This window comes from Streptomyces sp. Ru73 (assembly GCF_002920575.1).
GTDB lineage: Bacteria > Actinomycetota > Actinomycetes > Streptomycetales > Streptomycetaceae > Streptomyces.
Genome location: NZ_PQSQ01000026.1, coordinates 1 through 57,671 on the forward strand (window position 1 = coordinate 1; position 57,671 = coordinate 57,671).

Consider the following 57,671-nt stretch of genomic DNA (forward strand, 5'->3'; position numbering starts at 1 on the left):
GCCACCACCGCGACCGTGCCCGCCGCGGTGAGCGGCACGTAGAACAGCGCGCTGAGGGGCGCGACGCGCAGCGGCCCGGTCGCCGCGTACGCCACGGCGACCGCGGCGATCAGCAGGTAGCCGCCGAGGAAGCGGCCGAGGACGGCGCCCGGGGACGCGGCGCGCGGGCCGTGCGCCCCCTGCCGCGGCACCGGTACGGCGGCCGCGCCCGACAGGGCGTGGTGGGCGCACCGGTACAGCAGCCAGACGGGCACGGCGACGAGGAGGAGCGGGGTGAGGCCGACCGGTACGGCGGCGGCGCCCGCGGTGCGGACGAGGCCGGCGCCGTGCGCGAGCAGCCACAGGTCGGCGGCGATGTGCAGCGCGCCGGCGGGGCTGCCGGCCGGTGCGGGCGCGGCGACCCACAGGAGGAGGACGGAGACGGTGCAGACGCCGAGGCCGAGCCCGGCGGCGACCGTGCCCACGAGGAACGCCCCGGCGCTGGTGGTGACGCGCGGTGCCGCGGCGCCGCCGGACGTGGCCGCCGGCGGGCCGCTGTCGGTCATCTGGCTCACGCCGCCATGCTGCCAACAACACCCGTTTCCACCATGCAGCGGGCGGATACCGGACGTGTCGCCCAATATGCGTTTATGGGATTTACAACCCGGAAGGCGCAGGAGACCAGGAAGGTCAGGAAGAGCCGGCGGCCCCCGCAGCCCGGGTCGGCGCCCGGCCGGCGGAAGGCCCTGCGGCGAGGCCGGACGGACCCGGCACCGGAGACCGGGCGCACCGGGGCGGCGGACGGCGCGCACGCCGGGGCGCCGGCTGCCGCCCATGACGAGGTGCCGGACACCGCGCGCGCCGAGCCACCGGCCACCCCGACTGACGGCCCGTCACCCACGGCGGCCTTCGACGCGCTGTACGACCGGCACGCGCCGACCCTCGCGCGGCAGGCCTTCCTCCTCACCGGGCGCCCGGCGCTCGCGGGCGAGTCGGTCGAGCGGGGGTTCCAGCTGGCCTGGCAGCACTGGCCGGAGGTGGCCAGGGACCACGACCCGGCCGGCTGGGTGCGGGCCGCGACCCATGAGTACGCGCTCTCCCCCTGGCACCGGTTCCGCCCGGTCGGCCTGCGCTCCCCCGTCGGGGCGCCGGAGACCGGCCGGCCCGACCCGCTGCTCGCCGCGCTGCTGCGGCTGCCCGCGCCCTACCGCCGCGCCCTGCTGCTGCACGACGCGGTCGGCCTGGAGCTGCCGGAGACCGCGGCCGAGGTCGAGGCGAGCACGCCGGCGGCGGCAGGACGGCTGGGGCACGCACGCGAGGAGCTGGCCCGGCAGCTGCCGGAGCTGGGTCTTGCGGGCGCGCCGCCGGACCGGCAGCGGGAGATCCTGTGCGAGCGGCTGGCCCGGCTGGCGGCGGCGTATCCGGTACGGACGGCGGCGGCCCGGGCCGTGCGGACGGGCGGCGAGCGCAGCACCCGGCGGACGACGCGGGGCGCGATCGGGCTGACGGGGCTGATCGTGGCCCTGACCGCGGGCGCGCTGTGGGCCTCGGGCGGCGACCGGTACGTCCCGCCGCCCGCTGGGCCCGGCGTGCCGGCGGCCGGTGACACCCGGGCCGAGCACGATCCGCAGCAGCACCCGTGAGGCGGGGCCCGGAAGGACGACGCGGACCCGTACACCCCCCAAGGGAGTACGGGTCCGCGTAGAAGGTACGCGCGCGCCGGGTCAGGGACGCAGCGCCGCGCCGCGCCGGATTCAGCCGGCGAGCAGCTCGCGGGCGAGCTTGGCGGTCTCGGTCGGGGTCTTGCCGACCTTGACACCGGCGGCCTCGAGGGCCTCCTTCTTCGCCTGGGCGGTGCCGGAGGAGCCGGAGACGATGGCGCCGGCGTGGCCCATGGTCTTGCCCTCGGGGGCGGTGAAGCCCGCGACGTAGCCGACGACCGGCTTGGTGACGTTGGCCTTGATGAAGTCGGCCGCGCGCTCCTCGGCGTCGCCGCCGATCTCACCGATCATGACGATCAGGTCGGTGTCGGGGTCGGCCTCGAAGGCCTCCAGCGCGTCGATGTGGGTGGTGCCGATGACCGGGTCGCCACCGATGCCGACGGCCGAGGAGAAGCCGATGTCACGGAGCTCGTACATCATCTGGTAGGTCAGCGTGCCGGACTTGGACACCAGACCGATGCGGCCGGGCTTGGTGATGTCGCCCGGGATGATGCCGGCGTTGGACTGGCCCGGGGTGATGAGGCCGGGGCAGTTCGGGCCGATGATGCGGGTCTTGTTGCCCTTGGCCTTCGCGTACGCCCAGAAGGCGGCGGAGTCGTGGACGGCGATGCCCTCGGTGATCACCACGGCGAGCGGGATCTCGGCGTCGATGGCCTCGACCACGGCGGCCTTGGCGAAGGCCGGCGGCACGAAGAGGACCGAGACGTTGGCGCCGGTCTTCTCCATGGCCTCGGCGACCGTGCCGAAGACGGGGATCTCGGTGCCGTCGATGTCGACGTTGGTGCCGGCCTTGCGGGGGTTCACGCCACCGACGATGTTCGTGCCGTCACCCAGCATGAGCTTGGTGTGCTTCATGCCCGTGGCACCGGTCATGCCCTGGACGATGACCTTGCTGTCCTTGTTGAGGAAGATAGCCATTGTTCTGGAGTCCCTCTTCCCTTACTTCGCAGCCGCGAGCTCGGCGGCCTTGTCGGCCGCGCCGTCCATGGTGTCCACGCGCTGGACCAGCGGGTGGTTCGCGTCCGACAGGATCTTGCGACCCAGCTCCGCGTTGTTGCCGTCCAGGCGGACGACCAGCGGCTTGGTGACGTCCTCGCCCTTGGACTTCAGCAGCTCCAGGGCCTGGACGATGCCGTTGGCGACCTCGTCGCAGGCGGTGATGCCACCGAAGACGTTGACGAACACGGACTTCACGTCCGGGTCGCCGAGGATGATCTCCAGGCCGTTCGCCATGACCTCGGCGGAGGCGCCGCCACCGATGTCGAGGAAGTTGGCGGGCTTGACGTTGCCGTGCTTCTCACCGGCGTACGCGACGACGTCCAGGGTGCTCATGACGAGACCCGCGCCGTTGCCGATGATGCCGACCTCGCCGTCGAGCTTGACGTAGTTCAGACCCTTGGCCTTGGCGGCAGCCTCGAGCGGGTTGGCTGCGGCCTTGTCCTCCAGGGCCTCGTGCTCCGGCTGGCGGAACTCGGCGTTGGCGTCCAGGGACACCTTGCCGTCGAGGGCGATGACGTCACCGGAGGCGACCTTGGCGAGGGGGTTGACCTCGACCAGGAGCGCGTCCTCGGAGACGAAGGTCTCCCAGAGGGTGACCAGGACGTCGGCGACCTTGTCGGCGACCTCGGCCGGGAACTGCGCCGCGGCGACGATCTCCTGGGCCTTCTCCTTGGTGACGCCCTCGTTGGAGTCGACCGGGATCTTGGCGAGCTTCTCGGGGGTGGTCGCCGCGACCTCCTCGATGTCCATGCCGCCCGCGACGGAGGCCATGGCCAGGAAGGTGCGGTTGGTGCGGTCGAGGAGGTACGAGACGTAGTACTCCTCGACGATCTCCGGAGCGGTCTCCGCGATCATCACCTTGTGGACCGTGTGGCCCTTGATGTCCATCCCGAGGATGTCCGTCGCGCGGGCGACAGCCTCGTCCGGGGTCGCGGCGAGCTTCACGCCGCCGGCCTTGCCTCGGCCGCCGACCTTCACCTGGGCCTTGACGACAGACTTGCCGCCCAGCCGCTCGGTCGCCTCGCGGGCCGCCTCAGGCGTGTCAATGACTTCACCGGCCAGCACCGGTACACCGTGCTTGGCGAAGAGGTCCCTCGCCTGGTACTCGAACAGGTCCACGCGCGTCCGTCCCTTTGCTTCTCAAATAGCCACGAGTCGTGGTGATCGCGGTTCGTTGTCTGCGCGGGCGTGCCGCGAAGGGCAGGGTGACAACGCAGTCACAGCAAGGGCGTACATCGTCAGCCGGTACGCGGCATGTCCGTCTCGCAGGTTATCCCCGCAGCACCGGCCCTTCTAAATCGCAGATCACACTGCGGCGGTGATTACTGTCACAGATCACGCGGACGGAGGCGCGCGTCACAGTCCGGCCGGAGTCCGGCTCGATCTCGACGGTGACCGGCACCGGACCCTCACACGGAGTACACCCCTCCGCCGCCGGCCCTCCCCCGGTCCCTCCGGAACGGCGTCCGGTATGCACCCGGGCGAGCGGCTCACGGCGGTACGCGCCGGCCACCCGCCGCACCCGGCCGCCTACCGGTTCGGCACCGTCCACACAACTCCTTCGCAAAAGCTGACCGGAAAGGCTCCTTGACCCTCCAACTGCCCAGCCTGAAGACTGCGTTGAGCACTTACGCATCAGGAGTCACAGGCTCGCCGCCGCGCGCGGCCGCCTGGTCCCGGCCGGCCGACCCCGGCGGGACAGACGGGGGAGAACTGATGAGTAGGCGCGGCCGCGTAGGGGCGCGGTGGCGTCGGCTTGGCCGCCTCCTCTCCCTTCCGCCCTCTTGGTGCCTCCGACTCGGTGCCTGACAGGGATTGGAGGGGGAATGCCGACAAAAGCGACCTATCCCGGCGTCTACGTCGAAGAGCTTCCCAGCAGCGTCCGCAGCATCACCACCGTCACCACCTCGGTGACCGCCTTCGTGGGACACACTCGCCGGGGCCCGCTCAACCATCCGGTGCGCGTCACCAGCTTCGCCGACTTCGAGCGCCGCTTCGGCGGCCTGACCTCGAAGAGCCCGCTGAGCTACGCCGTGCACCAGTTCTTCGGCAACGGCGGCACCGTCGCGGTGATCGTCCGGGCGGTGAAGGCCGGCACCGGCGAGGCGGCCCACGTCACCCTGGAGTCCACCGAGGGCCACAGCGAGTGCCCGGTGCTGGAGGTGCACGCCAAGGAGCCCGGCGTCTGGGGCGACGGCCTGCGCGTCGCCGTCGACCACGACACCAGGGACTGCGAGGAGACGTTCAACCTCCAGGTCCTCGACGCCAGGGGCACGGCCCGGGAGTCGTACGGCAACCTCTCCATGGACCCCGAGAGCGGCCGGTACGCCGAGACCGTGATCAACGCGGGCTCCCAGCTCATCCGCGTGAAGGTGCTCGACGAGGGCCGCCCCGACCCCTCCGGCACGGTCTCCAAGCCCTTCGCGCACGACCTGCCCGAGCTGACCGTCGACCTCACCGTCAAGATCGGCGAGGTCGAGCGCGAGTTCACGCTCTACGACCCCGACCAGGACGGCGAGGCGCCCTGCACCGTCACGGAGCTCGCCCTCCTCCTGGAGCGCAAGCTGCGCGCGCTGCCCGACGCACCGGGCAAGCACGCCTTCGCGGGCGCCCAGGTCACCGCCTTCGGCCGCCGCCTCCAGGTGGTCGCCGGGTCCACGGACCCCGAGGACGTGGTGCGCTTCGTCGGCGAGTGCGCCAATGACCTGGGCCTGGAGGCCTCGGTCAACCCGCCGGTCTTCCCGCTCTGCGGCGGCGTCGACGGCGACGTGCCGGGGCCGCGCGACATCATCGGCAGCGAGGCGCGCAAGACCGGCCTGCAGGCGCTGCGCGACGTCGACGACGTGAACCTGCTGTCGCTGCCCGAGCTGTCCGGGTACGACAACACCGAGGACATGGTCACCGTCCTCGCGGCCGCCGAGCGGCTCTGCCAGGAGCGGCGCATCTTCCACCTGGTGGACGCGCCCTCGGCCTGGGGCTCCGTCGACTCCGCGCGGGCCGGCATCGGTGCCTTCGAGTCCGTCCGCGGCAACCACTCCGGGCTGTACTTCCCGCACCTGCAGCTCACCGACCCGCTCACCGGCCGGCTGCGCACCTTCCCGCCGTCCGGCGCCATCGCGGGCGTGATCGCCCGTACGGACAGCGAGCGCGGCGTGTGGAAGGCACCGGCGGGCACCGAGGCGCGCCTCGCGGGCGTGCACTCGCTGTCGGTGAAGCTCACCGACCGGGAGAACGGCCTGCTGAACCCGCTCGGCATCAACTGCCTGCGGACCTTCCCGATGGTCGGCCCGGTGGTCTGGGGCGCCCGCACGCTGCAGGGCGCGGACGCGCTGGACAGCGAGTGGAAGTACGTACCGGTCCGCCGGCTCGCGCTGCACGTCGAGGAGTCCCTGCTGCGCGGCCTGCAGTGGGTGGTCTTCGAGCCCAACAACGAGCAGCTGTGGCAGCAGATCCGGCTGAACGCCTCGTCGTTCCTGCACGGCCTCTTCCAGCAGGGCGCCTTCAAGGGCGGCACCCCGCGCGAGGCGTACTTCGTGAAGTGCGACAAGGACACCACGACCGCCGAGGACATCGACAACGGCATCGTCAACGTCGTCGTCGGCATCGCGCCGGTCAAGCCGGCGGAGTTCGTGATCGTCAAGATCCAGCAGATGGCCGGGCAGTTCGAGCTCTAGCCACGGGATCCCGAGGGGTCCATCAGCGAAGGAATTCGAGGAACCGAAGGAATCCGATGGCAGAGTTCACGATCAACGCCCATCGCTTCGACCCGTACAAGAACTTCAAGTTCCTGGTCCTGTGGGACGGTCGGACGGTCGCGGGCATCAGCAAGATCTCCCCGCTCAAGCGGACCACCGAGGTGGTCAAGCACCGCAACGGCGGCGACCCCAGCTCGCCGCGCAAGTCGCCGGGCCGCTCGGAGTTCGAGGGCATCACCCTGGAGCGCGGGGTGACCCACGACCCGGAGTTCGACCGCTGGGCCAACAAGGTCTGGCAGGTCGGCGCGGGGCTGGGTTCGGAGGTGTCGCTCGCGGACTTCCGCAAGGACATCGTCATCCAGGTCCTGAACGAGGCCGGCCAGGTCGCCGTCTCGCACAAGATCTACCGGGCCTGGCCGAGCGAGTACCAGGTGCTCGGCGAGATGGACGCCAACGCCAACGCGGTGGCGATCCAGAGCCTGAAGCTGGAGTGCGAGGGCTGGGAGCGGGACTACGAGGTCGAGGAGCCGCAGGAGCCCTCGTTCACGCACCCCGCCTGAACAACGGAGTGAGGAATGGCGGTCACCGGGCCCGCTGAGCTGCTGGCCACCTGGGAGGCCGGGCTGGCCCTGCAGGACAGCGGCCGTGCCCTGCTGCTGCACCGCGCCGCACGCCCCGGAGCCGGCACCGACACGCTGCTGTCGGTGCCGGCGGGCGAGCGCGCCGCCGACCTCTTCGGGCTGCGCCGCGCGCTGTTCGGGGAGCGCATGCAGGTCACGCTGGCGTGTGCGGACCCGGAGTGCGGCGCGGCCATGGAGTTCGAGCTGGACGCGGCCGAGCTGGGCGCCGTCCGGCCCCGGCCGCCCGAGGACGGCCTGCGGGTCGCCGAGGGCGGCTGGTCGGTGACCTTCCGGCTGCCGTCCGTCGCCGACCTCACCGAGGCAGCGGCGGCCGCCACGGACGCGGCGGACGCCCGGCGGCTGCTGGCTGCGCGCTGCGTGCTCACCGCGGTACGGGACGGCCGTGCGGCGACGGAGGCGGAGTACGGGCGGCTGCCGGAGACGGTACTGAAACGGTTCGCCGAGGCGGCCGAGGAGGCCGACCCCGGCGCCGAGGTGACGCTGAACATCGCCTGCCCCGAGTGCGGCGCGGCCACCCCTGCCGAGCTGGACATCGCCGCCTACCTGTGGACCGAACTGGACGCCTGGGCCCGCGACGTGCTCCTGGACGTCCACCTGCTCGCCTCCGCCTACGGCTGGACCGAGCCCGAGATCCTGGCGCTCAGCCCGCTGCGGCGCCGCTACTACCTGGAGCTGTGCGCGGATGTCTGACGACTACTTCGGCCGGCTGCTGGCCCGGCACGCACCGGCACGGCGTCCGCTGCCGGGCGCGCCGGGCGGCCGCGCGGACGCGCCCGGCAGCGGTACGGGCCCGGCCGGGCGCACGCGCGTACAGCCGCGGCTGCCCGGCCCGTTCGAGCGCATCGAGTCACTGGGGGGCGCGCCGGCCGAGCCGGAAGCCCCGGCCGCGCTGTACCCGCGGGCCCCGCTCGCCGCGCCCGCCGACGGCGAACGGCTCCGTCTCGAACGGGAGATCAGGACCACCGAGCGGGAGACGACCGTGCTCAGGGCCGAGGCCGCGCGCACGGACGCCCCGGAGCCCGACGGACAGCCCGTACGGCCGACGGCACCGCTGCTGCGGCCCGCCGTACGCCCGGAGCCGGGGCCGCGGCCCGTCGTCCCCGAGGGGCAGCGGGCCGGAGCGCGGCGCACGGGCGGCCGCGCGGAGGAGCCCGGCCCGGCGCGGCCGACGGCTGCCACGCCCGCGCCCGGGAGCCCGGACGCCGCCCCGCGCGCCGTGGCGCCCGCGCTGCGCCCCCGTACGGAGGTGCCGGCGGCCCGTGACGCTGTCCGCGCCGCCTCGGCGGGCCGGCGCGGACAGCGCCCCGCCGAGCGCGTCGTACACGTACAGATCGGCCGCCTGGAGGTCAGCGCGGCCGGCGCGGAACGCCCGGCGGCGGGCGGCCGCGGCACCGCCCGCCCGGAACGCCGCGGCCCCGCACTGAGCCTCGCGGACTACCTGGCGCGCGGCGAGAGGACGGACCGGCGGTGACGGGCGGACCGACCGTGACGCACGGACCGACGGTGACCGACGGACCGACGGTGACTTCGACGACGGGGCCGGGCCCGCAGGCCCCGGCATCCGGGGGGACGCACTTCATGACCACACGGGGACGGACTTCATGAGCAACGCACTCGCCGTCGCGACGGTCACCCAGGCCCTTGCGCTGCTGATCGAGCACAACCTGCATCCCGAGATCGACATGGCCGTCTCGGTGGAGACCCGCAAGCCGCCGGCCGAGCCGGCCCTGGACCCGACGATCACCGTCTTCTGCTACCAGGTCACGCACAACCCCTCGATGCGGAACAACGACCTCGTGACCCGGGCCGCCGACGGCACGCTCCTGAAGCGGCCGGCCGCCGCGATCGACCTGCACTACCTGATCAGCGCCTACGGCGAGGAGACGGAGCTGGTCGGACAGCGGCTGATCGGCAGCGTCGTGCGCACGCTGCACGAGATACCCGTACTGCCCAAGGAGCTGATCGAGGAGGCGTGCCGGCGGCCGTACCTGGCGGGCAGCGACCTCGCCGAGTCCCTCCAGCGGGTCCGCTTCACGCCGACCCAGATGGACGTCGACGAGACCTCCAAGCTCTGGGGCATGCTCCACAACACCCCGTACTCGCTGTCCGTGGTGTACCAGGCGTCGCTGGTCCTGCTGGACGGCCACGAGAAGCCGGTGCCCGCGAAGCGGGTCGAGCGGCCGGACGTACGGGTGCTGCCGTTCGGTGCACCGGGGGCGCCGGAGCGGCCGGGTGCCGCGGCGGGCGAGCCGGACTCGCCCCGGGGCTCGGCCCCGGAGACGGACCTGGAGACGGAGGCGGTCCCGGAGACGGCCCCGGCGGAAGAGGCGCGGAAGCGGACTGCCGCGAAGAAGGCGGAGCCCAAGTCGCGTACCGCTGCCGTCCGTTCGCGTACGCGCAAGGCGACGGGCGGCACGAACGGGACCAGTGGGTCCGGTAGGGCCGGTGGCTCGGGCGCTGCCGGCCGGGCCAAGGACGCCACCGGCCGTACGGACGACGGCGGGAAGAGCTGAGGCCGGTGCGCGGAACGGGGGCGGAGAAGGACATGGGCAACGGCGACGGGCCGGGCACGGCGGACGGCGCCGCGCTGGCCGCTGCCGTGCGGGCGGTACTGGCACGCGTGGACGCCCATGCGGAGCGGGTCAGGGGTACGGGCGCCACCGAGGCGAGCACGGGCACCGGAACCGGCACCGGCAATGGCACGAGCGCGGACCGGAGTGCCGGCACGTCCGTCGAACCTGCCACCACCGAGCCGCCCGCCACCGAACTCCCCTCGCACTCCCCCACGTTGGCGTCCCTCGACGCGCTCACCGCCTGCTTCGGCCTCAGCACCTTCGAACGCGAAGTCGTCCTGCTGGCGGCCGCCGCCGAGCTCGACCCGACGACCGGCGCGCGCTGCGCCGCCGCGAGCGGCGACCCGGCCCGTACGTACCCCACGTTCTCCCTCGCGCTGGCGGCCCTCGCCGACCCGCACTGGAGCGCCCTCACCCCGGTCGCGCCGCTGCGCCGCTGGCGCCTGGTCGAGCTGGAGGACGAGACCCGGCTGACCGCCGGCCGGCTCCGGCTGGACGAGCGCATCCTGCACTTCCTGGTCGGCACGCCGTACCTGGACGCCCGGCTGCACGGCCTGCTCCGCCGCACCACGGCCCCGGCCTCGCTGACGCCCTCGTACGACGCGGCCGCCGACCGGGTGGCGGCCGGCTGGGCGGGCGGCGGCCCGGACTCGCCGCTCCGCGTCGAGCTGGTCGGCGCCGACCTCCGCTCCCGCGCCGACATCGCCGCCACCGCGGCCGCCCGCTCCGGGCTCGGCCTGTACGCCATGGCCGCCGACGACATCCCCACCGACCCCGCCGAGCGCGACCGGCTGGCCCGGCTCTGGCAGCGCGAGGCGGTCCTGCTGCCCGCTGCGCTGCTCATCGAGATCGGCGAGCTGGACCGCGACCAGGCGGCGGCGACGGACGCGTTCATCGCGGCCGCGGCCGTCCCGCTGGTGGTCGCCGGCCCCGACCCGCGCCGTACGGACCACCCGCGGGGCGAGCGCGTCACCGTCCCCAAGCTCTCCGACGAGGAGCACCTCACCCTCTGGACCGACGCCTTCGCCGAGGTCCCCGAGGTCACCGACCGGCATCTCCGGGCCCTGGTCGCGCAGTTCCAGCTGCCGCCGCACGTCGTACGGTCGGCCGCCGCCGCCGTACGCCGCGACCTGCCGCACTCCGACGCCCACGACGCCGCCGAACTGGCCTGGCAGGCCGGCCTCACCGAGGCCCGCATGGGCCTGGACGAGCTGGGCCGCCGCATCGAACCGCGGGCCGGCTGGGACGACCTGGTACTCGCCGACCGCCAGCTGGCCATCCTCCAGGAGATCGTCGCGCACGTACGCCGCCGCGGCACGGTCTACCAGGACTGGGGCTTCGCGAAGTCGCTGCGCAGCGGTCTCGGCGTGACGGCCCTCTTCGCGGGCGGCTCCGGTACGGGCAAGACGCTCGCCGCCGAGGTGATGGCCAAGGAACTGGGCCTCGACCTCTTCATCATCGATCTGTCCCAGGTGGTCAGCAAGTACATCGGCGAGACGGAGAAGAACCTCAGCCGGGTCTTCGACGCCGCCGAACGCGGCGGCGCCCTCCTGCTCTTCGACGAGGCCGACGCGCTCTTCGGCAAGCGCAGCGAGGTCAAGGACAGCCACGACCGGTACGCCAACCTGGAGGTCAGCTACCTCCTGATGCGCATGGAGGCGTACCGCGGCCTGGCCGTGCTCACCACCAACATGAAGAAGGCACTGGACTCCGCCTTCATGCGCCGCATCCGTTTCGTCGTCGACTTCCCGTTCCCGGGCGAGAAGGAGCGCGCGGAGATCTGGCGCCGTGTCCTGCCCGCCCAGGCGCCGGTCAAGGGCATCGACCCGGACCTGCTGGCGCAGCTGACGGTGGCCGGCGGCTCGATCCGCAACATCGCGCTCTCCGGTGCGTTCCTCGCCGCCGAGGAGGGCGACCACCTGGAGATGCGGCACATGCTGGCCGCGGCCCGTACCGAATACCTGAAGCTGGAACGCTCCTTGACGCCGTCGGAGGTCCACGGATGGGTCTGACCGAGCACCGGAACCCGCGAGAGGGAGCGGCCCCGGCGGCCCCCGCAGCGCCTGCCCCCTCCTCCTTCCGTATCGACATCGGCGAACTGGTCCTGACCGGCTTCGACTCCCGCATCGACCCCGACCGCGTCCAGGCGTCCTTCGAGCGCGAACTGTCCCGCCTGGTACGGGAGCGGGGCGTCCCCCTGGCCGCCGACGGCACCCCGGTCTCCCTGGACGGGCTGGCCGGCCTGCCGCCCCTCCCCCGTACGACGTCCCCGGCGCGCCTGGGCGAGGCCCTGGCCCGTTCGGTCCACGCGGGCCTCACGGGGCGGGGTGAGGCCCGATGAGCACGAGCCAGTCGTCGTCCGCTTCGCAGGACCGGTCCGCCGCCGAGAAACGGCGCAAGCGCCGGGAACGCAGCGCCAAGTCCCGTACCCCGGAGCCGAAGGACATCGTCAGCGGCGCCGGCCAGCCGCTGGACCTGAGCGTCCGCCGCGAACTCGAAGAACAGCTCGGCCACGACTTCAGCCAGGTCCGCCTGCACACGGACCGCGACTCCGCCCGGCTGGCTGACCTGATGGGCGCCGACGCGTTCGCCGTCGGCCAGGACATCTTCTTCCGCGAGGGCACCTACCGCCCCGGCACCGCCGACGGCCGCCGCCTGCTCGCCCACGAACTCCTCCACACGGTCCAGAACCCGCACGGCCTGGGCGCACTGCGGGCTGGCCGCGACCTGGGCGCCGTGTCCCTCCCCCAGGAAGCGATCGAACGCGAGGCGGAGTCGGCCGCGCAGTCCTCCGTACTGGGCGCCCTGCAGGACTCCGTACGCCCGGAGGAACCGGCCACCGCCGAGATCGAGGAAGGCCGGGCCACACCGGGCTGGCTCCGCTACGCAACGGTGGACGCGGACCGGAAGCGCTTCGAGCAGCTCGATCCGGCGACGCTGGTGGACCGGCTGGCGAACGGCATCGTCCGGTCGCTGCGGGGGGATCCGGAGGACCTGTCGAAGCGCACCCGTACGCAATTGGCGCGGCTGCCCGACGAGCTGCTGGACGGCGTGCTCGGACGCCTGGAGCACCGGCTGCTCGGCCCGGAGCAGGACCGGGTCCTCGACCTGGTCGAGGAGATCGACGCGCAGGGCGACCACGGGGCCGACACCGCCGAATGGGCGGCGCAGGACGCCCCGGCGGTGGAGCCCGACATGGCCGACGACCTGCGCATCGAGCGGGAGAGCGAGCAGCGCTCGGCCCAGGAGGAGAAGGCCCGCGAGGAGAAGCCCGCGCCGGCGCCGGGGCCCGAGAAGGACCGCGCCGAGGCGCCGCCCGCGCCCGGGAGCACGCCGCGGAACGGCGGCACGCAGCAGAGCGGCACTACTCCGCAGGGCGGGGGCGCGCCGCATGCCGGGCAGCAGTCCGGTGCGGCCGCGGGCAAGGACGGCGGCTCCGCGTCCGCCGGTAAGGAGCCGTCCGGGCCGGCCGGCAGCCCGGCCGCCGGCGCGGAGAAGGAGTCGTCGTCCGGCACGGCGGGCGAGGGCGGCAAGGAAGCCGGCCGGCAGCAGGCCGAGGACGCCCGGGAGGGCGAGAAGGCCGGCGAGGAGAAGAAGAGCGCGGACGAGAAGGGCGCCGACGGAAAGAAGGCCGGGGGCGACAAGAAGAGCGCGGACGACAAGAAGGGCGCGGCGGGCAAGGAGGCGGCCGCGCAGCGGGACACGGCGGCCGCGAGCAAGGAGGAGTCCGCGGCGAAGAACCGCCCGGGAGCCGCCGAGCAGCACGCCGCGGGGCAGTCGGCCAAGCAGGAGGACAAGGGCGGCAGGAACCGGTTCGAGGGCTCCCCCCACGCGGCGGGCCGGGACACCGAACTGCCCGGCCGGACCAGCAGGCTCGACGGCGTACGCAACCAGGATCTCGACGGCCCCGAAGAGACCGCCGACGACGACCCGTTCGGCTCCGGCAGCGTGTCGGAGGTGGAGGTCGGCGGCGCGGAGAAGAGCGCCTGGGACACCAAGCTCCAGCCGGAGGACTTCCTGCCCGAGCAGGACCTCGACGTATCGGGTGTGCCGACGGCGGAAACGCTCGATCCGGCCGCGCCCCCCGCCCAGGCCGTGCCCGCCTTCCCCGCGCCGCCGGTCACCAAGGCCGACAGGGTGCAGGCCGAACGGGACGCGGAGGACGCCGAGGACGAAGCGGCCGAGGCCGAGCCGGAGGAGACCGAGGCCGCGGAGCCCCTGGAGTCCACGCCGTCCGTGGAGACCGAGGGCGGACCCGACGACGCCTTCGCCGGCGACCCGGACGTGGAGCGCCTGGCCGATTCCCGGCCGGGCGCCGGCGCCCCGTCGAAGGACCCGAAGGCCGGGGACGACCCGAAGGCGGGGCCCGTCGCCGCGCAGAAGGCGGTGCAGGAGTCCCCGGGCAGTACGGAGGGCGGCGGCGAGGCGAAGGAGCCGGCCGCCAAGGAGGAGAAGGGCGCCAGGGCCGGTGGCGACAAGGCCGCGGACGGGGCGGCCGGGGGCGGGCAGGAGAAGGAGTCCCAGAAGGCCGCGGGCGGCAAGGCGGCGGCACCCGAGACGGCCGGCAAGGGCGAGGAGCCGAAGAAGGACGAGCAGAAGAGCGACGGCCAGAAGAAGGCCGAACCGGCCACCGCGGACAAGGGCGACGGCGCTGCGGACAAGGGCGGCGAGCAGGGCCGGGACAGCACGTCCCCGTCGCCCGCGCGGGACACTCATGTCTCCGGCGGCTCGAACGCGGACACGCCGGGCGGGGCGAGCAGCCAGGCGTCCTCGGGGACGGAGAGCGACACCCCGCCCGCGCAGCGGGAGCAGGGCGGGCAGAACGCGTCCCCGGAGGGCACGCACGCGCAGGGGGCGAAGGAACCGGCGGCCGAAGCACCGGCGAAGGCGTCGGCACCCGCGCCGAAGGAAGCACCGCAGCCGTCTCCGGCGAAGAAGGAAGAGCCGGGGGCGAAGGAGGAACCGGGCGCCAAGTCCGCGGCTCCCGAAGCGGCTCCCGCCCCCAAGGCGTCACGTGCCGGCGGTGGGGGCGGCGGAGGCGGAGGCGGCAGGGGTGCCGCACCGGCGAAGGGCAAGAAGAAGGACTCCGGGCCCGCGCCGAACCTCTCCCAGGTCTCCCCCGAGGCGGGCCTCTCCTCGGCCGCCCGGCTCAAGCCGCACAAGGCGCTCGAGGCCATGGGCGGCGTGGGCGGTTCGGTGGACCGTACGGTCGGCGACGAGCACAAGCAGCTCGCCGCGGCCCCGCCGAACATGCAGCGCCCGGCGGGCGCGCCCCAGACCCTGGAGGGCAAGCCCAAGGCGGACGCCCCGGCGCAGTACTCCCAGGACCCGGCCAGGAAGTCCGACGCGCCCAAGGACGAGAAGGCCGAGGTCACGGGCGAGAAGAAGCCCGAGGGTCAGATCGAGGCCGAGAAGGCGGAGGAGCCCGGCGGCTGGGACACCTTCAAGATGGCCCTCGGTTTCGGCGTCGGCTGGGTCGCCGAGAAGCTGGGCTTCAAGGTGGACAAGGAGGAGCTGGCGGCCAAGTTCGCCGGGCTCCCGACGAAGGACGAGGCCCTCAAGCAGGCCCAGGCGGGCAACGCACCGGGCGTGAACATGCAGGGCGCCGCCGATCAGAAGGCCGGTGAGCAGGACCAGGCCGTCGACACCAAGGGCCAGGAGACCGTCACGACGGGCCGGGACGACGCCGGGCGCCCGATGGGTGAGAACCAGGTCTACCCCAACGCCCCCAAGGAGCAGCTGAAGGGCAAGGTCCCCGGCCGCGAGGGCGGCAAGGACGGGGTGCGTACGGGCAGGGCACCGACGGGCGCGGTACCGGCCGAGGCGGCCTCGACCGTGGCGGAGCACGACCGCAAGCCGCAGTTCCAGCAGGCGTTCAGCAAGGGCCAGAAGGACATGTCCGACGGCCGTCAGGCCAAGGACAAGGGCTTCCGCGAGTCGCAGCAGAAGCACAAGCAGCAGGTCGCCGGCGAGGTGGCCAAGAACACCGCTGAGCAGGCGGGCGAACGCGAGAAGGCCCGGTCCGAGGTCACGTCGCAGCGCGCCGACTGGCGCAAGGAACAGGACCAGGAGCTCAAGAAGCTCGGTACGAAGAAGTCGGAGAAGCGCGACAAGGTCCGCAAGGACGTCGAGGACCGGGAGAAGAAGACCGACGACGACACGAAGAAGGAGAAGGAGGACAGCGACAAGAAGATCAAGGACCGGGGCGACAAGGCGGAGACGGACGCCAAGCAGAAGACCGATACCGCGGCCAAGGACTCCGGCAACTGGCTGACGAAGGCGTTCGACTGGATCAAGGAAAAGGTCCTCGAGATCAAGAACGCGATCGTCCGGATCATCCGGGAGGCGCGGGACGCGGTCGTCAACTTCATCAAGAACTTCAAGGAGAACGTCGAGCGCTGGATCAATGAGGCGCGCAAGTGGATCGTCGACACGGTCAAGAACCTGATCAATGACCTGATCGAGTTCGCCAAGAACATGGTCAAGGCGATCATCGAGCTGGCCAATCGCATCAGGAAGTTCATCACGGACCTGATAGCGGCGGCGATTGCCCTCGTCACCAAGCTCGCAGCACTCCTCAAGAAGATCATCACCGATCTCCTCGACCGCATCGCCAAAATCCTCAGCGACCTCCTGAACATCCTGAAGAAAGCGCTGATGGACGTCATCAAGGCGGTCATCGACGCGATCAAGACGGTCCTGGAATACGCGTCCAAACTCCTCGGTGCGCTGGGCGAGTTCATGATGATCGCGATCGACTTCATGGACGACCCGGGCGGCTGGCTGAGCGGCGCGAAGAACTCGGCGGTCGACGGCGCGAAGAACCACCTGTTCCGTGAGGTCAAGAACGCGGTCAAGGAGTGGTTCCAGTCGAAGATCGAAGAGATCATCGGCATCCCGAAGGCGATCATCGACAAGCTCATCAAGGGCGGCTTCACCCTTGAGAAGATCGTGAAGGAGACCTGGGACGCCATCGTCCCCCAGCTCCCCTTCATCATCGGCGAAATCGTCATCACCAAGGTGATTGCGAAGCTCATCCCCGGCGCCGGCTGGGTGATGGCCGTCATCGACGCCATCCGCACGGCGATCGGCGCCCTCAGCGAGATCCTGCGCGCGATGGGCGCGGTCCTGGAGTGGCTGAAGGCGGTACGCCAGGGCGGCGCGGGCCTGCTGTTCGCCAAGGCGGTGGCCGCCGGCATCGTCGCCCTCCTGGAACTGGCCTACGAGGCCCTCCTCAGCGGCATCGGCAAGTACGTCGCCAAGGTCGGCCGCCGCCTGAAGTCGGTGGCCGCGAAGCTCGGCAAGGGAGACCGGGGCGGCAGGGGCGGCCCGTCGAAGGCCGGCGCGGGCGACGACAAGGGCGCCAAGCGGGAACAGCCGAGCTCCGACCGGGACGCCCCCCGCCCCGCCTCCGCCCTCCCGAAGCCCGGCAAGAACACCGGTCCGGACACCCGTCCCAACGCCAAGCCCCACCCCAAGTCCGACCCGAACAAGCCCACGGCAAAGACCCCGGACAAGGACAAGCCCACGGCCCCGGCCAAGCCGAAGGACACGGAACCCGCCCGCCCCAGGACCGACCGCGACACCCCCGGCAAGCCCAAGGCCGACCGCGACACCCCGGCCCGGCCCAAGGACGACCGCGACGCCCCGAGCAGGCCCAAGGACCAGGACGCCCCCGGCAAGCCCAAGGACACCGACAAGCCGTCCCGCCCGAAGAACGACAAGGACGACACCCGCCCGACCCCGTCCCCGAAGCCCAAGCCGGAGCCGGAACCCAGGCCGAAGCCCAAGCCCGACCCGGACGCCAAGCCGAAGCCCAAGGACAAGACGCCCGACAAGCCGAAGGACGACAAGGACGGCCCCGACCCCACCAAGCCCAGGGACGACAAGGACGCCCCGGGCAAGCCCAAGGACGACGCCCCCGCGAAGCCGAAGGGTGACGGCAAGGACAAACCGGCCAAGCCGAAGGACAAGGACGGCGACCACCGGAAGCCGAAGAACGACAAGGACGGCGACGGCAAGCCCCGCCCGAAGCCGGACCGCGACAACCACCGCAAGCCCCGCCCCAAGGACAACAGGAAGGGCCCCGACCGAACCAAGCCCAAGGACGACAAGTCCGGCCCGGGCCGCCCGAAGACCAAGCAGGAAAAGGACAGGCGCAAGAAGAACGAAGACTCGAAGGACTCCAAGGACGAACGTCTCGCCAAGATCGTTGCGCGCATCAAACCCAAGCTCACCAGTTTGCTTCGCCATGGGGTGCGAGGTGCGCCCTTGCGTGCCTCTCTCGCCTCAATGCGTCTCTGGTACCGCTTGACGAAGCTGGATCTCCAAGGCGCGGACAAATTCCTGATTCATGCCCTTCTGAATCCAGGAACGACCGTCGTCGCCGGCGTGACCATCGGTGAAGAGCGTCTCCTGAAGTTCATTCGTGACGTTGCAGACGAGATTCTTTCTGCTCCGAAGACTCAACGTGGTGCTGCCGACATGGACAGACGCACCACAACTGAGACGCACCTGACAAATAAAAGCAAAAACATCTCGTCCAACATGCCCGTGTACAGGCCTCGCCGGGGAACAAGCCTCGCCTCGGTACTGAGTTTCGTCCGCGACAAAATCCCATACAAGCGCGGATCCAACGAAATCATCAGGCTGCCTGGAAACATTGACGTATGGCGTCGCCAGAGCCCGTGGAACTCGATCCCGCAGCTCCCCAAAACCGCGAACAAATTCGTACACCAGATGATCAATGGGGTAAAACAGGGGAAGGCGCCTACCTATGAGGAACTGGCCGCCGCGTTCAAGGAAGACACCCGGGGCGGCAAGTGGCGCGCCAAGCGCCTGGCGAAGCAAGTGCAACGGGTCATGAAGGGTCAGGTTCCGCGCGGCGCAGACAGAGAGTTCGTCGGATTCCTGGGTGTGCTCATGGTCGTGCAGGAGGGCCACCGGGACCCGGGGCGCTCCCCCTTGATCACTTCCGCCATGGCGATGCAGACGATGGCGCGTACGGGCGATGTCGACCAGAGCCTCGGCCTCTTCCCTCCGGACGTCACCGGGTCTCAGCGTGGCATGTACCGACTCTCCGACTACATCGACCGGGTACACACCGGGCAGGCTCGTCTGGGTCCGGATGGAGAGCCGGTCGGACCGGCGGGAGAAGCGGCGGAACTGCGGCAGCTGCAACGGCGGGCAAGAGGCCTGCAGGGGCGCATCGCTGATGAACGGCGTGATCCGCAGAGCCAGTTCGACCCGGCAGATCTGCCGGCGTACGGCCGCAACGCGAAGCAACTCGAGGACGAGTCAAGGAAGCGCGCGGGACAGATGTCGATCGCGCAAACCGTCATGGATCAGGAGATACGCATCATCCAGGCTTGGGCGAGCGCACTCGACTTGAAGACAACGAGCGAAAACGAGGAAGAGAAGGTACAGGAACTTTTCCGAATAATACGGCAGAGGATGCACCACGCGTACGGCGTCCCGACCTCGGAGATACCATAAACACATGACCGATATCTTCTCTTCCCGCACATATCTACTGTCACCTCGTAGCAATGAAGAGGAAGTAGCGACGGTGGCCGAAAAATTGGGATGGCCTCTTATCGGACGACTCCCAGAGGATGTCTCCGCATTGGCCCCTCGGGAGACCTTCTGGGGGAAGAGCCAGGATCTTGTTCTTCATTACCAGGAGGACGTGATCTCCAAGAGTCCGTGCGCCTTCCTGACTGGAGCGAACAAGAAGCAGGTAGAAACAGCCGCTCGACTGCTGGAGGCACAGCTCAAACCTGCAACACTTGAAGAGCTTCTCAAGGCCGCAGAAGCAACGAAGAATCTCCCTGATGATTACGCATTGGCCGTCCTCCGGCTGGGCCTGGGGGCGCCCGAGCATTTCGATGAGAGGTTCTCGGCCAGTATCGCGCGCGCAGTAGCGCACGAAGATGAAGAGGTACGTAAATCTGCGGCGTGGGCGACCTCTTACACGGCTTGGCCGCAGTTCGTTCCATTGCTGACGGAGATGGCTGAGCAGGATCCGTCCGAAAACGTGCGACGAGTGGCACAAAAGATCTTGAATGCATACACGGGGGAAGGGACTCCTGAAGAATGACCACCTACGCCGACATACCCAAGCCCATCCGTTCCGGAATAGTCATCGTTGACCCCGAGCGCGGGACGCCGCAGAGGATCATTGTTCTTCAGTTCAATCCGGACACCTTGGAGCGTTCGGTCTCGCCGCAAGCCGCCGGTGGGGAAGGTGGTGGCGGTGGTGGGGACAGTGGTGGGGATCGGAATGAGGCTTTGCGGCTGAAGGGGCCGGCGCAGGAGACGTGGAAGTTCACTGCGGAGATTGATGCCACGGACCAGTTGGACGTGGCGGCGCCTGATGGGATTCATCCTCAGCTGGCCGTGCTGGAGATGCTCGTGCAGCCGACTACTGCGCAGTTGCGGGCTGCCAGCAAGCTCAGCAAGAAGGGGACCATTGAGATCAGCCCTATTGAGATGCCCCTCACCCTCTTCACCTGGGGGAGCAAGCGGGTGATGCCGGTTCGGCTGACGGAGTTGTCGGTCAATGAGTCGGCGTTTGATGTGAACCTGAATCCCATCAGGGCTTCGCTCAGTATCGGGATGAAGATTCTTACGGTGAGTGATCTGCCGGCCGGGCATCGGGGGGCCGAGCTTTATCTGGCTCACCTTGCGCAGAAGGAGCAGTTGGCGCGTAGGGCGCGGGCCGGGAGCCTGGCGCAGTTGGGGCTCGGGGGAGGGATCTGAGCGTGATCGAGCCGTATGAGAGCGCGTTGGACGATGTGCCGGGGGCGCATCCGTATCCGCGGAGCAGTCGGTATCACGATGTGGAGATCGGCATTCACCGCGATGCTGACGGGCGTGAGGTGAAGTATGCCAAGCGGAGGCTGCTGCCTCCGCTGGAGCAGAGCGAGGACGAGACCGTGCCGCACGTCGTCAGTGACGGGGAGCGGGCCGATCAGCTCGGGCAGCGGTATTTCGGGGAGCCGGGGCAGTGGTGGCGGATTGCCGATGCCAATCCGGTGCTCGATCCGGCGGAGTTGACCGATGAGCCGGGTGAGGTCATAGACGTGCCGTTGCCCGGTGGGTTCCCCGGTGGCATGGGTGGGCCGGGGGTGCGGAATGGCCGATGACCTGCCGGTGGGGGGCGGTCCCGTCCACGCTTCGCTGTACATGGGGCCGAAGTTGGCGCGGCTGGTGCCGCAGGAGGTGACCGAGGCGCTGCTGTCGGCGCAGATCACCAGTACGGCGGGTGAGCGGAGCGGATTCCAGCTCGCGTTCGATCTCACGAAGAAGGGCGCGATCATACAAAGGCTTCTTCCCGAGGGGTTTTTTGATCCGAAGACGCGGGTGATTCTCACCGTCGCAGTCAAGGGAACGCCGGTGGTGCTGCTGGACGGGTTGATCGTGCGGCAGGAGGTGGGGGCCAGTAATCAGCCCGGGCAGACCACGCTCACGGTGACCGGGGAGGACCTGACGCTGCTCATGGACCTGGAGGAGCGGACGGACCGGTACCCGAACCTCGCGCCCTCGCAGCGGGTGGAGCGGATTCTGGGGAAGTACGCGGATTACGGGATCGATGCCCGGATCATTCGGGAACAGGTGCCGCAGCCGCCGCGGGAGCAGGCCCGGGTGGATTACCAGACGGGGACCGACCTGCAGTACGTGACGGAGCTGGCGCGGGCCAATGGCTACACCTTTTATCTGGACCCGGGGCCGGTTCCCGGGCGGTCGACCGCCTTTTGGGGGCCGGAGCAGCGGCTCGGGCAGCGGCAGCATGCGCTGAACGTGAATATGGATGTGCATTCGACGGTTGATCAATTGACGTTCGCGTACGACGGGACGGCGCGGGAGGAGCCGCAGGCGCGGGTGCAGGACCCGGTGACGCGGCAGGCGCCGCTGCTCGCCCAGCCGGACATCAGTCCGCTGCGGCCGCCGCTCGGGCGGCGGGCCTCGCCGGCGCTGAAGCGGAAGACGCTGACCGGTACGGCGAAGAAGGACGAGGCGCTGGCGAAGGCCGAGGCGCTGGGGCGGGCCGCCACCAGTGCCGACGCCATCAGCGGGTCGGGGCAGCTGGACGTCAACCGGCACGGGTACGTCCTGCGGCCGCGGGAGTTGGTGGGGGTGCGGGGCGCGGGCGTCACGTACGACGGCGACTACTACGTCAAGAGCGTCACGCACAATCTCCGGCCCGGTTCCTACCAGCAGAACTTCACCCTGTCGCGGGAGGGACTGATCGCGCGCAGCGACCGCGTCCGGCCCTGAGCCCCGCGTGAAGAGGCCGCCCGGCCACGCCGCCAGGACCACATCCCGGAGGCCCCGGCCTCGCCGCAACGGCCGAGCCTCCGCCGCCCGGCCACCGCAGACCCGCCCCGCCCCCGTACCCACCGCAGCCAGCACACGACCAGGAGCACCCCGTATGGCGCCAGCATCCAACAACCGTTTCCTCGGCAAGTTCCGGGGCCGGGTGGCGAGCAATAACGACCCCTTGCGGATGGGCCGGATCACGGCCCATGTGCCGGACGTGCTCGGCGACGAGCCGTCGACCTGGGCCATGCCCTGCTTCCCCTTCACGGGAGCGCAGGCCGGCCAGTACGTCATCCCGAGCGAGGGCGCGGGCGTGTGGATCGAGTTCGAGCAGGGGGACCCCAGCTTCCCCGTGTGGACGGGGTGTTGGTACGGGTCGGAGGCCGAGATGCCGGTCGACGCGCAGGCCGGGGCGCGGGCCGGGGCCGAGCCCGTGGTCATCGAGACGCAGGGGCATCACAAGATCGTGCTGTCCGACGTGCCGGAGGAAGGGATCCTGCTCCAGGCGCCGACCGGTGCGTACGTACGGATCAATGCCGCGGGAGTGCAGATCAACAACGCGGCCGGTGCCTCGATCTCCCTGGTCGGGGACCAGGTCGACATCAATGAGGGCCGGCTGACCGTGCCCAGGAAGCGCTAGCGGAGACGGGGGAGCGAGACAACGTGAGGACCGGGAATCTCATGCACGGCGGCGTGGCGATCAGCTGCCCGCACGGCGGCCGCGTGGTGTCCACGGCGGCCGCCGGTACGGGCGTACGCATCGACGGCATGCCCGCCGTCACCGCCGCCGACCTCTTCACGGTCAGCGGCTGCCCGCACTCCGTCGGCGGCCACCGGCAGCCGTGCACCACGGTGCGCTGGACGCCGTCCGGCGGCGGTGACGAGGTACGGATCGACGGGGTGCCGGTGCTGCTGGACACCTCGGCGGCGATGTGTTTCAGCGCCGGGCTGGTGCCGCAGGGCCCGCCGGTCGTGGCGCCCGGCCGGCAGGGGGTGGCCAGCCGATGAGGGCTGCGAAGAAGGTACGGAGCGAGATCGCCTTCCCGTTCCGGGTGGACCGGCGGGGGCGGACGGCGCACGCGGATCATGACGCGCATGTGCGGGACCTGATCGAGCAGTTGCTGTTCACCAGTCCCGGTGAGCGGGTCATGCGGCCGGACTTCGGGTGCGGGCTGCTGGACCTGGTCTTCACCCCGAACAGCCCGGAGCTGGCGTCGGCGGTGGAGCTGTCGGTGCAGGCGTCGCTGCAGCGCTGGCTGGGCGACCTGATCGACGTCGAGGCGCTGGACGTGGTGAACGAGGAGAACGTCGTACGGGTCGAGCTGCGCTACGTGGTGCGCGCCACCGGGAGCCGGCGCGACGAGGTGTTCGAGGGGCGGGGCGAGATATGAGTGACCAGCAGCTCACCGGCGGTGGGCTGGAGTGCCGTACCGACCAGCGGCGGGGGCGGATCAGAGCCGCGCGGCTGAACGGCATCGACGGGGTGGAGGTCGCCGACGACGGGGTGACGCTGACCGTCACGTTCCTGGGCAAGGCGCCGCACGGGCTGGGCCCGGAGAACGTCCGCATCGACGGCGGGCGGCGGATCACCGGCATCGAGGCGCTGGAGGTGTCCGTCGAGCGGGAGGAGGACCCCGAGCTCGACGACCGGCTGCACGTCGTGCTGGACCGGGCCGGGGACACCTCGCGGTACCGGCTGTCCATCGTGGAGACCGATCCGTACGGGCGGCCGGGAACGGAGCCGTACGAGGGCTTCGACCAGCGGTACTTCAGCGCCGACTTCCGCTTCCGCACGGACTGCCCGAGCCCCTTCGACTGCGTCGACGAGGAGCCGGACTGCCCGGACACCTTCCGCCCCGCGCCGGTCATCGACTACACCGCGCGGGACTACGAGACACTTCGGCGGCTGGTCCTGGACCGGCTGCGGCTGACCACGCCGGACTGGGCCGAGCGCAACCCCGCCGACCTGGGCACGACGCTGGTCGAGATGCTGGCGTACACCGCCGACCGGATCAGCTACCAGCAGGACGCGGTCGCCACGGAGGCGTACCTGGACACCGCGCGGCGGCGGGTGTCGGTCCGCCGGCACGTGCGGCTGATCGACTACCCGATGCACGACGGGTGCAGCGCACGCGCCTTCGTGTCCGTCGAGGTGGCCGACGACCTCGTGCTGCTCCCCGGCACCTTCCGGTTCGCCGCGGTGGACTTCCGTACGTACGGGCCGCGCGACCGGCCCGAGCCGGGCAGCGTCATCGACGACCGGGACCTGGCCGTGCTGGACGAGCGCGGCTCGGTGGAGGTCTTCGAGCCGGTCGGCGACGCGCCGCTGCGGCTGCGCCCCGCGCACAACGCGATCCGGCTGTGGACCTGGGGCGACGAGGTGTGCGCGCTGCCGAAGGGCGCGACCTCGGCGACGCTGCGGGACGCGTGGACGGACGAGGAGTGCACGGCACGGACGTTGAAGCTCGCCCCCGGTGACCTGCTGCTCTTCGAGGAGGTCAAGGGGCCGCGCACGGGCACGCCCGGTGACCAGGACCCCGCGCACCGGCAGGCCGTACGGCTGACCTCGGTCACCCCGGCCGTCGACCGGCTGGCGGACCAGCCGGTGCTGGAGGTCACCTGGGCGCAGGAGGACGCGCTGACGTTCCCGCTGTGCCTGTCCACGCGGGGCGGCAGCGACTGCGCGCCGGTGGCGGACGTGAGCGTGGCGCGCGGCAACGTCGTCCTCGTCGACCACGGCCGGTCGCTGGCCTTCGGGGCGGACCCGGAGGGCGTGCCGGAGACGGTGACCGTGCCGCCCGTACCGGCCGTGACCGGGTCCTGCGAGCCGCCCGCCTTCGGGTGCGCCGACCACAAGGACAGCGGGAACGCCACGGCGCGCACCATCCAGCACCTGCTGGACAAGACGCAGCACCACCGGGAGCTGACCGCCGACGACATCCGCGAGCTGTTCGAGGTGGTCGGCGAGGAGGCGACCGTACGGGCCGGGCTCGGCCTGGAACTGGCCGGGCAGCGGCGCGAGAAGGTCGTGCCGGGCACGGTGTACGCGCAGGCCGGAGCGTTGCGCACGCTGCTCGCGCAGTCCGTGTACCCGGGCATCGGGCCGCGCTTCCGGCCCCGGCTGCGCCACTCCCCCGTCGCCCGCACCGTGCCGTTCCCCCGCCCCGAGCTGGTGGCGGCCGGGCAGGCGGAGCGGCTGGCCGGGATACGGGAGCGGGTGCGCGAGCGGCTGGTGGAGCTGTGGCGCAGCGCGCGGGACCGGGACGGACTGGCGGAGGCGGAGATCGCCGAGCTGACGGTCCTCTTCGGGCTGCGCACGCTGGAACGGCTGGAGCTGCACCGGCACCCCGTGCGGGCGCTCCGGGAGCTGCTGCACCGCGGCGACCGGCTGCTGGCGGCCAAGCTGCGCCGGCTGGCGGTGCTGACCGCGCGGGCACGGGCCGGCACGGTGCTGGACGGCCGCATCGCCTGGGAGGTCGCGCACAGCTGGGGCCCGGCGTACGCGGCGGGCCTGCATCCGGACGAGCCGGTGCTGCACGGTCCGGCGGCCGATCTCGTGCCGGACCCGCGTGCCGCGCTGCCGGCCGTACGGATCGAGGACGGCGAGCACACCTGGGAGCCGCGCCGCGACCTGCTGGGCAGCGGGCCGCGGGACCGGCACTTCGTGGGCGAACTGGAGGACGACGGGCGGGTCGCGCTGCGGTTCGGCGACGGCCGGTACGGCGCGCGCCCGGAGCCCGGCAGCCGGCTCACGCTGCACTACCGGCTGGGCGGCGGCACGGCGGGCAACGTGGGCGCCGAGGCCATCAACCACCTGGTGCTCAGCCGCCCGGCGGAGGACACGGACGGCGGCGACCCGATGCCGGTGGCGGGCGTGCGCAATCCGCTGCCCGCCGTCGGGGGCGCCGAGCCGGAGCCGGTCGAGCAGGTGCGGCAGCTCGCGCCGCTGGACCTCAAGCGCACCCGCCGGCGGGCCGTCACCGCGGCGGACTACGCCGAGCTGGCGTCGGCGCTGCCCGGCGTGCAGCGCGCCGCGGCGGAGATCCGCTGGACGGGCAGCGTGCAGGAGGCGCACGTCGCGATCGACGCGGCGCGCACCGGCGAGCCCACGCCCGAGCTGCTGGACTCGGTGGCGTACGCGCTGGAGGGCTACCGGCGGATCGGACACGACCTGGTCGTGGAGCCCGCGCGCACGGTGCCGCTGGACATCGAGGTCGAGGTCTGCGCGGCACCCGGCCATCAACACGGCCGGATCCTGGCCGAGTTGACCCGCGTGCTGGGCAGCCGCCGGCTGTCCGGCGGACGGCTGGGCTTCTTCCACCCGGACGCGCTGACGTTCGGCGAGCCGGTCCGGCTGAGCCGCCTCACCGCGGTGGCCGCCGCCGTGCCGGGCGTGGAGAGCGTACGGGTGACCCGGTTGCGGCGGATGTTCCACGAGGACAACGGAGAAGTGGAGGACGGTGTGCTGCGGCTCGGCCCGCTGGAGATCGCCGTGTGCGACAACGACCCGGAGCGGCCCGAGAACGGCCGGCTGGTCATCGAGCTCGGGGGTGCGCGATGAGCGCCGCGTGCGGCTGCGGCTGCGGGGGCAGCGACGAGCGGCGCGCCCCGGACACCCTCTACAACCCGCCGGGGCGCACGGCCCTGGACTACCGCGTCGGTACGTACGGCACGTTCCTGGCCGGGATGCTGGACCGGCTGGCCTCGCCCGCCTATCCGGCGCTGCGCGGCCTGACGGTCCGCACGCCCGACGATCCGGCGATCGGGCTGCTGGACGCCTGGGCGGTCCTCGGTGACGTACTGACCTTCCACAGCGAGCGGATCGCCGACGAGGGGTACCTGCGCACCGCCAACGAGCACCGGTCGCTCGCGCTGCTCGGGCGGCTGGTCGGGCACCGGCCGCGCCCCGGCGTCGCGGCCGACACCCACCTCGCGTACACCCTGGACAAGGACCCGCGCGCCGAGGACGTGCCGGTCGTCATCCCGCGCGGGGCGCGCAGCCACAGCGTGCCGGCGGCGACGGGCGAGGAGTCGCAGACCTTCGAGACGACGGAAGACCTCACCGCGCGCTGGGCGTGGAACGAGCTGAAGGTCCGCAGGCGGCGGCCCGCGCTGCTGGTGGCCGAGGACCTGAAGAAGCGGTCGGAGCTGTACGTCGCGGGCACGAACACCTCCCTGCAGACCGGTGACCAGCTGCTCTTCGACTTCGGTGGCAAGGAGCAGCAGCTGCTCCCGGTCGCCAAGGTGCGGATCGACCGGGAGGAGGACGTCACCGCGATCGGGCTGCGGCAGTCCGCGCCGCCCACGCTCAAGGAGCTGGTCGACGAGCTGAAGCAGTGGATCACCGAGCCGGAGGGCGGCGGCGACCCGGACGACCCGGACGAGCCCGGGCCGCCCACCCCGGAGACGCCCAACCCGCGGCCGGTCAGCAAGCTCATCGAGACCTTCGACACCCAGGTGCTGGCGCCGCTGCGCAAGGACCTGGAGGGCGAGGCGGCCAAGACGCCGGCGGCCTTCGCGGCGCGGCTGGCCGGGCCGCACGAGCGGCTGGCCGAAGCACAGGCGCTGGCCGCGCCGTACGAGGAGGTCGCGGCCTGGTTCGAGCAGCTGGAAGCCGTGGTCGGCGAAATCCGGGAGCGGGCCGGGGACCTGGAGCCCGCGCGGACCGTGCCGCCGACGGCACCGCAGCCGAAGAAGGCGGGTGGCCCGCAGCCGGAAAGGGCCGGCGCCCCGCGGCCCACGCCCGCGCTGCGCGCCCTGGACGCGGTACTGCCCGCGCTCCGTACGAGCGTGGTGCGGCCCCCGTCCGGCGCGCGGTCCGTCTCGCGCGACCCCGGACGTCTCTTCGCGCCCGGCTCGGACCTCACCGCGCGGCTGCTGTCCGCGCTGGACCCGCGGCTGTCCGACGGGATGTACACCGCGTGGCGGCAGGCCGCGCCCGCGACGCCCGCCGCGCTCCGCGCGCTGCTGGCCATGCGGGTGACGGCCGCGCCCTTCGGGGCCACCGCGCCGCTGAAGCCGGTGCAGGACGAGCAGGGCCGGGTCATCCGCACCGCGGACTGGCCGCTCACCGGCTCCGTGCTGACCAGCGTGCGGATCCTCTTCGACACGGCGGGCAAGGTGCCGGTGAAGGCGGAGTTCCAGCACGCCGAGACGGGCAACTCGGTGCAGTACACCGAGAACCTGCCGTCGGAGAACTCCTTCGACCTGGGCCCCGGCCGGGTCCAGGTGTCCACCCGTACCGGGCAGGACCGGGACCTGAGCTGGCTGAGCCGCCGGCCGACCGAGTCCCAGGAGCCGGGGGTGACCGTCCGGCTGCTCGCCGGGCTGCCCGAGCGCTCCCTGTTCGTCGCCCGCCCCGACGAGGACGGGAAGGTCGAGGTCGCGGTCAACAACGGTGACACGCGGACCTGGCACCTCTCGCCCGGCGAGAAGCAGCAGGTCCGGCACGGCGAGTACGAGGTGACGGTGCGGCGCACGCCGGGCAGTGAGCCGCCCGCCGTGGAGATCGGCATCGCCACCGTCCCCGAGCCCGCCAACCGCTACGTCCTGCCGCTGGACTCCGTCCAGGACTCGATCACGGTCGGCAGCTGGGTGGCGATCCAGCGGCCCCGCAAGGGCGCCGAGGGGCCCGACGGCATCCCCGGCGACAAGAAGCTGGCGTTCGTCACCACCCGCGTGACGGCCGTCCGCACCGCCGCGTACACCGACTTCGGGATCACCGGGCGCGGTACGGAGCTGACGCTGGCCGACCCGTGGCTGGACGAGCACGACGTCGTGCTGTCGGCGATCCGGGACACCACCGTGCACGCCGGCGGCGAGCCGCTGCGGATGGCGGACGAACCGCTGGGCGAGGACGTGCACGGCAACGAGCTGGAGCTGGCCGACCTGTACGACGGCCTGCGTCCCGGCCGGTATCTCGTCGTCTCCGGCGAACGGACCGACATACCCGGCTCGGCCGGGGTGCGCGGCACCGAGCTGGCGGTGATCGCCGCGGTGGACCAGCGGTTGGACGAGGACGTGCCCGGCGACCATGTGCACACGGTGCTCACGCTCACCGCCGACCTCGCCTACCGGTACCGCCGCGACACCGTCCGCATCCAGGGCAACGTCGTGCCCGCCACCCACGGCGAGAGCCGCGACGAGCCGCTGGGCAGCGGCGACGCGGAGAAGACCAACCAGACGTTCGCGCTCTGGCAGTCCCCGCTCACCTGGCTGCCCGACGACAATCCGCTGGGCGCCACCCCCGAGCTGGAGATCCGGGTCGACGGGCTGCTCTGGCACCGGGTGGACAGCCTGGCCGGCCGCGGACCGCACGAGCGGGTGTACGTGCTGGGCGCGGCCGGGGACGGCCGGACGACGGTGACCTTCGGCGACGGCGTGCACGGCGCCCGGCTCCCTACCGGGCACGAGAACGTCCGCGCCCGCTACCGCTTCGGCACCGGCCGCGCCGCCAACGTGAAGGCGGGCCGCATCACGCAGGCGATCACCCGCCCGCTGGGCGTCACCGGCGTCACCAACCCGCAGCCCGCCACCGGCGGCGCGGACGCCGACGGGCCCGGGCTCACCCGCCGCACGGTCCCGCTCGCCGTCTCCGCGCTGGACCGGCTGGTCTCGCTCGCCGACTACGAGGACTTCGCGCGCTCCCGGGCCGGCATCGGGCGGGCCGCTGCGGCCGAACTGTACGACGGGCGGCGGCAGGTGCTGCACCTGACGGTGGCCGGCGTGGACGACAACCCGGTCGCCGCCGACGCCGAGGTGCTGCAGGCGCTGCGGTCCTCGCTGGCCGAGTACGGCGACGCGGCCCTGCCGGTCCGGGTCGACGTACGCGAGCTGGTCCTGCTCCTGCTGGTCGCCCGGATCAAGGTCCAGCCCGACCACTCCTGGGCTGCGGTCGAACCGCGGGTACGCGCCGCGCTGCTGCGCAGGCTCGGCTACGAGGGTCGCGAACTGGGGCAGCCGGCGCGGCTGTCGGAGGTGCTGGCCACAGCGCAGGCCGTGCCCGGCGTGGACTACGTGGACGTGGACGCCTTCACCGGCGTACCGGCCTCCGCCACGCCCGCCGACCTCGCCGGTCTCGCCGGCGAGCTGGCCGGGCCGCGCACCACGGTCCCGGCACGCGGCGCCACGTACGACGAGCGGACCTACCGGGTCACCGACGCGCAGGGCGAATCGCTCAGCTCGGTCGCGGGCCGCAACGGCATCTCCCTCGCCGAACTGCTGCGCCTGAACCCGGACATCACCGACACCCGGCCGCTGGCCAAGGGCCGTTCGGTGTGTGTCTTCCGCGGCATCCGGCCTGCCCAGCTCGCGCTGTTCTCGCCGCAGGTCGCCGACACCATGATTCTGACGGAGGTCAAGTGAGGTCCGCCGACACCCTGACCACGACGACGGGGGGCAAGTGATGTCCAGGGAGCCGGACGGGCTCGCGGAGCTGCTGCCGCAGTGGCACCGGATGCGGGACGCCGAGCAGGGCGAGCCCCTGCGCGCGCTGCTCGCCGTCATCGCGGAGCAGGTCGACCTCGTACGCGACGGGGTCGAGCAGCAGTACGACGACTGGTTCGTGGAGACCGCCGCCGAGTGGGTGCTGCCCTACCTCGGCGACCTCGTGGGCTACACGCCGCTGCCCGGATACGAGCGGGTGCTGGCCACCGGCCTGAAGGACGGCGGGCTGCCGGACTCCTCGCGGCGGCGGCTGGCCGAGGCGCTGGCCCCGCGCCGCGACGTGGCGGCCACCGTCGCCAACCGGCGCCGCAAGGGCACTCTCGCGCTGCTGGAGGAGCTGTCCGCCGAGGTGGCCGGGTGGCCGGCGCGGGCCGTGGAGTTCTCCCGGCTGCTCGCGCACGGCCAGCCGGTGAAGCTGTACGGCTCGGGCACCCCGGCCGTCAACGAACGCAGGGCCGCGCGCGGCCGCACGGTGGACGTGCGGGACAGCGCCGCGCTGGACCTGGCGGGCGGCCCCTTCGGCACGGTCGCGCGCTCGGCGGACGTCCGCCGGGCCGACTCGCGGCGCCGCCAGGGCGACCCCTCCCCCGCCGGGGTGGGCCTGTACGTGTGGCGGCTCAAGCCGTACTCGGTGACCCGGGCGCCCGCCTACTGCATCGACCGCGCCCGCAACCTGTACACGTTCTCCATCCTCGGCAACGACACCCCGCTGGTCACCAAGCCCGAGCCGGAGCCGTCGGCCACCCACATCGCGACCATCGACAACGTCCCGGCGTACGTCCGGCGGCGGCAGCTGCACGACCGGCTCGCCGACTACTACGGGCCGGGGAAGTCCTTCACGATCTGGCGGGACGGGCAGCAGGAGCCGGTCGACCCGTCCGACATCGTGGTCGCCGACCTCAGCGAGTGGCGCTACCGGCCCAAGCGCGGGCAGGTGGCCGTCGACCCGGAGCTGGGCCGGATCGCCTTCGGCTCGCGCTCGGCGCCGCGCCAGGGCGTGTGGGTGACGTACCACTACGCCTTCGCCGACGACCTGGGCGGCGGCGAGTACCTGCGCGAGCGCCGGACCCCGGCGGGCGCGGCCGTGTACCGGGTCGGGCCCGGCCAGACGTACCAGCGGATCATGGACGCCTTCGGGGCCTGGCAGCACGACCGGCGGGCCGGACGCTGCGGCCCCGACGGCATCATCGAGATCACTCACAGCGGCGCCTATCAGGAACAGCTGGACTTCGACCTGGACCCGGGCGACCGCCTGGAGGTGCGCGCGGCCGAGGGCACCCGGCCGGTGATCCGGCTGCTGGACTGGTACAGCAACCGGCCCGACGCCCTCAACATCCGGGCGCAGGAGTCCGATTGCGCGGCGGGCGACCGCCCTCGGATGGTGCTCGACGGGCTGCTGATCACCGGCCGCGGCATCAACGTCCAGGGCCCGGTCGGCGCGCTGGCGCTGCGGCACTGCACGCTCGTGCCCGGCTGGTCGCTGGAGCCGGAGTGCCACCCGCACTCCCCCGACGAGCCCAGCCTCGTACTGGACCGCACGACCGCGTGCGTGGAGATCGACCGGACGATCCTCGGCACCATCGAGGTCATCGGCGACGAGGTCTCCACCGACCCGCTGGCCATCCACATCCGGGACAGCATCCTGGACGCCACCGGACACGACCGCGAGGCGCTGTCCGCGCCCGACTGCCGGCACGCGCACGCGGTCCTGTACGCGCACCGCACCACGGTGATCGGCGAGGTCCATGTGCACGCCGTGCAGATCGCGGAGAACTCGCTGTTCACCGGGCGGCTGCACGTCGCCCGGCGGCAGCTCGGCTGCCTCCGGTACTCCTACGTCCCGCCGGGCTCGCGCACCCCGCGCCGCTACCGCTGCCTGCCGGACCTGGCCGGCGCGGAACAGGCCGGTGCCGTACGGCCGGTCTTCCGCAGCGAGCGGTACGGCACACCCGCGTACGGGCAGCTCACCGCGCCGGACGCGGACGGCCCGGCCGGCGAGGGGTGCCGGCGCGCCGCCGAGGACGGCGCCGAGCTGGGCGCCTTCCACGACCTGTACCAGCCGCAGCGCGAGGACAGCCTGCGGGCGCGGCTCGCGGAGTACACACCGGCCGGCACGGACGCGGGGATCCTCTTCGTGACCTGACGCCACCCGGGGCACCGACTCCCCGCCTCTGCCGACGACTTACCACCACGAGCTTCACCACGAGGGGGAACCCTTCTCATGCACGCCGATCTCTCCCGGATCACCTTCCGGCCCGAGGCCCACTACTCCGCCGTCCTCGCCCAGCAGGGCCGCGTCCAGCTGGACGCCGACGCCAACGAGCAGGCCGCGATCCAGCTCTACCAGGCACGGGTCACCGCCACCGACCTGATCGGGCAGCACGGCGGCCCGGCCGCCGACGCCGGTTTCCGGATCGACATGACCGGCGGCAGCCGCGAGCTGGACGACCTGTCCATCAGCCCGGGCCGCTACTACGTCGACGGCATCCTCGTCGAGGCGTACCGGCCGCAGCCGGGCGTGCCGGTGCCCGACCCGGCCGAAGCGGACGCCAAGGACAGCCACGCGGACGCCGCCGAGGAGCCCGCCGAGCCGCCGGCCACCTGGACGTACTGGGACCAGCCCGACGCGTACCGGGACCCGGAGCGGCCCGAGGACCGGCTGCCCACCCGGTTCCCGTACCTGGCCTACCTGAAGGTGTGGGAGCGCTCGGTCACCGCGGCCGAGGACCCCGCACTGCGCGAGGTGGCGCTCGGCGCCGCGCTGCCGGACACCGCGGCCCGGCTCAAGGTCGTCTGGCAAGTGCTGCCGCTGCCCGGCGGCGAACTGGACATCGAGGGCGACGAGTCGAAGAAGGGCCCGGTGCGCGAGGCGTTCGGCAAGTGGGTCGCCGAGCAGCGCAAGGCCACCGCACGGATCGCCGTGCGCAGCGAGCGCCCCGACCACGCCGACGACGACCCGTGCCTGGTCAAGCCGGACGCCCGCTACCGCGGCCCGGAGAACCAGCTGTACCGGATCGAGATCCACGACGGCGGCGCCGCGAAGGACGCCACCTTCAAGTGGTCCCGCGAGAACGGCTCGGTGACCTTCCCCGTCGACGGCCTCGACGGCACCTGGGTCGAGCTGGCCACGCTGGGCAACGACGACAAGCTGGACCTGGACGTCGGCGACTGGGTCGAGTTCGTGGACTCCGCGGTCGCCAGCCGGCTGGAGGCACAGCCGCTGCTGCGCGTGGAGGAACTGGACCTGCCGGGGCGCCGGGTACGGCTGTCGGACGAGCCCGCGCAGCACGTCGGGCGGCGGCCCGAGCTCCACCCGTACCTGCGCCGCTGGGACCAGCGCGAGGGCGGCCGGGCCGACGAGCGGCGGACGAAGAAGGGCGCGGCCGGGCGGCTCAAGGACGGCGCGGTGCGCGTCGAGGAAGGCACCTGGCTGCCGCTGGAGGACGGCGTCGAGGTGTACTTCCAGGCCGGCGGCACCTACCGCAGCGGCGACTTCTGGCTGGTCCCCGCGCGTACGGCCACCGGCAGCGTGGAGTGGCCGGCCGACGCGGCGCGCCGCCCGCTGCTGCAGACGCCGCTCGGGCCGCAGGTGCACTACGCGCCGCTGGGCTGGGTGATGGGCGAGAAGACCGTGTCCGACCTGCGGCTGACGTTCAAGCCGCTGGCGGGCGAGGTGGCCGCGGCGAGCGACGAGGAACTGGCCGCCGAGGAGGAGGCGCGGGCCGCCGACGCCGCGGCCGAGGCCGAGAACGAACCGGCCGACGTGGCGTCCGCGGGCCCCGCGCACGGCGCGGCGCTCCGCTCGCAGACGACGGCGGAGGCGGAGTCCCTGGCGGAGGAGGGCTGACCGGACCGCCGACGGCACAGGCATGAACGGGCGGCGCGCGGGACGGCCCGCGCGCCGCCGACCGGGGGACCGGCCCGCCCGGGCCGGGTCGAGGAAGGAGCACAACGATGGCGGAGCCGCTGAGCGCGTCGCGCCTGGTGGAGGCCCTGCGCAAGGAGGGCCTGACCGTCCACGAAGTCCGCAACTGGCGCCGGCACAACAGGAACACCAAGGGACCGTGGGGCCCGCTGAACGGCGTGATGATCCACCACACCGTCACCAAGGGCACCGACAGCTCCGTCGAACTCTGTTACGAGGGCCGCTCCGGGCTGCCCGGGCCGCTGTGCCACGGCGTCATCGACAAGAAGGGCGAGGTGTGGCTGGTCGGCAACGGCCGCGCCAACCACGCCGGGCTCGGCGACTCCGACGTCCTGCGCGCGGTCGTCAACGAGTCGGAACTGCCGCACGACAACGCGGCCAACACCGACGGCAACCGCCACTTCTACGGCTTCGAGTGCATCAACCTCGGCGACGGCGAGGACCCCTGGCCCGAGGAGCAGAAGGCCGCCATCGAGAAGGTCTCGGCGGCGATCTGCCGGGCGCACGGCTGGACCGAGAAGTCCGTCATCGGGCACAAGGAGTGGCAGCCCGGCAAGACGGACCCGCGCGGCTTCACGATGGACGCCATGCGGGACCGCATCAAGAAGCGGCTCGCGGGCAAGCCCGGCGGGGGCGGCACGGACGGCAAGCCCGCTCCGGAGAAGCCCTCGCCCGAGAAGCCCGCACCGGAGAAGCCGCGGCCCACGCCCCGGTACGAACGCTTCCCCGGCGCCGGCTTCTTCCAGGCCGGCGCGCACAGCCCGGTCATCACGGCGATGGGCAAGCGGCTGATCGCCGAGGGCTGCTCGCACTACGAGGAAGGCCCCGGCCCGTACTGGACCGAGGCCGACCGCAAGTCCTACGCCGCCTGGCAGCGCAAGCTCGGCTTCTCCGGCAAGGACGCGGACGGCATCCCGGGCAGGGTGAGCTGGGACCGGCTGAAGGTACCCAGGTCGTAAGGCACGCCCCCGGGCCACGGTGACAGTGGCCCCGGACAGACGAACGCCGCCGGGCTCCCCCTCCCCAAAGAGGGTGCCCGGCGGCGTTCTCGTTCCGGTTCGAAGGACCGCTCACCTCACGGACGTGGCGCGCCCGTGCCGGTGTCCGTACGGACGGCGTCCCCACAACGCCGTCCCGCGGACGCGCGGCCCCTCGCGGTACCGGTACCGCTCCGGCTCATGCCGGAAATCGCGGGGTTCAGCCCGCCAGGCCGGGCAGACCCGGCAGGACCGGCAGGGCCGGGATGTTGGCGGGGCTGGTCAGGTCGCCCTGGGCGACGTCGACCGGGACGACGCGCTGCACACCGGCGACGGTGCTGCCCGCGGTCTCCTGGCCGTCGGCGGCCACGGTGGTGGCCAGGCCCTGCGCGAACGGCACCGCGTCGGCGGCGGCACCCTGCGCGAACGGCACGGCGTCGGTGGCGACACCCTGGGCGACGGGCACCGCGTTGCCGGCGGTGCGGGCCGCGAGGCCCTGCGCACGGGCGGCGGTGCCCTGCGCGAACGGCACCGCGTCGGCGGCCGCGCCCTGCGCGACACCCTGCGCGTCGGTCAGCGTGCCCTGCGCGAACGGCACGGCGTCACCGGCCGCGCCCTGGGCGAAGGACTGGGTGCCGGCGAGGGCGCCCTGCGCGAACGGGGTGGCCTGGCCGGCCGTGTCACCGGCGAGCAGGCCCACGCCGCCCACCGCGTCCTGGGCGACCGGCACGGCGTTGCCGACGGCACGCTGCGCGACGGGCGGCAGCACGTCACCGGCAGCCTGGTCGACGACCGGGCGGGCGGTGGCCAGGGCGCCCTGGGCCGGGTTGGTCAGGGTGCCGGGACGGAGGTCCGTACCGGCGGCGGAGGAGACCAGCTTGCTAGCGGCGGCAGGCGCGTCGGCCAGCTCCGGCGTGGCGGGCAGCTGGTCGGTGGGCAGGCCGCTGGGCAGCTCGGCCGCGGGGACCTCGACCGGCAGGCTGCGCAGGTCGAGCGCGGGCACGCCCTGGACGGGCAGGGCCGGCACGGCCGGCAGGCGGCCGGCGACGGTCTGCTGGACCTGGCCGACGGCGCCCCGGGCGGTGCCCGCCACCTTGCCGACGGTCTTCTTCGCCTTGCCGGCGCCCTTGATGCCCTTGACGGCCTTGCCGGCCTTCGCGAGCTTGCCGGTCTTGGCGACCTCGCCGAGCTTGGCGGCCTTGTTCAGACCGGCCTTCTTCTGCACGCCGTCCAGGGTGCCGGTCACGTTGCCGAGACCGTCGGTGGGCAGCGCGTCGGTGGGCAGGCCGTCCGTGGTGTGCACGTCGCCGGCGCCGAGCACGCCGGTCACCTTGCCGGCCGCGTCGCCCGCGGTGTCCTCGAGGGTGCCGGTGGCCTGGCCGGCGGTCTTCTTCACCGTGCCGGTCAGCGCGCCGGTCGGCAGCGTCTGCTGGACGGTGCCGGTGACGGCGCCGGTGTCGGGCGCGTCGACGGGCAGCTCGGCGGCGTTGGCGCCGGCGGCACCCAGGGCGAGCAGGCCGGTGGCGGCAGCGGCGACGACGATGGAACGGCGAATGTTGTTGCGCATGGTGGCGTTGAGTCCTTCGATTCCAGGAGTGTGACGGGCAGACCTGTCCCGCCCCCGCGCGGCAGGTCTAGGGGTGCTGACGGCCGTCGGTTCCCCGCGCTCGCCGTGCGTCGGCGAAGCGTGTGATGCGGAGGGAATCCGGCGGGAGGTCTGCCCTAGCCCGGGAATTCGAGGATGTCGGTACTGCGCTCGCGCGTCGGCGCGCCGCTCGCGGCCCGTACGCCGCCGGCCTGCAGGCCGAAGTGCGGCCGGCCGCCCGGCAGGACCGCCTGATGATCGGCGCCGCCCCTGGGGCCGTTGCCGTCACCGGTGGTGTGCGGGGCCGGCGCCGCCGGGCCCTGCGGAAGCTGGCCGGGCAGTCCGTCCCGGCCGCCGGTGTCACCGGCGCGGTCGGCGGAGGCCCGTACGACCGTACGGTCCTGGTCACCGGCGGTGCGCACCGCGGCCGCCGACCGGTCGGCGGTACGGTCCGTGCCGCACCGCTGGGGCGCGGCCACGTGCTGCCGGCTGTCCTGGGCGTCGCCGTGGTGTGCCCGCTCGCCACCGTTCCGGTCCTGGCCGGCGAGGTCGCCGGGCAGCCGGACCGGGAGGCCGGTGGCGTGCCGTACGCCGTCCACGACGTCGTCCACCGGAGCGGTGACCGGGTCGGTGACGGGCTTGAGCCCTTCGGTGAGGGGGCGTACGACCTGGCCCAGGCGCTCCTCGGACGCCCGCGCGCCCTCGGAGATCCGGGCCCCGGCCCGCTGTGCGACGCCCGTCCCGTCGTCCGCCGTCGCGCCGGACCGCCGCACCGGCTCCGCGCCCGATCCGTCGAACGGCGAGCGCTCGTCGGTGGCGGAGGGGGCGTCGGTACCGGCTCCGGTGAAACCGGTGGAACGCGAGGCGTCGGTGGAGCCGGCGGACCCCGCGGAAGCGGCACCGGCGGAATCGCCGGTGCCGTCCGTCAGGGTGCCCTGGGACTGCGTACCGCTGAGGTCGGCGGCGTGTGCCGTACCGCCGCCGAAGGCGACGGCGAGAGCGACGAAGCCGATGAGGAAGAGACCCGTCAGCAGCGCACGCCGCACGACCACGGTGCGCGGGAGGCGCACGGCGGCAGGCAGGGCGAGCACAGCGAACAAGGGGGACCTTCCCGTACGGACGGCGTCCGGGACCAGGGCGTCAGGCACCCTGGATCACACAGCACGTCGCGGGTGATCGAGCGATGCGCCGATACTTGCACGAGCAGCCAGGGGCCGCGCAAGTCCCGTGTGCCACCTGTCACTGTTACTCCGCCATGTCCGGTATCGACAGGTGACGAAAGCGTGTGCGACCTGCGAACACGCCGTTGCGGGCAGGGTGGTGACGGCCCCGGGTGCGGCCGCGAGTGTGGTGGTGACGGCGACCGCGGGCGCGGATACGGGTGCGGTGGTGACTGCGATCGCGGGTGCGGTGACGGGCGCGGTCGCGGGTGCGGTGGTGAGTGCGACCGCCGGGGCCCTTGTGGGGGTGGTTCCGGGGGCCCTCGTGGGAGTCGTTCCGCGTGTGCTCGCGGGCTGAGGTGTCGTCACGGGCGGTGGCTGTCGTCGTGGTCCGGGGCGGTGCGGGCCGTCACGTGGTCGTGTCGGGGACCGGCAGCGGGCGCTTCTCCAGTGCGGCCGCCATCACCTCCGGGAACAGGTCGGGCGTACAGGCGAACGCCGGCGCACCCAGCGCCCCGAGAGCCGCCGCATGCTCCCGGTCGTACGCGGGCGCCCCCTCGTCCGACAGCGCGAGCAGCGTCACGAACTGCACGCCGGACGCCTTCATCGCGGCCACCCGCTTCAGCATCTCGTTGCGTATCCCGCCCTCGTACAGGTCGCTGATGAGCACCACCACCGTCTCGGCGGGCCGGGTGATCCGCGACTGGCAGTACGCCAGCGCACGGTTGATGTCCGTACCACCGCCCAGCTGCGTACCGAACAGCACGTCCACCGGGTCGTCGATCCTGTCGGTCAGGTCGACGACCGAGGTGTCGAAGACCACCAGACGGGTGGTGAGCGACCGCATCGACGCGAGCACCGCGCCGAACACCGAGGCGTACACAACGGACGCCGCCATGGATCCTGACTGGTCGATGCAGAGGATGACCTCCTTCTTGAGGGACTGTGCCGCCCGCCCGTAACCGATCAGCCGCTCCGGCACGACCGTGCGGTACTCGGGCAGGTAGTTCTTGAGGTTCGCGCGGATCGTGCGGTCCCAGTCGATGTCCCGGTGCCGGGGCCGGGCGATGCGCGCGGAACGGTCCAGCGCGCCGGTCAGCGTGGCCCGCGTCCGGGTCGCCAGCCGCCGCTCCAGGGCCTCGACGACCTTGCGCACGACCGCACGCGCCGTCTCCTTCGTCGTCTCGGGCATGGCCTTGTGCAGCGAGAGCAGCGTGCCGACCAGGTGGACGTCGGCCTCCACGGCCTCGAGCATCTCCGGCTCCAGCAGCAGCGTCGACAGACCGAGCCGGTCGATCGCGTCCCGCTGCATCACCTGGACGACGGAGGTGGGGAAGTACCGGCGTATGTCGCCGAGCCAGCGGGCCACGGCGGGCGCTGACCCGCCGAGCCCCGCCGACCGTGCCCCGCCGCCCTTCTGTCCGCCGCGCCCGCCGGGCCCGGCCGCGCCGCCGGTGCCGGGCCCCTCGCCGTACAGCGCCCCGAGCGCACCGTCCATCGCAGCGTCCCGCCCGCGCAGCTCACAGCCGGTCCCGTCACCGTCTCCTCCGCCGAGGACCAACCGCCAGCGCCGCATGCGCTCTTCAGCGGAGGGCGTGCGAGTGGCGGCTTCGGCCGCCTCCGCCTTCTCCCGTGTCTCGGCTTCCCTGGTCATTGCGCGTCCCCCGTTGATGTGGCGAGTGGTGTGGCGGTGCCGGCAACCGGCTCGGCGGTGGTGGTGGTGGCCGGGTCCGTGTTGTCAGTCGGCCGGGCGGTGGTGGCCGGCTCCGTGTTGTCGGCCGGCCCGGCGGTGGTGGCCGGTCCGGCGGCGGTGGCCTGCCCGACGGTGTTTGAGGGCGCGGCTGTGGTGGCCGGCTCGGCAGTGGTGTCGTGGCTCAGCAGGAGGCGCAGGGTCGGGAGGACGGCTGCGGCGCGGTCGCGATCGAGGCCCGGGCCGAAGCCGGGGGCCGCCGCCTCCTCGGTGCCGCCGTACGCCCCGGCACCCGCCGCCGTACCGCCGCCCGGCGCTCCCCCGGCGACCGGTCCGCGCCGGACCAACTCGCCCAGCGTGCGCCGCACCCCCGGCTCGAACTGCGAGAACGTCCGGCGCAGCAACGGCAGTACGTCCGTGAACGCCTCCCCCGTCACCCGCGTCAGCCAGCCGTCCACCAGGCCCAACAGCCGCTCGTCGTGGATCAGCAGCATCCCCCCGCCGCCGCCCCCGACGAACCCCTCGATCCAGGCCGCGGCGTCGGCCGGCGGCACCCCCGGCGAGAGCGCGAGCCCCATGAGCCGCTCGGCCCCGCCTCCGTCTCCCCCGGCCGGGCTTCCGTCGCCGCCCAGTGCACCGCCGTCCGACACACCGTCGTCCGACACACCGCCGCCCGGCGCAGCGCCGTCCAGCGCACCCTCGTCCACGAGAATCCGCGCCGCGCGGCCCCGTATGAGCCCCGGTATCGCCTCCCGCTCCGCAAGTACGCGCAGCACGGCGGTCCAGCGCTCCCGCAGACCGGAGGACGAGGGATTACCTGACGCGCCGTCACCGGCCGCCCCGGCAGGGCGCTCCGCGTGCGACAGCAACGCCACCGCCTGCTGCGTCGCATCGAGGTGCGTACGCATCTCCGCCGCACCCTCCGCGTCCAGCGAAGCGCACGCGGGCGGCAGGCCCACGAACACGCGCTCGGCCAGGCCGACGGCGACCTCGCGCAGCGCCGCCGCGTCCGTGCCGCGCACGTCGCCGTACCGCACCGACCTGACCAGCGCGGGCAGCGCCTGCGCGAGGTGCCCGACGTCGGCGTCGAGTGCGGCCCGGTCGGCCAGCACCCGCATCACCACCGGCAACGCGTCGGGCAGTTCGGCGAGCAGGCAGCGCTCCGCGAGCGCCGTGACGTCCGCGAGCGAGCCGGCGTCCGCGGCGTCGGACGCGGCCCGCGCCGTGGCGGCGGCGAGTACGGTCGTGCCCCAGATGCCCGCCTCCGCGACCCGCACCGACAGCTCCGGCTCCCAGCGCAGCCGCCAGGTCTCCCGGAACGTGCCCGTACTCGCACGGGCTTGGGCAGGCGTACCCCAGGGGACGTCCAGGAGCCGCAGCCGGTGCAGCAGCCGGCTGCGCGCGGCGTCGGTCTCCTTGCGCAGGTCGAGCTCCAGCTCGCGGTCCTTCGCCTCCGGCTTGAGGCGCAGGGACCGCTGGAGCCTGGCGATGTCGCGCTGGAGGGGCACGGCGGGCGCGGCCCGCGGCACCTCGCCGAGTACGTCGCCGACCACCAGACGGTCGTGGATCAGCGAGGCGGGGACGTCCGAACCGTCGCTCATCACGGCCCGCACCGCGTCCTGGGCCTCGGTGAGCCCGGCGAGCGGGCGGCCGCGCATCGCCGCGAGCGACTCGGCGAGCCGTACCGCCTCGATGACGTGCGCGGTGGAGACCGGGTAGTCCTCCTCCCGGAGCAGACCGGCGACCTTGGTCAGCCAGCGCTCCATCGGCCGGTCCGGGCTGGCGAAGAGGTGGCCGTACCAGCCGGGCGAGGCGATGCCCGCTCCGTAACCGCTGCTCCGCGAGAGCCTGCGGTGTGTCCAGGGCACCCAGGTGACCGACACCTTCGCCTTCGGCAGGCCCTTGAGGAGGGCCCGGTCGGCGGTGACGGTCGTACGGCGGGCGAGCGCCGGCACGTGCCACGCGCCGCAGACGACCGCGATGTCGTCGCCGAACTCCCGCCGCGCCTCGCGCAGTCGCAGCCGCATGTGCGCTTCGCGCACGGCGTCCCGGTCCTGTGCTCCGTCACCCTCGCGGCCCGAGCCACTCTCGTGGCCGGTGCCGCCGCCTTTCCCGCCGTCGGTGTGCTCCTCCCGCAGCGCCGCCATCGCCTCGCCCAGCGCCTCGAACGGCGCCAGCGTGTCGCCGGTACCGGCACCGGCACTGGCACCGGCACCGGTACTGCCGGTACCGCCCGCACCGCGGTGCTCGACGGCGTCCTCCCACCAGCGCTCCGCGTCGTCGTAACCGGCCGCCGCCGCGAGCACCCCGATCGGATCGACCCGTGCGTCGAGCTCCCGGCCCCGGCCGCCCGGCTCCCCGGAAGCTCCCGACTCCCCGCGAGCTCCCGGCTTCCTGGCCGCGTCCGGCCCGTCACCCGCCACCGAGTTCCCCTCCGGGCCGCCCTCCGCCCGCGGGTTCCCCTCCGGATTGGCTCCCGCCTCCCGGCTCTCCTCCGGATTGGCTCCCGCACCCGGGTCGGCTTCCGCGCCCGGGCCCGGTCCCGCTTCCGCCGCCGCCACGGAGTCCGTCCCCGCGAGGGAATGGGCCGCCGGGAGGTCGATGAAGCGGACCGGGACGCCGCGTCGTACGGCCCACTGAAGGGCCACCCACTCCGGGGAGAACTCCGCCATCGGCCAGAACGCCGCGCGTCCCGGGTCGTCGGCCACGTGCGCGAGCAGCGCGACCGGCGGCCGCATCTCCTCGTCGGCGGCCAGCGCCACCAGCGCGTCCGCCTCCGGCGGGCCCTCGATGAGCAGTGCCTTCGGCTCGTACTGCGCCAGGGCGGCGGCGACCGCGCGGGCCGAACCGGGCCCGTGGTGCCGCACCCCGAGCAGCCACGGCCCGTCCGTCCGGCGCGCCCCCGTGCCGCGCTCCCCCGTATCGCGCTCCGTCATGCGCTCACCTCCCGGCAGGCGCGGTAGAAGTCCTTCCAGCCGTCGCGCTCACGGACGACCGACTCCAGGTACTCCTGCCAGATCACGCGGTCGGCCGCCGGGTCGCGGACGACCGCGCCGAGGATGCCCGCCGCCACGTCCGCAGGGCGCAGCACCCCGTCACCGAAGTGCGTGGCCAGCGCCAGCCCGTTGGTGACGACCGAGATCGCCTCCGCCGTGGAGAGCGTCCCCGAGGGCGACTTGAGCTTCGTACGCCCGTCCGCCGTCAGGCCGTCCCGCAGCTCCCGGAAGACCGTGACGACCCGGCGGATCTCGTCCATGCCGTCCGGGGCGGCCGGCAGGTCCAGCGAGCGGCCGATCTGCTCGACGCGGCGCGTGACGATGTCGACCTCTTCGTCCGGCGTGGCCGGCAGCGGCAGCACAACGGTGTTGAAGCGGCGGCGCAGCGCGCTGGACAGCTCGTTGACCCCGCGGTCACGGTCGTTGGCGGTGGCGATGAGGTTGAACCCGCGTACGGCCTGCACTTCCTGGCCCAGCTCCGGTATCGGCAGCGTCTTCTCCGACAGCACCGTGATCAGCGTGTCCTGCACGTCCGCCGGGATGCGCGTCAGCTCCTCGACCCGCGCGGTCATGCCCTGCGCCATCGCCCGCATCACAGGGCTCGGCACCAGCGCGTCCCGGCTGGGGCCGTGCGCGAGCAGCTGCGCGTAGTTCCACCCGTACCGGATGGCCTCCTCCGGCGTGCCGGCCGTGCCCTGCACCAGCAGCGTGGAGTCGCCGCTGACCGCCGCCGCCAGGTGCTCCGACACCCAGGTCTTGGCCGTGCCGGGCACGCCGAGGAGCAGCAGCGCGCGGTCCGTCGCGAGGGTGGTGACCGCCACCTCGACGATGCGGCGCGGGCCGACGTACTTCGGCGTGATGACCGTCCCGTCGGGGAGCGTCCCGCCGAGCAGATACGACGCCACGGCCCACGGCGAGAGGCGCCAGCGCTCCGGTCGCGGACGGTCGTCCGCGGCCGCCAGTGCGGACAGCTCATTTGCGAATGCATCTTCCGCGTGCGGCCGCAGGGCCGCCCCGGCACCCGCCGCGGACCCGGCCTCCGCCACCGTCCCGCGCCCGCTCCCCGCGCCGTTCTCCATGCTCGCACCAGACATGACTCCCCCTCGCCCCAGGCCGTCCGGCCCGCACCCCGCAACCCGCGGGCCGCTTGCGGATTCCAGACTGCACCATGCCACTGACAATCGACCTTGCCGTGACAAACCTGCAGGTCAGAGCGATTGTCAGTGGCGGGGTCTAGCGTTTTCGGCATGCTGGGAACGGACGGGGAAAAGACCCCGAAACCCCGAGCGCAGGGGGAACGCTGGACGACCGACCAGGTGCTGGCGGTGGCGCCCGACGAGGCGTCGCGCAAGGCCGGCGGAAAGCTCGCGACGCCCGGACCGTGGACCGAGACGGGCGCGGGCGACGGAGCCGTATGGGGCGTGTGCAAAGGGAGCGGCAGCACTCCGTACCGGACGATGGCAGACACGACGGGACCGGCTTTCCAGTGCAGCTGCCCGAGCCGGAAGTTCCCGTGCAAGCACGCACTGGGACTGCTGTTGCTGTGGGCGGGAGAAGACGGTGCCGAGGGGGACACCGGGGCCGCGGTGCCGGCCGGTGAGCCGCCGCGCTGGGTGGCCGAGTGGCTGTCCGGGCGGCGTGAGCACCGCGAGGACCGGCCCGGCAAGGGGGACAAGGACGGGGGCAAGGGGGACAAGGGCAGCAAGGGGCTGGCCGATCCGGCGGCGGCGCGCCGGCGGGCGGAGCGGCGGGCCCAGCGGATCGGCGCGGGCGCCGAGGAGTTGGAGCGGCGCCTCGCCGACCTGCTGCGGTCGGGACTGGCCTCGGCGGACCGCGCGGGGTACGGCAGCTGGGACGAGACGGCGGCCCGCATGGTGGACGCACAGGCGCCAGGACTCGCCGCGCGAGTAAGGGAGTTGGGGTCCATCCCCGGCTCCGGGGCCGACTGGCCGTCCCGGCTGCTGGAGGAGTGCGCGCTGCTCCACCTTCTCGACGAGGGGTTCCTCGGTATCGAGCGGCTTCCGGGGCCGCTGGCGGCCACGATCCGCTCGCGAGTGGGCCTGCCGGCCGACACGTCCGGCACCGACGAAGGCGCCACGCCAGAGGGCACGCCCGACGCCATGCGAGAGGGCGCAGGAGAAGGGGCCACGCTCGGCTCCGTCGGCGGCGCCCGGGAGCGCACCGTCCGGGACCGGTGGCTGGTGCTGGCACAGCAGGACCGCGAGGAGGGCCCGCAGGGGAAGCTCACCACGCGACGCATATGGATGAGGGGCGAGCGGACGGGCCGCATGGCGCTGCACCTGTCCTACGCGGGCCCCGGGCGGACGCACGAACTCGCCCTGCCGCCGGGGCTCGTCCTGGACGCCGACCTGACGTACCACCCCGGGGCGCGCCCGCTGCGCGTCACCCTGGGCGAGCGGTACGCACCGGCCGTTCCGGGCGGCGTGCCGGCCGGGTGCGGCACGGACGCCGCGCTCGCCGCGTACGGGGACGCGCTGCGGGACGATCCCTGGCTGGAGTCCTGGCCGGTGGTGCTCGCCGACGTCGTACCGATACCGGCCCGGCCGCCCGCGCCCGGGCGGCCGGGCACCGGCTGGCAACTGGCCGACGCCGAGGGCGAGTCGGCCCTGCCGGTGGATCCGCGCTGCGCGCACGGTCCGGGTCTGTGGCAGCTCACCGCGATATCCGGCGGCGGCCCCGTCACCGTCTTCGGCGAGTGCGGACACCGCGGCTTCGTCCCCCTGACGACCTGGGACCCGGCCCCGGTGCCCCTCTGAACAGGCGGATGAACGGGGGGACGAACGGGAGGGGAACGCACGGGGGGATGAACAGGCGGGACGGGGGAGCAAGGCGCCACCACAGAGCGGCGCAGCAACGCCTACGCGCACAGCAACGCATACGGACAGGCAAGCGGCCAGCGGGAGGGGAACGAGAGCCGTGAGTGACGTAAGAGGAGTGAGTGGGCAGTCCGCCCCGTGGGGGGAGCTGGTCAGCGCCGCGCTGCTCGGGACGGAGCGGCGTACGCCGGACGTACCGGTGCGTGCGGGGCAGGAGCCAGCCGCCGCGCTGCTGGACGCGGCCGCGGTGAGCACGGTACGGCGACGGGCCGGCCTGCGCCCGGCCCCCGCGGCGGAGCGGCCGTCCCCGGCGCCGCCGGACCCGCGGCCTGAGCTGCCGGACGCGGCCCGGCGCAGGCTGGCGCTACTGCTGGCCGACCGCGGCGGGGGCGCCGGCAGCCGGCGGGGCGCGGCTCCCGACCTGACCGAGCTGCTGCCGCAGTGGCTGGCCGTGGCCGGGGAGCGGGGGTACCGCGCACCCGCCGCGCTGCTGCCGGCGCTGCTGGACGCGGCCCGGGCCCGTACGGACCTGCGGCCCGCCGCGCTGGAGCTGGCCGGGCCGCGCGCGCTGTGGCTGGCCCGGCTGAACGACGACTGGAAGTTCGCGCTGCGCGGCATCGGCGGCGCGGCGGCGATACCGGCCCGGCGGGACCCGGAGGCGAGCCGGCGCCTGTGGGAGGAGGGACTGTTCGCCGAGCGGGTGGCGCTGTTGTCGGCGACCCGGCGGCTCGACCCGGCGGCGGGCCTGGCGCTGCTCGCGAGTACGTGGTCCACCGAGCGGGCCGAGGACCGGCTGATGTTCCTGGACTCGCTCCGGGAGGGCCTGTCGTCCGCCGACGAGCCGTTCCTGGAGAAGGCGCTGTCCGACCGGAGCCGGAACGTCCGGGCGACGGCCGCCGAACTGCTCTCGGCCCTCCCCGTCTCGGCGCTGGCGTCCCGTATGGCGGAGCGCGCGGCGGCCTGCCTGCGCCTCGAGACGGCGGAGCCGGCATCGGAGGACGGCTCGGGAGCGGGCGGAGGCGCCGGGCCGGACACCGGGGAGACCGCGCCCGGCCCGCACGACCCGGCTCTCGCACACGACCCGGTCTCGGTGCCCGCCCCGGCCCGCGTACCCGACGCGGCCCCCGTTCACGAACCGGCCCTCGTGCCCGGCCCGGTCCTCGTCGTAGAGGCGCCGCGGGTGTGTGACGCGGGGATGGAACGGGACGGCGTGGTGGCGAAGGCTCCGGCCGGACGCGGCGAACGGGCCTGGTGGCTGGCGCAGTTGCTGGAGGCGGCACCGGCTGGGGGTGTGGCCGGAGCGGCTGGGCGGCCGGAGCCCGGCGGAGATCGTGGCGCTGCCCGTGGCCGACGGGCGGCGTACGGAGGTGCACGACGCCTGGTGCCGGGCGGCGGTGCGGCAGCGCGACGCGGCCTGGGCCCGCGCCCTGCTCGGCTCTCCGCACGCGGCAGCCGGGCTGACCGCCGCCGCGCCGAGCCCCCTTCCCCTGAACACCGCCGCACCGGGCGCGGAGGCCGGTTCGTCGCGGGACACGGCGAAGCTGCTCGGGGTGCTGCCGGAGGAAGAACGCGCGGCGTGGGTCGCGGAGTTCATCGCGGCGCACGGGCTGTCGGACGCGTTCCGGCTGCTGGGGGTGTGTGCCGTGCCGTGGGCCGAGCCGCTCGGCACGGCGGTGGTGGACGCGCTGGACATCGCGCGGGACGCCGGGAGTTACCCGTGGAGCTTCAGCGGGGTGATGGGGCTCGCCGAGCGGTGCCTGGACCCGGCTGCCGCCGACCGGCTCGACCGGCTCACGGCCCGGGGTGACGAGCCGGAGGACGGCTCGCCCGGCGCGGACGGTTACTGGTCCGAGGCCTTCCAGCGCCTCGTGGGCACGCTCCGGCTCCGCGCCACGATGCTCGCCGAACTCGCCCCGCAGGCGGCGCAGTCCGCCGCCACGGAAGCCGAATCATGAGCCCCCGCGCAGCACCGCAAGCCCCACCGATCCGCCCCGCACCGCACACCCCCCGGTCGCCCCGCGCAGCATCCCGGGCCGACCGTTCGCCCTGCGCAACACCACAAGCCGCCCGATCGTCCCGCGCAGCACCGCAGGCCATCCGCCCGCCCCGCGCAGCGCTGCGGGCCCGGTCGCATCGACGTGCGGCACCGGGCCCGGTGTGGGAGTCGTCGTCAGGCGGTCAGCTGGCGGACGTTGGCGTTCACCCATTCGACGATGGAGGCCGTCGTGGCGCCGGGGGTGAAGATCTCCGCGACGCCCTGCTCCTTGAGCGGCGGGATGTCGGCCTCGGGGATGATGCCGCCGCCGAAGACCTTGATGTCCTCCGCGTCGCGCTCCTTGAGCAGCTCGATCACGCGCGCGAAGAGCGTGTTGTGCGCGCCCGAGAGGATCGACAGGCCGATGGCGTCGGCGTCCTCCTGGATCGCGGTGTCGACGATCTGCTCCGGGGTCTGGTGGAGCCCGGTGTAGATGACCTCCATGCCGGCGTCGCGCAGCGCCCGTGCGATGACCTTGGCACCACGGTCGTGGCCGTCGAGCCCCGGCTTGGCCACCACCACGCGGATCGGACCGGTCACACCCATCACTGCCTCCAAGCCAAGAGCGGCACCTGCCTTGACCAGTGCCGTCGAGCCGACAACCGAATGCGCGGCCGCCCGGGCGGCCGCCAGCGTGAACGAACGTTATCTCCAGCATCGCGTACGGAACCGTTTCGCGACATGGAGGGAGGGGGAAATCACACGTGGGACACGTTCGCTACGCGCCGTACGCCGCATCACCTCCCGCCGCCGCGAGGCGGCGGGGGCGTCTGCGGGCGGCGCACGGGAGCCGAAGCAGGTCGTCGCACCGCCGCGTCGTGAGCCGCGCGGCACGGAGGTGCGCACTCCGGGTACGTACAGGCCCTACGCACACGCACGGTGTGCGGGGAACAGGTACCGCGTCGCGTACGGACAGGACGTACGACAGACGCAGCAGCAGCGGGGAAGCCCGCCGGCGAAGATCGTCGGCGGTCCGTAGCGGTACCTCGACGTCACAGGCGAGCACGGTGTACGGGGACCGTGTACGCACCCAACGGCTCCCCACGAGGGCATGACGGGGGACAGAGGCGTCCTCCGCATGCCGTTCGGGAGGTCGGCCGATGAAGGCCTTGCCCTTTCTCTGCTGTCTGATCCGCCCCTCCGCCGCGATGCTGCGCGTCACGGTGTGGGAGCTGGCGGTTCTCGCCGGACACCTGTTGCTCTACCCCACGGGTGTCTCGCAGGAGCAGGCCGCGGCCGCCGCGGCCCGCGCCCGCGCGGCGGCCGACACCACCGCCGATGCCCTCACCGGCACCACAGGAACGACCGAGACCGCTGGAAGCACGGGGACCACCGGCAGCGCCGGGACCACGGGCACCGCCGACACCACCAACACCGCCGACACCGCCGACGGCTCCGCCCGGACCCGCGCCGACGCGGACTCGACGGGCAGGGGCGGGCCCGCAAGCAGAGGTGACGCCGGGACCGCCGGGAAGAGAGGCGGCGCCGGGGCGGCAGCGGCCGGGACGGACCGGCTGCCGGCGCCCGCCCTGCTGCCGACCGAGGGCCGGTCGCACCCGCCCGTGCTCCTGCTGCACGGCTTCATCGACAACCGCTCCGTCTTCGTCCTGCTGCGCCGCTCGCTGCGCCGGCACGGCTGGCGGCACCTGGAGGCGCTCAACTACTCCCCTCTCACGTGCGACATACGCAAGGCCGCCGAGCTGCTGGGCCGCCACGTGGAGGACGTCTGCGCGCGCACCGGCCACCGGCGCATCGACCTCGTCGGCCACAGCCTCGGCGGGCTGATCGCCCGGTACTACGTCCAGCGGCTGGGCGGTGACGCACGTATCCGGACACTGGTCACGCTCGGCACTCCGCACGGCGGCACCCGGCTCGCCGCGCTGCTGCCCGCGCACCCGCTCGTGCGGCAGATGCGGACGGATTCCGACGTGATCAAGGAGCTGGCACGCCCTGCGCCGAATTGCCGGACGCATTTCGTCTGCTTCTGGAGCGATCTCGATCAGATGATGGTTCCGGCCGAGACGGCGCGGATCGACCATCCCGATCTACGGACCAGGAACATCCATGTCTCCGGTGTCGGACATCTCGCCTTTCCGGTGAACGGCGTGGTCGCCGCCGGTATTCGCGAGGCGCTGGCGTCGCCGGACCCGACGAATCCGGCACAGCCGGGCAGCTCCGGCCCGCCGGAGGAGACCGCCCCGGGCCAGGCGTCCGTCGCCTGACCCGGCCGTCCGGAAGAGGCAGTCACCCCTCGGGAACGGCGTCCGACCCCTCGGAAGCGGCGTCCGGTTCCCTGCGCTCAACCCGGCCACTAAGCCAATTGATCTCGAACATTCGTCGAACACGCCGCCAAGAACGCGTCTGTCGTCCTCCGAAAGACGGCCAAATGCCCGGTTGGGAAGGGCCCGAAACCTGCGGAAGATTGTCGCCGTCGCATACCGCCGGGTACAGTCGCCGCTAATTCTCCTGCTGCCGAGGCGAAAGAGAAGTTGGTGGTGAACGACCGTCACCCGTCGGGGAACCAAGACCCGACCGGCTCCGCTGCTGACGCCTCGTACGGGTCCCATCCCGGATACGAGCCGCACGGGCAGCAGGACGCCCAGCTCGGTTACCCCGCGTACGACGGGTACACCACCGGTGCGTACGACACGGGCGCGTATGCCTCCGGTGCGTACGACCCGACCCTGTACGAGGCGTCCGCCTACGACACCGGCAGCTACGGCACGGTGGCCTACGACGGCGGTACGACGCAGGGCGGCGGAGCGTACGACTCCGGCAGCTACGACCTGAGCGGTGCGTACGACCCGAACGCGATGCACGACACCGGTACGTACGCCACCGGCTACGGGACCGGTTCCTACGACCCCTATGCGTACGGGGCGTACGACAGCACCGGTACGTACGACACCGGGTCCTACGACCTGGGCGGGGCGCAGGACACCGGCGCGTACGACGTCACCGGTGCGTACGACACGACCGGCGGGTACGAGACCGCCGGGTCCTACGAGCCGTCCGGTGCGTACGACGGGTACGGACAGCAGGACCCCGGCGCCGCCACCGGGCAGTGGGACAGCAGCGCCTGGTCCGGCGCCGAGGGCCACGAGGCGGCCTACCAGGGCGCGGAGTTCGAAGCGGGCCTCGAGGCGGGCGCCGGGGCGGGCCAGGGGGCCACCCACTTCGGAACCGGCCCCTTCGATTCCGGCCAGTTCGACACGGGGCAGTTCGAGTCCGGACAGTTCGACGCCGGGCACGTCACCACCGGGCAGTTCGACACCGAGACCTTCGACGCCGGGCAGTTCGAGACCGCGCAGTTCGAGCCGCCGCACTTCGAGGCCGACGCCGAGTCCACCGCCGTCTTCCCGGCCGACGAGCTCGCCGCGGCCGGTCACGACGGGACGCCCGCCGACGGCGGCGCCCCCGACGACGACATCCACTCCGCCGCCACCGCGATCATCCCCACGCCCACCCTCTCCCCCGAGGGCGCTCCCGGCGGACGCGCCGGGGCCGCTTCCGGCGGCCGGCGGGCAGCGCGGCGTGAGGCGCACGGCAGCGGCGGCGGCAGGGGCCGGCGGCGCCCGGCGAAGAAGTCCGCGCTGCTGACCGTCGCCGTGCCGTCCGTGGCCGCCATGGGCGTGTGCGCGGTGGCCGCCGCCTCCGTCTCCGGCGCGACCGACAAGGACGAGGACACCGCCGTACAGGCCGCGTCCGACGCCTCGGCCGTGAAGCCGTCGGCCGCGAACAACAAGCTGGACTCCCAGCTGTCGAACCTCAGCGCCGACGCCAACGACTTCGCCGACCGTGCCAGCCGTACGCAGGAACGTCTCGACCTGCAGGCCCGGGCGGCCGCCGAGAAGAAGCGCAAGGCCGAGGAGGCCGCGCGCAAGGAGGCGCTCCGGCCGAAGTTCGCGCTGCCGGTGAAGCAGCACGGGCTGAGCGCGCTCTTCGGACAGGCCGGCGTCAACTGGATGTCGCTGCACTCCGGGATCGACTTCCCGGTCAGCTACGGCACGCCCGTGATGGCCGCGACCGACGGCACCGTCGTCACCAAGTGGAACCCCGCCTACGGCAACATGGTGGAGATCACCGCGCCCGACGGCACCGAGACCTGGTACTGCCACCTGAGCAGCGCCAAGATCCGCTCGGGCACGGTCAAGGCCGGCGACGTGATCGCGTACTCCGGCAACTCCGGCAACTCCACAGGCCCCCACCTGCACTTCGAGGTGCACCCGGGCGGCGGTGACGCGATAGACCCGCTCCCCTGGCTGCGCTCCAAGGGCCTCGACCCCAACTGAGCGACGCGCACGCGCATACGCCGGTGGCCCGGAACCCCGCAGGGTCCGGGCCACCGGCGTATGCGTACGGCTACAGCTTCTCCACCGGTGCGTACCGCAGCAGCAGCCGCTTCGGCTTCTCGCCGCCGAAGTCGATCGTCGCCTCGGCGTTGTCACCGCTGCCCTTGACGCCGACGACCGTGCCGAGCCCGAAGCTGTCGTGCGTGACGCGGTCGCCGATGGCCAGCGAGACCACCTGCCGGTCCTTCGCCCGCCGGGTCGCGAAGCCGCTCGGCCCCGCCTTGCTCCGCGAGGAGCCGGACGAGGACCCGAAGCCGCCGCCGGACAGGCCGGACGAGAGCCCGCCCATGGAGGCGGACGGCGTCGCCGGGCCGGTCCGCTTCCACTCGACGTACTGGTCGGGGATCTCCTCCAGGAAGCGGGACGGCGGGTTGTACTGCGGCTGGCCCCAGGCGCTGCGCATCGTGGAGCGGGTGAGGTAGAGCCGCTCCTGGGCGCGGGTGATGCCGACGTACGCCAGCCGCCGCTCCTCCTCCAGCTCCTTGGTCTGGCCGAGCGCGCGCATGTGCGGGAAGACGCCGTCCTCCATGCCGGTCAGGAAGACGGTCGGGAACTCCAGGCCCTTGGCGGTGTGCAGGGTCATGAGCGTGATGACGCCCGTGCCCTCCTCGTCCTCTTCGGGGATCTGGTCGGAGTCGGCGACCAGCGCGACCTGCTCCAGGAAGTCGGAGAGCGTCCCGGGACCCGGGGCGGCATCCCCCGATGTCTCCGTCGTCTCGGCACGGTCCTGCTCGAATTCGAGGGCGACCGCGGCGAGCTCCTGGAGGTTCTCGATGCGGGTCTCGTCCTGCGGGTCCGTGGACGCCTGGAGCTCGGCCAGGTAGCCCGTGCGCTCCAGGACCGCCTCCAGGACGGTGGCGGGCCCCGCGCCGGACTCCACGACGGTCCGCAGCTCCTCCATGAGCGTGTTGAAGCGCTTGACGGCGTTCGCGGAGCGGGCCGCCATGCCGTACGCCTCGTCGACGCGGCGCAGCGCCTGCGGGAAGGTGATCTTCTCGCGCAGCGCGAGCGCCTCGATCATGGCCTCGGCGCGGTCGCCGATGCCGCGCTTGGGGACGTTCAGGATGCGGCGCAGCGGGACGGCGTCCTCGGGGTTGGCCAGCACGCGCAGGTACGCGAGGACGTCCCGGACCTCCTTGCGCTCGTAGAAGCGCACGCCGCCGACGACCTTGTACGGCAGGCCGACCCGGATGAAGACCTCTTCGAAGACACGGGACTGGGCGTTGGTGCGGTAGAAGATCGCGACGTCGCCGGCCCGGGTCTCGCCCGCGTCCGTGAGCCGGTCGATCTCGTCGGCGACGAACTGCGCCTCGTCGTGCTCGGTGTCGGCGACATAGCCGGTGATCTTGGGGCCGGTGCCGGCGTCCGTCCAGAGGTTCTTCGGGCGGCGGTTCTCGTTGCACTCGATGACGGCGTTGGCGGCCGAGAGGATCGTCTGCGTGGAGCGGTAGTTCTGCTCCAGCAGGATCGTCGTGGCGTTCGGATAGTCCTCCTCGAACTGGAGGATGTTCCGGATGGTGGCGCCGCGGAAGGCGTAGATCGACTGGTCGGCGTCGCCGACGACGCACAGCTCCGCGGCGGGCACCTCGGGCGTCCCGGGGCCGACCAGCTCGCGCACGAGGGTGTACTGCGCGTGGTTGGTGTCCTGGTACTCGTCGACCAGGACGTGCCGGAAGCGGCGGCGGTAGTGGTCCGCGACGTCCGGGAACGCCTGGAGCAGGTTCACCGTCGTCATGATGATGTCGTCGAAGTCCAGCGCGTTGGCCTCGCGCAGCCGCGCCTGGTACATCGCGTACGCCTCGGCCAGCGTCTTCTCGAAGCCGTCGGCGGCCGTCGCGGCGAAGTCCTCGTGATCGATGAGCTCGTTCTTGAGGTTCGAGATCTTCGCGCTGAACGACTTGGGCGGGAAGCGCTTCGGGTCGAGGTCCAGATCACGGCAGACCAGGGCCATCAGACGCTTGGAGTCGGCCGCGTCGTAGATCGAGAACGACGACGTGAAGCCCAGCTTCTTGGACTCGCGGCGGAGGATGCGCACGCAGGCGCTGTGGAAGGTGGAGACCCACATGGCGTTGGCACGCGGGCCGACCAGCTCCTCCACGCGCTCCTTCATCTCGCCGGCCGCCTTGTTGGTGAAGGTGATCGCGAGGATCTGGCCGGGGTGGACGTGGCGCGTGCCGAGGAGGTGCGCGATGCGGTGCGTGAGGACGCGGGTCTTGCCGGAGCCGGCGCCGGCGACGATGAGCAGCGGCGAGCCCGTGTGCACGACGGCGGCCTTCTGCTGGTCGTTCAGCCCCTCCAGCAGCGCGGCCGGGTCGACCGCCGGGCGAGCGGCGCCGTCGCGGTAGTACGCGTCCCTCGGCGCGGGCGCGTCGTAGCGGCCGCCGAAGAGGTCGTGCGGCACCTCCTCCGCTGCCGGACGGTCTTCGTCCTCGGGAGGCGGCGGCTCCTCGTCCTTGGGCTCGAGGTCCGCCAGGAAGCTGTCGTCAAAGAGGCTGCTCATCGCCCACCGAGTCTAGGCCGCCCCACCGACAACCCGGCCCCGGCCGCGAAAATCCGGGGCAAGGACACACCCGGCGCCCGTGCCCTGGCGACCGCGCAGGGTAGTGCACGCGGCATCCGGTCACGGACGGACAACGACACCGGACTTTCCGTGGTCGAAGCCGGTCCCACATCGGCGCGGACACGATCAGGTCACGAAAAGATTGCGGGCAAATCGAACATCAGCCTTCACAGAAGTCACACGAGTTGGCTACGGTGCCGACCGGGCAGCCCGCCCCACCGCCCGGCGACAGCGCCGGCACGGGCCGCCCCGCCGAGTCCGGCCTGTCCGTACGCACGGCGCTGCTGACAGTCACGGCACCGCCCGTACCGCACGGCAGCTGTCCGTACGCACGACAGCCGGAGCCGGGGACCCACACGCACGACCGGGGTGAATCGGCCGCCACGGAGCGATCCGTACGGCCGTAGGGCACCTTCCGTAGCACCAGTGGGCGCGCGCCCCACGCACGCGCCGTCCGCGCCCGAACCCGACAGCTAACCCGGTAGGCGGTCCACGGAAGGAGTCGCCTGCCTTGGCGTCTCATCGCAAGCCCCGCACCCGCATGCTCGCCGTGCCCGCGCACCGCCGTACGGCGGCCGGGCTCACCACCGCCGCGCTGGCCTCGGTCACGCTGCTCACGCAGACGGCGGACGCGTCCCCGCGGAAGCCCGAGCCCTCCATAACGGAGGTCAAGAAGAAGGTCGACGGCCTGTACCGGCAGGCCGAGGTGGCCACGCAGAAGTACAACGCCGCCAAGGAGCGCTCGGCCGCGCAGCGCGGGAAGGTCGACGCGCTCCGGGACGCCGCGGCCCGGCGGACCGAGAAGATGAACGAGGCCCGGCGGGAGCTGGGCACCTTCGCCTCCGCGCAGTACCGGTCCGGCGGGCTGAGCCCGACGGCGCAGCTGATGCTGGCCCGGGATCCGCAGCAGTTCGTGGACCGCAACCACCTGATGGAGCGGCTCACCGGCCGCCAGCAGGAGGCGGTCTCGGACTACCAGGAGCAGCAGGCGCAGGCCGCGCGCAAACGGGCGCAGGCCACCAAGGGCCTGGAGGAGTTGCAGAAGACCCAGGACTCACTGAGGACGGCCAAGCAGGACGTCCAGACCAAGCTGACCGAGGCCCGGCAGCTGCTGTCCCGGCTGACCGCGCAGGAGAAGGCGCGGCTGGCGGAGCTGGAGCGCAAGAAGGAGGCCGAGGCCAAGCGCAAGGCGGAGAAGCTGGCCCGGGAGCAGGCCGAGCGCGAGCGGCAGCAGCAGGGCGGCGGGTCGGACGGCACCGGCGGCGGGTCCGGCTCGGGGACGGGCAGCGGTACCGGTTCCGGCACCGGCTCCGGACTGCCCGGCGGTTCATACTCCACGAAGGCGGAGAAGGCGCTCGCCTTCGCCCGCGCGCAGCTGGGCAAGCCGTACGTGTGGGGCGCGACCGGCCCCACGTCGTACGACTGCTCCGGGCTCACCCAGGCCGCGTGGAAGGCCGCCGGCGTCTCGCTGCCGCGCACGACCTGGGACCAGGTGAAGACCGGCACGCGGGTCGCGACGAAGGACCTCCAGCCCGGTGACCTGGTCTTCTTCTACAACGACATCAGCCACGTCGGGATGTACATCGGCGACGGCAAGATGATCCACGCCCCGAAGCCGGGCGCGAGCGTCCGCGTGGAGTCGATCTACTACATGCCGATCTACGGGAGCGTGCGACCGGCCTGAGCGGTGCTTCCGGTCCTCTGAACGACGAAGTGCGCGGCGCCCCCTGGGGCTGCCGCGCACTTCGTGTGTCCGCCTTCCGGTCCCGGGCGGGCCGGGGATCTTCCGGCTCCGGGCGGGCCGGGGATCAGGTCCAGAGCAGGGCGATGAAGATGTTCACGACCGTGAGCAGGCCGACGAGCCCGAAGAGCGGCTTCTCAACCTTCTCCTCGTCGCGCTTCACGTAGACGAGGCCGAGGATGACGATCAGGACGGCGAGCTTGACGCCGATCTTGATGTTGTTGACCGAGTAGTCCTGCATCTGGTTCAGGCCGACCAGGATGACGCCGGTCACCAGCATCGTGATCGCGCCGTGCAGCATCGCGGGCACGAAGCGGGCGGTGCCCGCGCCCATCGCCTTCATCTGCGTGAGGAAGCCGCCGAGCAGCGAGGCGATGCCGATGATGTGCAGGGCGACGAACACATTGATCACTACGTCCATAGTGGTCGATCGTAGCTCCGGCCCGTCGCGCCGCAGCGGGCAGGTCCACCCGCCGCCGGTCCGGCGTGACCGCCGCCGGGCGCCCACCGGCTCGAACTGCCGCGCGCTTCTGGGCCACGCTCTCGTACGCGACCGGTCAGAACGGCTCACCCGTGGCTGAAAGCGGGCACGGCCCCGTAAGGGAACAGCCAATCACCGGCATTGGCCCGCCTTTCGACCGCCGGGAGGTTTAGCGTCCTCAACCAGGCGGCCGGCTCCCCACCGCCGTCGGATCCGCCCCGGCGGCCGCCGGCCGCTCCCGCCGAAGGTACGGCGGCGGCCCGCTCCCCCTTGTACACGGGCCGCCGCCGTACCGAGGGGGCGGGAGGAGGGAGGGTGCCGGGGGTGCGGCGGCAACGTTTCGGCGGGTGGCCCCCCTTGCCGGATCAACGTGCGAGGGGGAACGGGAGTGCCGGGTGCGGTGAGCCGATACTTCAGGGTCGATACTTCAGGGCCGATGCCTCAGGGCCGATACTTCAGGGGCGATGCCTCAGGGCCGATACTTCAGGGGCGATGCCTCAGGGCTGATACTTCGAGGCTGATAGCTCGGGGGTGTTCTGATGCTTTGCTGACGCGAGGGAAGCGAGGATGCTTCCGGTGTTCACGAGATATCCGGTACTCACGGGACACCCGGTACTTACGGGATATGCGATACCTACGGGATAGCCGGTACTCGCGAGCCAGGCTCAGGCCCCCGGATGGCCAGATGGCCCACGTCCCCTCCTCAGCAGAAGAAGGCGCCGACGCCGCTCCCCGGCTTTCGGTTTGGTTCAGCGGTCGATCAAAGCAACGCGGGCGGTGTGGAATTCGACCGCCCGGTCGCATTCTGCCTTCTCCGCTCACTCGGCCCGCCGGTCACACGAAACCCGCCGATCACATTCGGCCACAGGAATGGGGGGCGGATACGGCTCAATGCAGACGGGGTACGTGACCGCTCACCACGAAGTCCCGCAGCAGGTCCATCGACTGCCGCGGCGCC

37 protein-coding genes, 1 pseudogene and 1 riboswitch (1 of these 39 running past the window's edge) are annotated in these 57,671 nt (G+C 72.7%); of the genes and pseudogenes, 26 read left to right on the forward strand and 12 right to left on the reverse strand.

Annotated features, from left to right (window positions below; genetic code table 11):
• Nucleotides 1-545: DUF6350 family protein (locus tag C3486_RS14295; protein WP_258052782.1), on the reverse strand; the 545-nt coding region annotated here is incomplete at its 3' end.
• An 84-nt stretch (nucleotides 546-629) separates the two neighbouring features.
• Here C3486_RS14295 and C3486_RS38535 point away from each other — a divergent pair.
• Entirely contained in the window at nucleotides 630-1,622 is a 993-nt protein-coding gene (locus tag C3486_RS38535) for an RNA polymerase sigma factor (RefSeq protein WP_146074996.1), read from the forward strand.
• Nucleotides 1,623-1,733: 111 nt separating this feature from the next.
• On the opposite strand, the gene sucD is transcribed toward C3486_RS38535, so the two are convergent.
• Nucleotides 1,734-2,618 carry a succinate--CoA ligase subunit alpha gene (sucD, locus tag C3486_RS14305; RefSeq protein ID WP_103833063.1) on the reverse strand — a complete coding sequence of 295 codons (885 nt, stop codon included), beginning with the start codon at nucleotides 2,616-2,618 and terminating at the stop codon, nucleotides 1,734-1,736.
• Between the two features lie 21 nt (nucleotides 2,619-2,639).
• Nucleotides 2,640-3,818 (reverse strand): ADP-forming succinate--CoA ligase subunit beta, encoded by a 1,179-nt coding sequence (gene sucC, locus C3486_RS14310; protein WP_103833064.1) that lies wholly within the window; start codon nucleotides 3,816-3,818, stop codon nucleotides 2,640-2,642.
• A 707-nt stretch (nucleotides 3,819-4,525) separates the two neighbouring features.
• Here sucC and C3486_RS14315 point away from each other — a divergent pair.
• From C3486_RS14315 to C3486_RS14410, 20 genes are all read left to right on the forward strand, one after another.
• A complete protein-coding gene (locus C3486_RS14315; protein WP_103833065.1) occupies nucleotides 4,526-6,373 on the forward strand; it encodes a phage tail sheath subtilisin-like domain-containing protein in 1,848 nt (615 codons plus the stop codon).
• 56 nt (nucleotides 6,374-6,429) lie between these two features.
• On the forward strand, nucleotides 6,430-6,954 hold the full coding sequence (locus tag C3486_RS14320) for a phage tail protein (RefSeq protein WP_103833066.1): 525 nt from the start codon (nucleotides 6,430-6,432) through the stop codon (nucleotides 6,952-6,954).
• 15 nt (nucleotides 6,955-6,969) lie between these two features.
• Nucleotides 6,970-7,725 carry a hypothetical protein gene (locus C3486_RS14325; protein ID WP_103833067.1) on the forward strand — a complete coding sequence of 252 codons (756 nt, stop codon included), beginning with the start codon at nucleotides 6,970-6,972 and terminating at the stop codon, nucleotides 7,723-7,725.
• A complete protein-coding gene (locus C3486_RS14330; protein WP_103833068.1) occupies nucleotides 7,718-8,506 on the forward strand; it encodes a hypothetical protein in 789 nt (262 codons plus the stop codon). The genes C3486_RS14325 and C3486_RS14330 overlap by 8 nt, the downstream gene beginning before the upstream one ends.
• A 130-nt stretch (nucleotides 8,507-8,636) precedes the next feature.
• Nucleotides 8,637-9,548, forward strand: coding sequence for a DUF4255 domain-containing protein (locus C3486_RS14335; RefSeq protein WP_103833069.1), 912 nt, complete (start codon nucleotides 8,637-8,639; stop codon nucleotides 9,546-9,548).
• Nucleotides 9,549-9,580: 32 nt separating this feature from the next.
• Entirely contained in the window at nucleotides 9,581-11,620 is a 2,040-nt protein-coding gene (locus C3486_RS14340) for an ATP-binding protein (RefSeq protein WP_103833070.1), read from the forward strand.
• Entirely contained in the window at nucleotides 11,611-11,949 is a 339-nt protein-coding gene (locus C3486_RS14345; protein ID WP_258052775.1) for a hypothetical protein, read from the forward strand. The genes C3486_RS14340 and C3486_RS14345 overlap by 10 nt, the downstream gene beginning before the upstream one ends.
• On the forward strand, nucleotides 11,946-19,103 hold the full coding sequence (locus C3486_RS14350; protein ID WP_103833071.1) for a DUF4157 domain-containing protein: 7,158 nt from the start codon (nucleotides 11,946-11,948) through the stop codon (nucleotides 19,101-19,103). The genes C3486_RS14345 and C3486_RS14350 overlap by 4 nt, the downstream gene beginning before the upstream one ends.
• Nucleotides 19,104-19,107: 4 nt before the next feature.
• Nucleotides 19,108-19,707, forward strand: coding sequence for a HEAT repeat domain-containing protein (locus tag C3486_RS36925; RefSeq protein WP_146074997.1), 600 nt, complete (start codon nucleotides 19,108-19,110; stop codon nucleotides 19,705-19,707).
• Entirely contained in the window at nucleotides 19,704-20,369 is a 666-nt protein-coding gene (locus tag C3486_RS14360) for a hypothetical protein (protein WP_103833073.1), read from the forward strand. Before C3486_RS36925 ends, C3486_RS14360 begins: the two co-directional genes overlap by 4 nt.
• Complete coding sequence (locus C3486_RS14365) at nucleotides 20,366-20,755, forward strand: hypothetical protein (protein WP_103833074.1); 390 nt, start codon at nucleotides 20,366-20,368, stop codon at nucleotides 20,753-20,755. Before C3486_RS14360 ends, C3486_RS14365 begins: the two co-directional genes overlap by 4 nt.
• The gene (locus C3486_RS14370) at nucleotides 20,745-21,887 is read left to right on the forward strand and encodes a hypothetical protein (protein WP_103833106.1); all 1,143 of its coding nucleotides are present in this window, start codon (nucleotides 20,745-20,747) and stop codon (nucleotides 21,885-21,887) included. The genes C3486_RS14365 and C3486_RS14370 overlap by 11 nt, the downstream gene beginning before the upstream one ends.
• 154 nt (nucleotides 21,888-22,041) lie before the next feature.
• Complete coding sequence (locus tag C3486_RS14375) at nucleotides 22,042-22,569, forward strand: phage baseplate assembly protein V (protein ID WP_103833075.1); 528 nt, start codon at nucleotides 22,042-22,044, stop codon at nucleotides 22,567-22,569.
• 23 nt (nucleotides 22,570-22,592) lie between these two features.
• Complete coding sequence (locus C3486_RS14380) at nucleotides 22,593-22,937, forward strand: hypothetical protein (RefSeq protein WP_258052776.1); 345 nt, start codon at nucleotides 22,593-22,595, stop codon at nucleotides 22,935-22,937.
• On the forward strand, nucleotides 22,934-23,320 hold the full coding sequence (locus C3486_RS14385) for a GPW/gp25 family protein (protein ID WP_103833077.1): 387 nt from the start codon (nucleotides 22,934-22,936) through the stop codon (nucleotides 23,318-23,320). Before C3486_RS14380 ends, C3486_RS14385 begins: the two co-directional genes overlap by 4 nt.
• Nucleotides 23,317-26,490: a putative baseplate assembly protein gene (locus C3486_RS14390; RefSeq protein ID WP_103833078.1), complete on the forward strand. Its 3,174-nt coding sequence runs from the start codon at nucleotides 23,317-23,319 to the stop codon at nucleotides 26,488-26,490. Before C3486_RS14385 ends, C3486_RS14390 begins: the two co-directional genes overlap by 4 nt.
• Nucleotides 26,487-30,293, forward strand: a complete 3,807-nt coding sequence (locus tag C3486_RS14395) for a putative baseplate assembly protein (RefSeq protein WP_103833079.1) — start codon at nucleotides 26,487-26,489, stop codon at nucleotides 30,291-30,293. Before C3486_RS14390 ends, C3486_RS14395 begins: the two co-directional genes overlap by 4 nt.
• Nucleotides 30,294-30,333: 40 nt before the next feature.
• Nucleotides 30,334-32,517, forward strand: a complete 2,184-nt coding sequence (locus tag C3486_RS14400; RefSeq protein ID WP_103833080.1) for a hypothetical protein — start codon at nucleotides 30,334-30,336, stop codon at nucleotides 32,515-32,517.
• A 78-nt stretch (nucleotides 32,518-32,595) separates the two neighbouring features.
• Nucleotides 32,596-34,221, forward strand: a complete 1,626-nt coding sequence (locus C3486_RS14405; RefSeq protein WP_103833081.1) for a DUF6519 domain-containing protein — start codon at nucleotides 32,596-32,598, stop codon at nucleotides 34,219-34,221.
• 107 nt (nucleotides 34,222-34,328) lie between these two features.
• Nucleotides 34,329-35,258 (forward strand): peptidoglycan-binding protein, encoded by a 930-nt coding sequence (locus C3486_RS14410; protein WP_103833082.1) that lies wholly within the window; start codon nucleotides 34,329-34,331, stop codon nucleotides 35,256-35,258.
• A 238-nt stretch (nucleotides 35,259-35,496) separates the two neighbouring features.
• Here C3486_RS14410 and C3486_RS14415 read toward each other — a convergent pair whose 3' ends face one another.
• The 5 genes from C3486_RS14415 to C3486_RS14440 form a co-directional block, all read right to left on the reverse strand.
• Nucleotides 35,497-36,843: a hypothetical protein gene (locus tag C3486_RS14415; RefSeq protein WP_103833083.1), complete on the reverse strand. Its 1,347-nt coding sequence runs from the start codon at nucleotides 36,841-36,843 to the stop codon at nucleotides 35,497-35,499.
• A 155-nt stretch (nucleotides 36,844-36,998) separates the two neighbouring features.
• Nucleotides 36,999-37,961, reverse strand: coding sequence for a hypothetical protein (locus C3486_RS14420; protein ID WP_146074998.1), 963 nt, complete (start codon nucleotides 37,959-37,961; stop codon nucleotides 36,999-37,001).
• Between the two features lie 469 nt (nucleotides 37,962-38,430).
• The gene (locus tag C3486_RS14430) at nucleotides 38,431-39,597 is read right to left on the reverse strand and encodes a VWA domain-containing protein (protein WP_258052783.1); all 1,167 of its coding nucleotides are present in this window, start codon (nucleotides 39,595-39,597) and stop codon (nucleotides 38,431-38,433) included.
• A gap of 74 nt (nucleotides 39,598-39,671) precedes the next feature.
• The gene (locus C3486_RS14435; RefSeq protein ID WP_219822222.1) at nucleotides 39,672-42,647 is read right to left on the reverse strand and encodes a DUF5682 family protein; all 2,976 of its coding nucleotides are present in this window, start codon (nucleotides 42,645-42,647) and stop codon (nucleotides 39,672-39,674) included.
• Nucleotides 42,644-43,786: an AAA family ATPase gene (locus C3486_RS14440; RefSeq protein ID WP_374936869.1), complete on the reverse strand. Its 1,143-nt coding sequence runs from the start codon at nucleotides 43,784-43,786 to the stop codon at nucleotides 42,644-42,646. The genes C3486_RS14435 and C3486_RS14440 overlap by 4 nt, the downstream gene beginning before the upstream one ends.
• 168 nt (nucleotides 43,787-43,954) lie before the next feature.
• On the opposite strand from C3486_RS14440, the gene C3486_RS14445 reads away from it, so the two are divergent.
• Both C3486_RS14445 and C3486_RS14450 read left to right on the forward strand, forming a co-directional pair.
• Nucleotides 43,955-45,484, forward strand: a complete 1,530-nt coding sequence (locus tag C3486_RS14445; protein ID WP_103833086.1) for an SWIM zinc finger family protein — start codon at nucleotides 43,955-43,957, stop codon at nucleotides 45,482-45,484.
• A 160-nt stretch (nucleotides 45,485-45,644) separates the two neighbouring features.
• Nucleotides 45,645-47,454 (forward strand): annotated as a pseudogene (locus C3486_RS14450) (DUF5691 domain-containing protein); the annotation flags it as partial.
• Between the two features lie 260 nt (nucleotides 47,455-47,714).
• Here the strand turns inward: C3486_RS14450 and C3486_RS14455 are convergent.
• Nucleotides 47,715-48,125: a cobalamin B12-binding domain-containing protein gene (locus tag C3486_RS14455; protein ID WP_103833087.1), complete on the reverse strand. Its 411-nt coding sequence runs from the start codon at nucleotides 48,123-48,125 to the stop codon at nucleotides 47,715-47,717.
• Between the two features lie 554 nt (nucleotides 48,126-48,679).
• Here C3486_RS14455 and C3486_RS38000 point away from each other — a divergent pair.
• Nucleotides 48,680-49,801, forward strand: a complete 1,122-nt coding sequence (locus C3486_RS38000) for an alpha/beta fold hydrolase (protein WP_258052780.1) — start codon at nucleotides 48,680-48,682, stop codon at nucleotides 49,799-49,801.
• A 273-nt stretch (nucleotides 49,802-50,074) separates the two neighbouring features.
• Nucleotides 50,075-51,871 carry a M23 family metallopeptidase gene (locus C3486_RS14470; protein ID WP_103833088.1) on the forward strand — a complete coding sequence of 599 codons (1,797 nt, stop codon included), beginning with the start codon at nucleotides 50,075-50,077 and terminating at the stop codon, nucleotides 51,869-51,871.
• Between the two features lie 70 nt (nucleotides 51,872-51,941).
• Here the strand turns inward: C3486_RS14470 and pcrA are convergent, their stop codons facing one another.
• A complete protein-coding gene (gene pcrA, locus C3486_RS14475; RefSeq protein ID WP_103833089.1) occupies nucleotides 51,942-54,431 on the reverse strand; it encodes a DNA helicase PcrA in 2,490 nt (829 codons plus the stop codon).
• Between the two features lie 380 nt (nucleotides 54,432-54,811).
• Nucleotides 54,812-54,995, forward strand: a riboswitch (cyclic di-AMP (ydaO/yuaA leader).
• A 7-nt stretch (nucleotides 54,996-55,002) separates the two neighbouring features.
• Here pcrA and C3486_RS14480 point away from each other — a divergent pair.
• A complete protein-coding gene (locus C3486_RS14480; RefSeq protein WP_181138548.1) occupies nucleotides 55,003-56,175 on the forward strand; it encodes a C40 family peptidase in 1,173 nt (390 codons plus the stop codon).
• 124 nt (nucleotides 56,176-56,299) lie between these two features.
• Here C3486_RS14480 and C3486_RS14485 read toward each other — a convergent pair whose 3' ends face one another.
• Nucleotides 56,300-56,653, reverse strand: a complete 354-nt coding sequence (locus C3486_RS14485) for a hypothetical protein (protein ID WP_030254273.1) — start codon at nucleotides 56,651-56,653, stop codon at nucleotides 56,300-56,302.
• 948 nt (nucleotides 56,654-57,601) lie between these two features.
• A protein-coding gene (locus tag C3486_RS14490) for an alpha/beta fold hydrolase (RefSeq protein ID WP_146074999.1) crosses the window boundary here: on the reverse strand, nucleotides 57,602-57,671 show its 3' end. It continues 731 nt past the right edge of the window; the window shows 70 of its 801 coding nt (coding positions 732-801); its start codon lies off the right edge, out of view; it ends in the stop codon at nucleotides 57,602-57,604.

What these genes read in the sequence shown, in the direction of transcription:
- C3486_RS38535 (WP_146074996.1), top strand. Translation starts at nt 630, where the DNA reads ATGGGATTTACAACCCGGAAGGCGCAGGAGACCAGGAAGGTCAGGAAG.
- sucD (WP_103833063.1), bottom strand. Translation starts at nt 2,618, where the DNA reads ATGGCTATCTTCCTCAACAAGGACAGCAAGGTCATCGTCCAGGGCATG.
- C3486_RS14315 (WP_103833065.1), top strand. Translation starts at nt 4,526, where the DNA reads ATGCCGACAAAAGCGACCTATCCCGGCGTCTACGTCGAAGAGCTTCCC.
- C3486_RS14320 (WP_103833066.1), top strand. Translation starts at nt 6,430, where the DNA reads ATGGCAGAGTTCACGATCAACGCCCATCGCTTCGACCCGTACAAGAAC.
- C3486_RS14325 (WP_103833067.1), top strand. Translation starts at nt 6,970, where the DNA reads ATGGCGGTCACCGGGCCCGCTGAGCTGCTGGCCACCTGGGAGGCCGGG.
- C3486_RS14330 (WP_103833068.1), top strand. Translation starts at nt 7,718, where the DNA reads ATGTCTGACGACTACTTCGGCCGGCTGCTGGCCCGGCACGCACCGGCA.
- C3486_RS14335 (WP_103833069.1), top strand. Translation starts at nt 8,637, where the DNA reads ATGAGCAACGCACTCGCCGTCGCGACGGTCACCCAGGCCCTTGCGCTG.
- C3486_RS14340 (WP_103833070.1), top strand. Translation starts at nt 9,581, where the DNA reads ATGGGCAACGGCGACGGGCCGGGCACGGCGGACGGCGCCGCGCTGGCC.
- C3486_RS14345 (WP_258052775.1), top strand. Translation starts at nt 11,611, where the DNA reads ATGGGTCTGACCGAGCACCGGAACCCGCGAGAGGGAGCGGCCCCGGCG.
- C3486_RS14350 (WP_103833071.1), top strand. Translation starts at nt 11,946, where the DNA reads ATGAGCACGAGCCAGTCGTCGTCCGCTTCGCAGGACCGGTCCGCCGCC.
- C3486_RS36925 (WP_146074997.1), top strand. Translation starts at nt 19,108, where the DNA reads ATGACCGATATCTTCTCTTCCCGCACATATCTACTGTCACCTCGTAGC.
- C3486_RS14360 (WP_103833073.1), top strand. Translation starts at nt 19,704, where the DNA reads ATGACCACCTACGCCGACATACCCAAGCCCATCCGTTCCGGAATAGTC.
- C3486_RS14370 (WP_103833106.1), top strand. Translation starts at nt 20,745, where the DNA reads ATGGCCGATGACCTGCCGGTGGGGGGCGGTCCCGTCCACGCTTCGCTG.
- C3486_RS14375 (WP_103833075.1), top strand. Translation starts at nt 22,042, where the DNA reads ATGGCGCCAGCATCCAACAACCGTTTCCTCGGCAAGTTCCGGGGCCGG.
- C3486_RS14385 (WP_103833077.1), top strand. Translation starts at nt 22,934, where the DNA reads ATGAGGGCTGCGAAGAAGGTACGGAGCGAGATCGCCTTCCCGTTCCGG.
- C3486_RS14390 (WP_103833078.1), top strand. Translation starts at nt 23,317, where the DNA reads ATGAGTGACCAGCAGCTCACCGGCGGTGGGCTGGAGTGCCGTACCGAC.
- C3486_RS14395 (WP_103833079.1), top strand. Translation starts at nt 26,487, where the DNA reads ATGAGCGCCGCGTGCGGCTGCGGCTGCGGGGGCAGCGACGAGCGGCGC.
- C3486_RS14400 (WP_103833080.1), top strand. Translation starts at nt 30,334, where the DNA reads ATGTCCAGGGAGCCGGACGGGCTCGCGGAGCTGCTGCCGCAGTGGCAC.
- C3486_RS14405 (WP_103833081.1), top strand. Translation starts at nt 32,596, where the DNA reads ATGCACGCCGATCTCTCCCGGATCACCTTCCGGCCCGAGGCCCACTAC.
- C3486_RS14410 (WP_103833082.1), top strand. Translation starts at nt 34,329, where the DNA reads ATGGCGGAGCCGCTGAGCGCGTCGCGCCTGGTGGAGGCCCTGCGCAAG.
- C3486_RS14415 (WP_103833083.1), bottom strand. Translation starts at nt 36,843, where the DNA reads ATGCGCAACAACATTCGCCGTTCCATCGTCGTCGCCGCTGCCGCCACC.
- C3486_RS14430 (WP_258052783.1), bottom strand. Translation starts at nt 39,597, where the DNA reads ATGCGGCGCTGGCGGTTGGTCCTCGGCGGAGGAGACGGTGACGGGACC.
- C3486_RS14435 (WP_219822222.1), bottom strand. Translation starts at nt 42,647, where the DNA reads ATGACGGAGCGCGATACGGGGGAGCGCGGCACGGGGGCGCGCCGGACG.
- C3486_RS14440 (WP_374936869.1), bottom strand. Translation starts at nt 43,786, where the DNA reads ATGGAGAACGGCGCGGGGAGCGGGCGCGGGACGGTGGCGGAGGCCGGG.
- C3486_RS14445 (WP_103833086.1), top strand. Translation starts at nt 43,955, where the DNA reads ATGCTGGGAACGGACGGGGAAAAGACCCCGAAACCCCGAGCGCAGGGG.
- C3486_RS14455 (WP_103833087.1), bottom strand. Translation starts at nt 48,125, where the DNA reads ATGGGTGTGACCGGTCCGATCCGCGTGGTGGTGGCCAAGCCGGGGCTC.
- C3486_RS38000 (WP_258052780.1), top strand. Translation starts at nt 48,680, where the DNA reads ATGAAGGCCTTGCCCTTTCTCTGCTGTCTGATCCGCCCCTCCGCCGCG.
- pcrA (WP_103833089.1), bottom strand. Translation starts at nt 54,431, where the DNA reads ATGAGCAGCCTCTTTGACGACAGCTTCCTGGCGGACCTCGAGCCCAAG.
- C3486_RS14485 (WP_030254273.1), bottom strand. Translation starts at nt 56,653, where the DNA reads ATGGACGTAGTGATCAATGTGTTCGTCGCCCTGCACATCATCGGCATC.